Genomic DNA, 57671 nt, shown 5'->3' on the forward strand with positions numbered 1-57671 from the left:
CAAGTGACTCCACGCTTCGCCTTCTTCACCACTCTAGCGCTTCTCGCGTCCATGGGACTGCCCGGCTCGGCCGGATTCGTGGCGGAACTTCACGCCATCATCGGGGGCTTTCAGAGTTTCGGCTGGGTCATGGTGTTTGCGAGTCTAGGGGTACTCATCGGCGCATCCTACGCCATCCGAACCGCCGCCCGGTTGTTCACCGGTCCGATGCGCCCGGAAATGCAGAATGTCCGCGATCTGCACAGCCACGAACTGATAGCGGCGGGAACGTTGGCGGTCGGCATCATGGCTCTGGGGCTCGTGCCGGGCCCCATCGTGGAGCTGATGAACGCTTCCGTCAATGAACTCAGCATGATCTTCAGCCACAAGAACTTCTAAGGAGGCCAGCGTGCTATCGCCCCAATCGAAAGGTTCGAAGCCCGACGTTCGCCGGCGGCTGCAAGAAGCGGTCTGCCACCTCGATCATGTGTTGCCGGGACAAGCGCCTATTCTGAATTTCGTGCACCACAATACGCTGCACGGTTATCAGCATCTTCCGTTTCAAGAGGCCCTGGAATCCGTCGAGCGACTGACCGGCGTCCGAGGCTACCTGCCCGAGGAAGAGTTCCGGAAGTTCTATGCCCAAGGCCGCATTCTCGATGAAGATCTCGCTGCCGCCTTTGCCGAAATGCCGGAACTTGGAGGCGAAGAGGCACTGCTGCGAATCGGCGATCGAGAGATTCTGCGCCGGGACGTCTATCGCATCGCCATGGTTTATGGCGTGGACGCGGTAACGCCGAGCCAATTGAACTGGCAAATCGAAGAAATGGCGGCGCTCGACCGGTTTCAAAGCGATATTCCCCCCGAGGCGCGCCATCGCCTCATGGACTCCGTCAAGCGAATAACGGGAAATGCAGAGGCGCTCCAGGAAGCCGGCTTGATCCGCGACTTGTGGGATGCAGGACTGACGGTCCTCGGACTGGAGCAGGCAGCCCCGCATCCCGAAGATCTGACCGATCTCACCGTTCGGCAAGCGGAGAATTTATTGAATCACACCAAACGGTCGTCGAACGATGCGGCGGCAAGCACTACCCTTGCCCGCCAAAAGATGAGAACGGAGGCTCACGCGCTCATGGAATCCGCCTTCGCCGACGTCGGCCGCGGCATCTCATTGCGCGGACTGCTCGCCGCGTTGACGGGCAGGGACGTGCTCGACATCGTCCGTCCGATACTGATCCGCTTCAGCGCCTCCCATTTGGACGAAGGACTGGCCGCCTGGCATGCAGCCGATCGCAGGGAAGGACTGTACTCGGCATGGCGCCGTTCGGCGTCCTACGATCTATCGCTGGGTCTCTGCGATTTTCCGGATTGGCGGGAAACCGTGTCGGCTTTACCGGAACAGGCGGTCGACGCCGTGCATGCCGAACTGATTCGGATCGGACTCCCGGAGAATCGCTGGGAAACCTATTTGGAACGGCTCGCCCTGGAACTCCCCGGCTGGTCGGGCATCATCAATTGGCGGCAGCACCATCCCGATTACGAGGCCAACCGGGAAGCGCCCGCCTCGCTCATGGATTATCTCGCCATCCGACTGGTTCTGGACCGTTTGGCAATCGAAGGACTATGCCGCGAAATCTGGGGCATCGCCGGCACCTTGCCGTCGCTGCGCGCCTATTTCGAACGGAATCCGTCCGAATTCCTGGTGCGTCATGCTCTGTGCCAGGGCCGTCTGCCCGAGTACCTGGCGGACTGCGCGCAGCAGTTGGTAGCCGAATCCAGCCCGGGAAACTTCGATCGAGAGCGCTGGTGGTCGGTAGCGGATATGATTTCTACCTGGAAGCACAGCGCGCTCGCGGAAAAAACTCAACGGCTGACCATCTACAACAGCGGCTGGCGCTTGTTCCGTCTGGCTCAGCATTTGGGGGTCTCGAGCCATGACGTTCGCGCCCTGTCTTTGCAGACCTGTGAAATCCTCCTCGCCGCGCTGGATGATTTATCTCCGTCACAGCGCAGTTATCTTTGGCTTTCCGCCTATGAGCGGCGTTATCGAGAGGAACTGTTCAATGCCCTCGCCAATAATCGTGGCCGGGGCCGCTGGGCGAAGCGTGACGATCGCCCGGACGCCCAAGTGGTCTTCTGTATCGACGACCGCGAGGAAGGCATTCGACGCCACCTCGAGGAATTGAACCCGCGCATCGAAACCTTGGGCGCCGCCGGCTTTTTCGGTGTGCCGATCAACTGGCGCGCTCTCGACGATGACAAGGTCACGCCGCTCTGTCCTGTGGTTGTCACGCCAGCACACGAGGTGCGCGAAGTCCCCCGCCAGGGCCAGGACGATTTGTGCACCAAACATGATCGGCGCCGAGCCCTTCGTCATCGAATCGGCGCGATATTCAACCAGGAAATCCGCCGGAATCTCGTTTCTTCGCAGTTTTTGATCGGCCTGCTTTCGCCCGGCGTGTTGCTGGCGCTGATCGGCAAAGTGTTTTTCCCCGCTCGGCAAACCGCTCTTGCTCAACGAGCGGATGCCCTGCTCGTTCCCGAGGTAGCCACCGAGTTATTTATTACCGCGGCAAGTGGTAGTGCTCCCGCAACCCCGGAAAATCCCCGCCTCGGCTTTACCGACTCGGAACAAGCCGATCGCGTGGCGGCATTTTTGCGCGCCACCGGTTTGACCTATGGCTTTGCTCCGCTGGTGGTCCTGATGGGACACGGATCGATCAGCCAAAACAATCCGCATCTCGCCGCTTACGACTGCGGTGCGTGCAGCGGACGCCACGGAGGACCCAATGCGCGCGCTTTTGCTGCCATGGCCAACCGACCGGAAGTGCGCGGGTTGCTCGCCGAAAAAGGTATAAGCATTCCGGCTGACACCTGGTTCGTCGGTGCGGAACACAATACCTGCAATGAAGACATCCTCTGGTTCGACCTGACGGATCTCCCTCCAGTCTCGCGCCTCGCATTCGGCAAGCTCAAGAACGATCTGGATGCTGCAAGGCGCCTCTCGGCCCATGAGCGTTGCCGGCGACTTGCCTCCGCTCCGCGCAATCCGACTCCGGACACGGCACTCGCCCATATCGCCGAGCGTGCCACCGACTTTAGCCAAGCGCGCCCTGAACTCGGGCATGCCACCAATGCCGCCGCCTTCGTCGGGAGGCGCTCTTTCAGTCAGGGGAGCTTTTTCGACCGCCGGGTATTTCTGATCTCTTACGATCCGACTCAGGACCCCCTCGGCAATGTTCTCGAAAGCGTATTGTTGGCGGTGGGCCCCGTTGGTGCCGGCATCAACCTCGAGTATTACTTTTCCACCGTGAACAACGAGCGTTTCGGCTGCGGCACCAAAGTGCCCCATAACGTCACCGGACTTTTCGGCGTTATGGAGGGTGCGGCCAGCGATCTTCGAACCGGGCTTCCCCGGCAGATGATCGAAATCCACGAGGCGATGCGGCTGCAAATCGTCGTGGAGCACAAAACGGAAGTTTTAACCGCGATTTACGAGCGTCAGCCCTCATTGCAGGAACTGATCGGGAACGGCTGGGTGCTTCTGTCCGCTATCGATCCGGATACCGGAGAAATTTCCATGTTCACGCCGGGCGCCGGTTTTGTGGTGTGGAATCGGGAGCTTCGTCCCTTGCCTATCGTCGAGCGTTCCCCCGACTGGTATGCCGGACACGCGGGACCACTGCCGCCGGCATTGATTCAACAAAAGTCTTCGGGGATTTCTTATGCTTGATTGGTTGGTAACACTGATCCCGGGATTGCCGATTTTAGCGGCCTTGACCATCGGCATTGGCATCATATCGGGATTTATCACTGGAGAAGCGGGAGAGCGCTCTACCGCAGCCATCGCAGTCGGCGCAACCCTAGTGTCTTTTGTCGTGTCGATCGCGGTCTTTTGGTGCCGTCACGTGGACCTCATCCCGGATCAGCTCGTTCTGGGCACCTGGCTGGCTAGTGGCGATTACCTCGTCAACGTCAGCTTTGCACTGACTAGTCTCGCCCTGGCATTGTCATCTCTGTTCGCATTGTTTTCGCTGATGGTTGCCAGATTTTCGGTGAATTACATGCACCGCGAAGCCGGCTTCCATCGTTTTTTTCTCGTCCTGTCTCTTTTCGCCGGCGCGATGCAGTTGCTGGTGTTGGCCGGCAACGCCGTTTTTACCTTTATCGGCTGGGAATTGGCCGGGGTGTGCTCTTATCTACTCATCGCGTACGCCTATGACCGGCCGGTCGCCTCCGCCAACGCAACCTACGCCTTCGTAACCAACCGGATCGGCGATGCCGGTTTCACCTTGGGGATTTTCTTGGCTTTCGCTTGGACCGGCGGCGTCGAATGGCCTCAGATTACCCGAGGTGCTGCGAGTCTCGATGGTCTCCAAGCCGGTCTGATGGCTATCTGCTTCCTGCTGGCGGCCGCCGCCAAGTCGGCCCAAGTGCCTCTGGCGCCCTGGGTCGCTCGCGCCATGGAAGGACCAACACCATCCAGTGCCATCTTTTACGGCGCCGTGATGATTCATGCGGGTGTTTTCTTGGTGTTGCGGCTGCAACCGGTCTTCGAAGCGGCACCCGCCGCCATGGGCATCATGGCGGCCATGGGCCTGGTGACGGCTCTTTATGGTTTCGCATGCGGATTGACGCAAACCGACGTCAAGTCCGCACTGATTTTCTCCACCACCGCACAGGTCGGCCTGATGTTTTTGGCTTGTGGCCTCGGCTGGTGGCAATTGGCGGCTTGGCATCTAGCTGCTCATACGATGTTACGCGGCTACCAATTCCTGACCGCGCCGGCACTAATGCATCGCATTTTCGGTCAGCCGACCCGGCCCGTTCCGGAGTTCGCGGGTCGTTCTCGCTGGCTCTACACGGCCTCGTTACAGCGTTTTTGGCTGGAACATTTCGGCCATCAAGCCCTCGTCAAGCCAATAGCTCGCTTCGCCGCCGATTTGAACGTTTTCGACCGCCGTGTCGTGGAAGAAATCGTCGGACTGCCCGCGCCCGCCATGCGGGGACTGTCTGCGTTGGCCGAGCGGGAGGAACATCGGCTCGGCGCCGGTTATGGCGCCAATGAACGCCGGGTCGGCGGTGTGCTCGGAATCGTGACCGATCTTTTCGCTTCCGCATTCCACTGGTTCGAAGAGCGCCTGGTCTTACAAGGTTTGGGTATGGACCTCGTGACCCTGGGACGCCGTCTCGGCATGCGGTTCAACCGCCTGGAATCCATCCTGGCTCAACCGCGCTATCTGATTCTTTTCGTCCTTTTCACCCTGCTAGCAACTGTGTGAGAACCCTATGGTCGGTGAAATCAACTGGGCGACGCAATCCGCCTTTCCTATCCTCAGCACGATGATCTTTCTGCCGTTGATTGCAATGGGCGCCGCTTATCTCGCCCAGTCGCAGCAGCGTTCGTTTTTTATCGGGCTAGCCGGCTCCGGCCTCGAACTCGCTCTAACGGTTTATCTGTTGATAGCCTTCGATTCGAGCGCCACTCACTTGCAGTTCGCCGAAGACTTTGCGCTGCTGCCGTTCCTTCATTATCACCTTGGTGTCGATGGCCTCAGCATACTGTTCGTGTTCGTCACGTCGCTGTTGAGCTTTCTGTTAATGCTGTATGGGGAAATTACGCCGGAACGTCGGTCGCCAGGGCTGTACGTCGCCAGTCTGTTCGGTTTCCAGGCCGTGCTCACGGCGCTTTTCTTCACCGTCGATCTGCTCCAGTTTTGGTTACTGAGCTGTCTCGAACTCGTACCGGTTTCGTTCATCCTGCTCCGGTGGAGTACCGCTTCCGCGGAAGCTCCCAAAACGACCCGGCTTTATACCCAATTCATGTTCACCGGCTTGCTGATGCTATTTCTCGGCATTTTGATCTTAGGGTGGAATCACGCCCGAGCCGCCGGTGAATGGACTTTCGCGCTCGGAAACCTGCTCGAAACGCCGGTTTCCCCTGCGGCCCAATCCGCGGCTTTCGTACTTCTCTTTTACGGCTTGGCCGTACGGATGGCGCAATTTCCTTTTCATGCCTGGTTGCCCCAGGTTTCTCAACATGGAACCCTGGCCACCATAGGCGTATTTGTGATCGGAGCGAAAGTCGGTATCTACGGATTATTGCGCTTCGTGCTGCCGCTATTGCCTGATGCGGTCCAAACCCTGAAGCCGGCTGTTATCGTTCTGGCGTTGGCGGGCATGTTCTACGGTGCGCTGATGGCGCTGATGCAGTTGAATCTGAGGCGGCTCTTGGCCTTCGCGGCGGTCAGCCATACCGGCATGCTGGTGGTAGGCGTATTCTGCCTGAACTCGGAGGGGTTCGCGGGCAGCTTGCTGCTGTCGGTGAATTTCAGCATCGCGGCTAGCGGGCTGCTATTTGCCACCGGCTTGATGTTTCGTCGCGCCGGAAGCTCCCTGCTGCCACGTCTCGGAGGACTGTTCGATCTCATGCCGCTATTGGGTATCACGTTCCTGGTCTCCGCATTGAGCACCATGGCGATGCCAGGGACTCCCGGTTTCGACGCTGCCCATCTTCTTCTGGAGGGATCAATCGAAGCTCATGACTGGGGAGTCACGATTGCCGTAGCCACAGGCAACGTCCTGGCCGCGGCATTTCTGTTATGGGCCTTCCAGCGCGCCTTCCTGGCCCAGCGCAAAAAATCGGCGTTACATCGCCAGAAAACCAGGCTCACCGTTCCCGAGGTGACGCTTAACGGCGTCGTCTGCGCTGTTTTGTTGGGTGTCGGTTTTTACACCGAGCCTTGGGTTCAGATGGTCAACGAATCCGTAAGTGAATTGGCTCAACGCTTCGAGCGTTTGGAACAGAAGAAACAGTGACTTTGAATTATTTAACCTAACAACGGCAATTAACCGCTTCGATGCACCAGAAAAGCTCGTTGAATCTCAACTGCTATACCTCTTATCCGCTTCACCGCTTGGGTGAGGCCGCTACGCACTCGATTGCACGGCTATCGGGCCGCCTGACGGCGCCGTCGCGCCCTTTCGACGGGGCTCAGGACAGGCTTGCCGGCCGACCCGCCAACCGCACACTCGGATGCGTCCAACTGCCGTTTCCAGGTTTAATCGTCGGCTTACGCCGCCCGGAGACAAAGTGATGACCGCCGATTTTCCGATTCTGACCATTCTGATATTTCTTCCGCTGGCCGCGGCCGGTTTGTTGTTTTTTTTTCGAGATCCGGCATCCTCCCGTCGGTTCGGACTAGCGGTGTCTCTCGCGGAACTGCTCTTGTCCTTGTCCCTGCTCGGTCTTTTCGACTTCAGCTCGGCGAGAATGCAACTGATCGAGCGAGTCGTCTGGATACCGAGCCTCAACATTTCATACGTCGTCGGCCTTGACGGTCTGTCGATTCTGTTTCCGCTTCTCACGGCGCTTTTGACCTTTGCTGTGATCGCGGCGACCTGGACACAGGTCCAAACTCAGGTAAGGCTCTATCTCGCGCTCACACTCCTTCTGGAAAGCGCCACGCTGGGCGTGTTCTGCGCTCTCGATCTGGCACTGTTCTTTCTATTCTGGGAGCTTACGCTCATTCCCATCTTTTTCCTGGTGAGTTTGTGGGGAATCGGGCCGCAACGACGTTATGCCGCCAGCAAGTACACGCTTTTCATGCTGGCGGGCGGTTTTCCCCTGTTGTTCGGAATCATCCTCTTGGCGCTGAACCATGCCGAGCAAATGGGGAGCTCTGCGCCGCGCGGACTTTCCTTCGACTATCTGACGCTGCTCCACGTGCCGGTTTCCGAAGAGCTGCGCACCGCGGTGTTTCTGCTTCTATTCCTGGGCTTCGCCGTCAAAGCGCCTCTGTTTCCGTTTCACACCTGGCTGCCGACGGTTGCAATGGAAGGGCCTGCGGGCGTTTCGGCCCTGATTACCGGGCTCAAGCTCGGACTTTACGGCATGATGCGATTCGCCATTCCCTTGGTTCCCGATGCAGCCGGCGAATACATCTGGATCTTGACGGCCTTGGGCACCGTCGGGGTTTTGTACGGCGCGCTGATCGCGCTGAAGCAAACCAATCTCCGCCGCTTGCTTGCCTACGCCAGCATCAGTCACGCGGGCTTCGTGGTCATCGGCCTTGCCACCCTGAACCCACAGGGGGTTCAGGGTGCCCTGTTTCAGTTGATCAACTTTGCGACCGTATCCGGCGGCATATTCCTGCTGGCCGGGTTTCTCCATCATCGCCTGGGCTCGACCGAACTTGCCAATTTGGGCGGGTTAGCCCGATCGATGCCTTTGCTCACGACCTTCTTCTTTCTTTTCGGAATCGCCGCGATGGGCGTGCCCGGCACCAATGGTTTCGCCGCGGAGCATCTGATCATTATCGGCGCATTCCAGGCTCACGTGGGTACCGGTCTCGCTGTGTTATTGGGAGTGATTCTAGGTGCGGCCTATTTCCTCGGCTTCTTTCAGCGGGCGTTCTGGGGGCCTGTTAAACTAACGGCTGTACGCACCGCTTCCGATTTGCGTCCGCGCGAATCGGGGCTGGCAATCCTGCTGATCGCCTTGATCCTCTTGGGAGGACTGGTGCCTAGCATGATTACGAGTACCAGCAGCACCGCTGTGACAGCGTGGGTTGCGCGGATCAATGCTGCAACCGGCCCTTCGGCATATGCCGACTTATCCGAAAAATTCCAAACAACAAGATCCAGTCCTTGAGTGAAATCGAAAATTCCGGTTAAGGAAATTGTTTGTGTCGATTCGATACCTGTTATAGATTAATGCTTCGTCCGGCGGCCACTAGGCCAAAGCTCGATCGTCAAATCGGATTTTAATACAAGGACTTATATCCGATTTATCGAATAAGAACGTTAACGAGCTTTTTTGGAAAGGCATCCACATGGCTCGGCGAGCCATGCAACCTTATTAAGCGGGTATTAATTTTATGGTACGCAAACACATCAATTACTATGTCAGTCATCTGCGGAACGACATTCCGGCGGGCGTCGTCGTCTTCCTGGTCGCCCTGCCGCTGTGCCTGGGGATCGCGCTCGCCTCGGGCGCCCCGCTGTTCGCCGGCATCATCGCGGGCATCGTCGGCGGCGTGGTGGTCGCCTGGGCCAGCGGCTCGCAGCTGAGCGTCAGCGGCCCGGCCGCGGGGCTCACCGTGATCGTGTTCAACGCCATCGACAAGCTGGGCAGCTTCCAAGTCTTTTTGCTGAGCGTCGTCCTCGCCGGCGGGCTGCAACTGCTCCTGGGCTTTCTCCAGGCCGGGGTCATCGGCGCCTACTTCCCCTCGGCCGTGATCAAGGGCATGCTGGCCGCCATCGGCCTGATCCTGATCCTCAAGCAAATCCCGCACGCGGTCGGCTACGACGCCGATTTCGAGGGCAATGAAGCCTATGTCCAGGCCGACGGCCACACGACCTTCTCCGAACTCGCCTATTCGCTCGAAGCGATTTCGCCCGGCGCGGTGATCGTGAGCACGGTCGCCATCGGCATCATGCTCTTGTGGGAGACCCGCCTCTTCAAACAGAATGCGGTTTTATCCCTGATCCCCGGTCCCCTGGTCGCGGTCCTCTGGGGGGTGGCGTTCAATCTGCTCTCGCAACACTTCCTACCGGCCTTCGCGATCGCGAAGGAGCACCTGGTGAGCCTCCCGGAGATTCAGGGCGTCGCGGGCTTCTTCCAGCAGTTCACCCTGCCCGATTTCAGCCAGTGGGCCAATCCCGAGGTGTACACGGTGGCGGTCACCATCGCCATCATCGCGAGCCTCGAGACGCTCCTGAGCCTCGAAGCGGCGGACAAGATCGACCCCTTGAAACGCATCGCCCCGACCAATCGCGAACTGAAGGCCCAAGGGCTCGGCAATCTGCTCAGCGGCTTGATCGGCGGCTTGCCGATGACGGCGGTGATCGTCCGGAGTTCCGCCAACGTGAACGCGGGCGGCCGCACCAAGATGGCCTGCTTCATCCATGGCGTTTTGCTGCTGTTGAGCGTGATGTTCATCACCCGCTACTTGAACCTGATTCCCTTGGCCTGTTTGGCGGCGATCCTGCTCCTGACCGGCTACAAGCTGGCCAAACCCAAGCTGTTCAAGGAGATGTACGCCAAGGGGGCGAGCCAGATCATTCCGTTCGTGGTCACCATCGTCGCGATCCTCGCGACCGATCTCTTGAAGGGCATCGCGGTCGGCATGGTCGTCGGTCTCTATTACGTCATTAGAACCAACTTCCAGGCGGCGATCACCCTGACCCAGCACGGCAACAATTATCTCTTGCGCTTGCACAAGGATGTGTCTTTTCTCAACAAGGCGCTGTTGCGGGAGTATCTGAACCGGGTGGGCGAAAACGGGTATGTCATCATCGATGCCACGCGGGCGCAATTCATCGATCAGGACATCCTCGAAACCATCCACGACTTCGTGGCCGCCGCCTCGGACGACAACATCACCGTGGAATTGAAAAACCTCAACGGCACGCACGGCATCGCGACGCAGCGCGCCTCTACCACCGATAAACAGCAAACTGTAACCGGAGAAAATTATGAAACCGCTCGAAAGGCTGCTGCTTGAAAATAAGGCTTGGGCTCAGGAGAAAGCCGCTCACGATCCGGAATTTTTCGACAAACTACGGCAGCCACGGAATCCGGACGTGTTCTGGATCGGGTGTTCCGACAGCCGCGTGCATGCCGACCAGGTGACACAAACCGAGCCCGGTGAAATTTTCGTTCATCGGAACATAGCCAACCAAGTGGCGATCATGGATATGAATTTCCTGGCCGCGCTCGAATATGCCGTCGATTTTCTAAAGGTGAAGCACATCATCGTTTGCGGGCATTACGGCTGTGGCAGCATCAAAGCAGCGATGGGAAAACCGCATCCCGACCACTTGTTCATGAACAAGTGGCTCAAATACATCAAGGACATCCATCGTCTGCACCGAGAGAACATCGATGCTGAAAATTCGGAGGACGCGCGTCACAACCGACTGGTCGAACTCAATGTCATCGAACAGGTTCACAACCTGGCGCAGACCTCGGTCATTCAGCGAGCGTGGCGAGCCGGCGATCGTCCGGATCTCCACGGATGGGTTTACGGGTTGAATGACGGTATCATTAAGGAAATCGCCTCCCTTGAGGCTGACAGCTCGCTCGATCCAATTTATAAACAAGACCCGGAAATTAGCGCCGCGAAAGAACCCTAACCATCAACGCGATATACTATGAAGCTCGCCAAGATCGTTTTCGTTTGTCTTTTCGGCTTTGCCTTATCATCCATTGCAGCGGAGAAACCAAAAATGAATCAACCCGCCCCTCAAGTCCGGTTGGAGACCAATCTCGGGGATGTCGTTCTAACGCTGGATTCAGCTAAAGCCCCCGCCACGGTCGAGAACTTTTTGACGTATGTCAAAGAGGGGCATTATGACGGTACCATCTTCCACAGAGTCATACCGAACTTCATGGCTCAAGGCGGTGGTTACACCGAGGATTTCAAGCAGAAACCCACGCGCCCGGCAATCAAGAACGAGGCCGATAATGGACTTAAAAACAAGCGCGGAACGATAGCCATGGCCCGTACTCCGGATCCCCATTCCGCCACGTCTCAATTCTTCATCAATTTTGTCGACAATGCGTTCTTGGATTACAAGAGCGCCACACCGCAAGGATGGGGTTATTCCGTATTCGGTGAGGTCACCGAAGGCATGGACGTCGTCGACAAGATGGCAAAAATTCCGACGGGCTCCGGCGGCCCGATGGCATCGGATGTGCCGCAAACACCCATCATCATCGAGAAAGCGACCATCGTCGGTCAATAGACAGACGAAGCCATCTTCCTTGAAAAACGAAACGCTGTTCATCTCCGATCTGCATCTCAGCGTTACACGACCGGAAATTACACAGCGTTTCTTGCGGTTTCTGAAACGCCGCGCATCAGATGCCGAGCGGCTGTACGTCCTCGGAGACCTTTTCGACGCCTATCTCGGTGACGACGACAACTTCTCCCCTAACCGGGAGGTCAAGTCCGCGTTCAGGCAGCTTACGGACTCCGGCATCAAAGTGTACTTCCAGCACGGTAACCGCGATTTTCTGCTCGGCGAAAGCTTCGCTCGGGAAACCGGCATCCGCTTGCTTGCCGATTACGAGGTCATCGATCTCTTCGGGGTGTCCACGTTGATTACCCACGGAGATCTCCTGTGCACCGACGATGTTCAGTATCAGAGGGCTCGAGAACGCATCCGCACCGACGCATGGAAACAAGCGGCGCTATCGAAGCCGCTTTGGCTGCGCCGCATGTATGCGCGCTGGTACCGCTTCAAGAGCGGGCTTGATAAGCGCGGCAAAACGGCGGAGATCATGGACGTCAACCCGGAAGCAGTGAGAGAAACCATGAGCCGTTATGGCGTGGATCGATTGATTCACGGCCACACCCACCGCCCCGCTGTTCATGAGTTCGAGATCGAGAATAAGCGATGTCGGCGCTTCGTCCTGCCCGAGTGGGGAAATGGCGAAACGGTCTTATGCTGGAGTCAGGAAGGTTTCCGTACGGAAGCAATTGAGTAGCAAGCTTCGCTTTCCGTCCCTGGAAAGGCGTGCAATCCGGTTTTGCTCTCCCATTAGTGTTTACATCCACATGCCCCTGCCCCACAACCATGTCCCGGACTGATGGCAGACTCTTTCCGAGCACCACTGCCGTGTACCGCGGGAGCCGATAATTTTTTCCGGACGTCGCCGCCGCAATCAGGGCACTTCGGTGGTGCCTCGCTGATTTTGTGCATGGCGGTGAACTCATGTTTGCAGGCTTCGCACTGATAGTCGTAAGTTGGCATGTAATTATCCTCGACAAGAATCGGCAAAATAGTTGTTTCGACAAGCGGACAGGGGAGATCAGAACGGCTTGAGCGTCGCCAGAAGCACGATCGCGAATAAGAACAAGACCGGCACTTCATTCATCCAGCGGAAAAAAATATGGCTGTGACCATTACGGTCATATTTCAGATCACGCAGCCATTTTCCGCACAAAGCATGATAACCCACCAACAATCCGATCAGGAACAGTTTAACGCGAAGCCAGCCGCTGTCACCGTAGTCTTCCCAAGCATAGTCGTGGAGCATCCATAAGCCGAACACGAGCGTCAAAATCATTCCGGGAGTCATGATCCCAAAGTAGAGTTTACGTTCCATGATCTTGAACCGCTCGACGCTGACGGCATCGGCACTCATCGTGTGGTAGACGAACAACCGGGGAAGATAAAACAAACCGGCGAACCAAGTCACCATGAAGATGAGATGAAAGGCTTTCAGCCACATCGTTTACACTTCTCCAAGCATCCGCTCGACTCGCTCACGGAGATTCCGGGCATCGATTCGTCCCAGTTGGTGCATAACAATCCGGCCGTCAGGAGAAATCAAGAAGCTATTGGGAACCAATCGGACCTGATCGAATGTTTCCGCCAGATGCCCGAGTGGATCAAGGGCCACGGGATAAGGCAGCTGTTTCGCCTCGACCAAGCTTAAAACCCGGCTTGGAACGTCATAAGGCATAGCGACCGAGATCAATTTGAAACCTCGCGCGGAAAGCTGTTGATATAACTCGGCCAGTTCGGGCATTTCCTCGATGCACGCCCGGCAGTCGCTGGCCCAGAATGTCACCAACACCGGATGACCGCGGAGCTCCCGCATCTGAATGTGCTCGCCCTTGATCGTGACGAACTCCGCATCCGGGGCGGTTCGTTCGAAACCCCATCGATACAGGCCGAGGCTTGCCATCGTTACGATGGCGAACGCCATGAGCCAAAATTTGGCTTTATTCATGAGCTGACCGGAGGGAAGACAAAGCTTTATCTTCCCCCCGCTTTAACCCAACTCTGCTCAGTCTTCCAACTGCTGAATTCCATCCAGAAACCAGGTCGGTTGACGGCTGTGTTTCGGACGTACGAAGTGCCAAACTTCGCGCACTTGCGTAGGTCTTTCCTCGGGAGACTCACGTATGATCACATCAAACAGTACGGTTGCCTCGCGGTCTGAGCCGAGGTCACGCACCTCGAGAAGTTCCACGTCGACCTTGAGCAGTTCCGTCCTGTTGCTCTCGGTTCCGCGAGCTCTCAATTGATCCTGAAGCTCGCCGAATACCTTGTCGGTGGTCAAAGCCCTTAACTGCGCCAAGTCTCCCTCGTCCCACGCTTTCTGCATCGTCTCGTAGGCCGCTCTTGCGCCGGAAAGAAAACCGGCCGAATCGAAATCCGTCGGAACCGAATTGGGTTGTCCGGCCGTGCCGGCAGTTTGCCCTGAAGACGAAGCACCTCGCCCTTTTCCGAACAGAACGTCCGTATCGAACCCCGAATTGCTCGCCTGTCCGGAATCGGCCTGACGCCGGTAAGCGTGATCGGATTCCGGATTCCGAGCCGAGTCCGTCCCCGAATAATATCCTCCTGCCGCTGCCGGTTCGCTCGATTCGGTTCGCCTCCGAGCGGCGAAAAACTTGAACAGCATGAATGCGATCAGCGCAAACACCAGAATGTCCAGGAAGTTGAGATGCTCGAAGGCCCCGCCGAACAGGAGAGCGCCCAATAAACCGCCCAAGGCCAGGCCACCCAGCATTCCCATGAGCCCGCCCCGTCGCGACATCGCTTCGCGCGCCGCCTGGTTCCTTTGGGCCGGCGATTGGTAGGCTTGTTGCTGAGCCGGAGAAGCGGATTGCGTCATATCGGTAGAGCGTTTATAGGGCGTGCTGTAGGACGGCCGGCTGCCGAACGACTTACCGCCGCCCATGCGCTTGGCGTAAGCGTCGCCCATTCCGGACAGCGCCAAGGACAGCCCGATCAATACGCTCAAAACCAATCCAGTACGTTTCTTCATCGATAACCCACGTCTGTAGTCAAGAATCGGATATGCCTGTTATATGGCAACGAATATTCAAAAATCAACCTTTGAACCCAAGGTGGGCATTAGATAATCTCAGGATAAGTAGGTTTGCAATAATTGATAACAGGCTTCCAGCGCTCCTAAATGAGCGATTTCGTATCCATGAGTGTTATCTGCGGGAAACCCGAGGCATGCGCCTTTCGGCACGTGCCCAGTTTTCATCGCCACCGACGCATCGCTGCCGAATTGGCTCAACACCGCGTATTGCACGGACACGCCCGTCTTACGCGCGGCCTCAGCAAGACGTCGATTCAACGTCTCATCATACATGCCATAGCCATCCTGAGACAAAAGTACGGGCTCTTCGTCGCTTTCGATGGGATACTCCGCCGATTTCGGGGCAATCTCGACGGCAATCAGCTCGTCGACTCGTTTCTGCCGGGTGTAATAGAGCGCTCCGATGGCTCCCACCTCCTCCTGCGCGGAAAAAACCAGATCCAAATCCGATACTGGGCTCTTCACGGTCTCGGCCAGCAGTAAAAGAATTGCAACGGCGGCCTTGTTGTCCAAGGCGTAACTGGCGAGATAATCCCCCATCCGGAATGGCGCTTTCCGATGTTTGCCGATAACCATCCGCGTTCCCGGACGCACCCCCGCTTCTGTGAGTTCCGATTTGCTCAGTTTGGCATCCAGCCAAACGGTATCCCATTTCGGCGGCTTGTCTTCCTCGTATGCCTTTTGAGGCGATTCACGGCATACATGCCGGGAACCGAAACTCAGGATCGCCGGAATCGTTAAGCTGTCGCCGAGTAAATCCACAACCCCTTCCCCATAGACCCATGGGAAAGTACCGCCGAGCTTCCGGACCTCCACCTTGCCGTCTTCTCTCACACGCTTCACGATGCCGCCGATCTCGTCCTTGTGTGCGGTAATGGCGAGGACGCGAGCAGAGTTCGTTCCCCGAACGCTCGCGATGATATTGCCGGCATCATCTTGGCTCGCCTCGACGCCGATAGACTCGAGCCACGATAGGATGAACGCGTCTATTTCCTGTTCCTTGCCGCTTGGCGAATGACAAAGAACGAGATCTGAGATGAGGCGGAAAAGTCGGTCTCGAAATGGCTCCCGCATGAAAAACCCCGTCTAGCTCAAACCATTACACGCGCAAGAAAAACTACTGTACCATTTCCTGGTCCAATTGCCCGATTATGTCCTAAGCAAAGGAGATCATTATGAATCAAATCAATCCGGCCTACGCTCGCGCTTCCGCCGGCGTATTGGAAACCAACAAAGTCCTACGCAACACTTATGCTTTGCTGGCCATGACGCTGACCTTCAGCGCATTCACGGCGGGCTTGTCGATGGCTCTGGAGCTACCCCACCCCGGAGTGATTGTGACGTTAATCGGATACTTCGGCTTGCTGTTCCTGGTTTCCAAGTTTCAGAACAGCGCCCTCGGGCTTGTCTTCGTATTTGCCCTTACCGGCTTCATGGGGCTGACCCTCGGGCCGATTCTCAATATATATCTGACCCAGATCGGTAATGGCCCGCAACTGGTGATGACCGCCCTTGGGGGCACCGGAGCGATTTTCCTTGGGCTGTCGGCCTACGCCCTGACCACGAGGAAGGACTTCAGTTTCCTGGGCGGCATGCTTACCGCCGGCATCCTGGTCGCGTTCCTCGCCGCACTGGCTGCGCTCTTCTTTCATATGCCGGGACTCCAGATCGCCGTGTCGGCAATGTTCATTGTTTTGATGGCCGGTCTCATTCTTTACCAGACCAGCGAAATCGTGCACGGCGGCGAGCGTAACTACATTCTCGCCACAGTGACCCTGTATGTGTCGATCTTCAATCTGTTTACCAGTCTCCTGCACCTGCTAGGTGTTTTTAGCGGCGACGAATAAGGTCCGATTCTCGTCGAAAACGCTCGGAGCGGGCCTTTTCCCGCTCCGGCATTCGGGTCCGATTGGATCGCGATCAGTCCCCGAAACGGACCGAGTCCTCGGCTCACTCGATCCTGGTTCAACCCTCACTTCTATTCCGGTGTGAAGAAGGGTTTTCCGCAAGTCCACTCTAATCACTAATCGTTATTGAATGAGCCGAGCACCATAGCCCCCATCTCGGCAAACGGGGCTTACCTTGAAGACAGCTTCTCCCCTGTGGCATGATTACGGGCTGTTTTTGGGCGGTCTTCTGCAGTCCATAGCCGGTTTTGAGCTCCAGCGCGTTTTCGCGCCGTTCCAAGGTAACCACGTTCCATAAGGTGAAATTAATGCCAGGTCGAACTCATCTTTACGTTCCCGGTCCCACCAATATTCCGGACTCTATCCTGAGCGCCATGCATGTGCCGATGGAAGATCACCGGCGCCCCGATTTTCCGGAGCTGGTTAAGCCATTATTGGAAGATCTCAAAAAGATCTTCCAAACCGAAAAAGGCCAATGCTTCATTTTTCCCGCCACCGGTACGGCCGGCTGGGAAATCGCCCTGACCAACACCTTATCTCCCGGCGATAAAGTTCTGGCTTATCGCTTCGGCCAGTTCAGCCACTTGTGGATCGATATGGCACGCCGCCTCGGCTTCGATGTAGAGCATGAGGAAATCCCCTGGGGTGAAGGCATACCTTTGGATCGCTTGGAAGCGCGGCTCAAAGCGGATACAAATCAGGACATTAAGGCCCTCCTGATTTGCCATAACGAAACCGCCACTGGCGTCACCAACGATCTGGCGGGCGTACGCAAAGCCTTGGATGCGGCCGGGCATTCGGCCATGTTTTTCGTGGACGGGGTCAGTTCGATCGCCAGCATCGACTTCCGTATGGACGAATGGGGCATAGATATCGGTCTTGCCGGTTCACAGAAAGGCTTCATGCTGCCCGCTGGTCTGGCCTTGCTATGCTTCAGCCAGAAAGCCCTGGATGCGCGCCAAAGCGCCAAGAGCCGTCGCTGTTTTTTGGACATTCAGGATCAGATGACGCACAACGCCGGCGGTTATTTCCCGTATACACCGTCGATCCCATTGCTCTACGGTCTGCGCAAATCCATCGACCTGCTGCTCGAAGAAGGGCTCCAAAACGTCTTTGCCCGCCACCACCGGCTTGCCGAAGGGGTGCGTCGCGCGGTTAAAGCCTGGGGACTGGAGTTGTGTGCCCGTGATCCGAAATGGTACTCGAACACCGTTTCCGCCATCGTCGTTCCGCAAGGCTACGATGCCCGCGACGTCATGCATTATGCGTATCACCGCTACAATCTTTCCCTCGGCGCCGGCTTGAGCGAGGTCATGGGCAAAGTGTTCCGCATCGGTCACCTGGGCGATCTCAACGAACTGATGCTGTGCAGCGCAATCGCGGGCGCCGAAATGGCCATGCGCGACACCGGCATCCAAGTGACGCCGGGCAGCGGTATCGCAGCGGCCTGCGAGTACTGGCGCGAAACGGCGCCGGCCGTCAAGCCGCGCTGACCGAGCCTTCGCCTCGACCTCGCTCGCCCCGGGGGAGCCGCAACAGCTTGAGACAGGCTGGAATGATCCGGCTGACTCGCGCAACGTCTTCCAGGGCAGAGGGCACGAAATCCGAGTAAGGTGGGTATTGCCCACCTTACGTAATTTGGAGCCTGCACCATGAGCAAACCCAAAGCCTTAGTCACCCGCCACTGGCCCGAAGCTTGCGAAACCAAGCTTCAAGAACTGTTCGACGTCACTTTCAACACCGACAACCATCCGATGACCGCGGAGGAATTGAAAGATGCCCTGCGCAATTACGATGTGGTCATGCCGACGGTGACCGACCCGATCACGGCCGATGTGTTGAGTGCCGAACCTTTGCGTTGCAAGATCCTCGGCAACTTCGGCGTGGGTTTCAACCATATCGACATTGAGGCGGCCAAGGCGCGCGGCATCACCGTCACCAACACCCCCGACGTCCTCACCGACTGCACCGCCGACATCGCCATGTTGCTGATGCTGATGGCCGCCCGGCGCGGCGGCGAGGGCGAGCGCCATGTGCGCAGCGGCGAATGGACCGGCTGGCACCCCACGCACATGATGGGCACCAAGGTCACCGGCAAGACCCTCGGCCTGATCGGTTTCGGGCGCATTGCCCGAGCGATGGCGAAGAAAGCGCATTTCGGTTTCGACATGCCGATCATCTTTTTCGATCCTTATCCGCCCGCCCCTGAAGTCGTCAAGTCTTTTGACGCCGAACAATGCAGCACCATCGAAGAGGTGCTGCGCCGGGCCGATTTCGTTGCCCTGCATTGCCCCGGAAGCAAGGAAAACCGCCACCTCATCAACGCCGAACGCCTCGCATTGATGAAGCCCGCGGCTTACCTCATTAACACCGCTCGCGGCGACGTGGTCGACAACGCAGCTTTGATCGATGCCTTGAAGAAAAAAACCATCAAGGGCGCCGGCCTGGACGTGTTCGAAGGAGAGCCGAATTTGAACAAAGGGTTCCTCGAGCTGGACAATGTCGCCTTGTTGCCGCACTTGGGCAGCGCCACGCTTGAAACCCGCGAGGCCATGGGCATGCGGGTCATCGAAAACGTCACGGCCTTCTTTGCCGGACAAACGCCGCGGGACAAGGTGGCCTGAACGTCGTGTCCGCCGCCGAAACGAACTCGTTCTGGCCTGCCGGAATACTCGCGCCAGCCGAGTACGACGAACTTTGGGAGCGCATCCGGCCGGTCTTTACCGAGCGGGTGCGCGCTCACCGTATCGACGAGAGCCTGACTGCAAGACTCGCCTCGGTTTATCTTCCGCTTGCAGCGTGGGTGCGCCGGCAAAAATCGGCGGACACGCTGGTACTGGGCGTCAACGGAGCCCAGGGATCTGGAAAATCCACACTGTGCGACTTTCTCCAGTTGGTCTTGACCGAAATCTTCGGTTTCCGCGTCGCCGGATTCTCCATAGACGACATCTATAAAACGCGGGCCGAACGCGAGCGCTTGGCGCGCGAAGTTCATCCGCTCTTGCTGACCCGCGGTGTACCCGGCACTCATGACGTCGACCTCGGGCTCCAAACTCTTCGTGCCTTGAAAACGGCCGGAGCGGATACGCTGACTCCCCTGCCCGCTTTCGACAAGGCACGCGACGACCGCAAACCGGTGGTTGAATGGCCGGTTGTCCGAGGCCGACCCGACGTCGTTATTTTCGAAGGCTGGTGTGTAGGCACGCGGCCGCAATCGGACGATGCGCTTGACGTGCCCGTAAACGAGCTGGAGAAAAGCGAAGATTCCGACGGCGCGTGGCGACACTACGTCAACGATCAGCTCAAAGGCGCCTACGCGATTCTCTTTGGGGAATTAAACAGGCTGGTCATGCTCAAAGTCCCCGGAATGGACAGCGTCTTCGAATGGCGCAGCCTGCAAGAGAAAAAACTGGCCGAAAATACCGATCCCAGCAACCGGCACCGTTTGATGGACGTCGCCGCGTTACGGCGCTTCATCATGCATTACGAGCGTCTCACGCGGCATACGCTGGATGAAATGCCGAACCGCGCCGACCTCACTCTTTATCTCGACGAGCATCATCAATTCACTCACGTACATATAAAATAAAACATCGAAAAATGAGCATCCGATCTTTCCACCCTCCCGTCCGCACCCTTATGGGCCCTGGCCCGTCCGACGTCCACCCGAGAATTTTGGAGGCCATGGCGCGACCGACGATCGGCCACCTGGACCCCCGCTTCATCGACATGATGGATGAAATGAAGGCCTTGCTGCACTACGCCTTCAAGACCAGTAGCGAATTGACTCTGCCGGTTTCCGCCCCCGGCTCGGCCGGCATGGAAACCTGCTTCGTCAACCTCGTGGAACCGGGCGATACGGTGATCGTATGCCAAAATGGCGTTTTCGGCGGTCGGATGAAGGAAAACGTGGAACGTTGCGGCGGCAAGGCCGTCCTAGTCGAGGACGAATGGGGCATGCCCGTCGACCCGAACAAAGTAGCCGATGCCCTCAAGGCCCACCCGGAAGCCAAGATCGTAGCCTTCGTTCAGGCCGAAACGTCCACCGGCGCGTGCTCGGACGTGGAGACGCTTGCCCGGCTCGCCCATGAGCATGGCTGCCTGGTCATCGTGGATGCCGTGACCTCGCTCGGCGGTTCTCCGCTAAAAGTGGACGAATGGAACGTCGACGCCATCTACTCCGGCTCGCAGAAATGCCTATCCTGCACGCCTGGTCTTTCGCCGGTCAGTTTCAATCAACGGGCGATCGAGGTCATCAAGAATCGCAAGACCAAAGTGCAAAGCTGGTTCCTGGATCTCAGCCTGGTGATGAATTACTGGGGCGGCGGTACCAAACGAGCCTATCATCACACCGCGCCGATCAATGCGCTGTACGGCCTGCATGAGGCTCTGGTACTGCTCCAGGAGGAAGGGTTAGAGAATGCCTGGCAACGGCACCAGGACATGCATACCGCGCTGAAGGCCGGTCTCGAGGCGATGGGACTGCGCTTCATCGTGCCGACAGCGGCTCGCTTGCCCCAGCTCAACGCGGTCACGATTCCGGAAGGTGCCGATGATGTTTATGTCCGCTCGACCCTGCTCAACCGTTACGGCCTCGAAATCGGAGCGGGACTTGGAGCACTGGCGGGCAAGATTTGGCGCATCGGACTCATGGGGTTCAGCGCATCGCCGAAGAATGTTTTGGTTTGCCTGAGTGCGCTCGAAGCCGTGCTTGCCGAAACCAAAGCCCCGATTACCGCCGGAGTGGCCGTAACCGCTGCTCAAAAGGTTTTTGCCGAGCGGGGTTATTGATTCCTTCGCCCCAAGCACCAATTGATCCCACTATGTCTACCTCGGAAAAACTCTTCGCGCTCGGCCAGCATGTGCTGCCCCAGCACATGCTGTCGCGGCTGATGGGTTCGATAACCCGGTGCCGGAACAGCGCCTTCAAAGATGCAATGATTCGCTCATTCATCAAGCTGTACGGCGTCGATATGGCGCAAGCTGCCGAGCCGGATCCGACTGCTTACGGCTGCTTCAACGAGTTCTTCACCCGCGCGCTCAAACCGGAGACCCGCCCCATCGCGCCCGAACCCGACGCCGTAGTCTGTCCGGCGGACGGCACCGTCAGCCAAATCGGAGCGATTACCGAGGGACGCATCATCCAGGCCAAGGAAAAAGATTTCAGTGTGGCCGAGTTGCTCGGCGGACACGCGGAACAAGCAGAGTTGTTCGCCAACGGCCGGTTTGCGACAATCTACCTCTCGCCGCGGGACTATCATCGCCTGCACATGCCCCTCGACGGGACGCTCGAGGAGATGACCCATGTTCCCGGAAAACTGTTCAGCGTCAACGCGGCCACCACGGCCAATGTCCCGAATCTGTTCGCGCGCAACGAACGCGTTATCGCGCTGTTCGACACCGAGGTCGGGCCTATGGCATTGGTCCTCGTAGGAGCCATCTTTGTCGCCAGCATCGAAACGGTTTGGCATGGCGTCGTTACCCCGCCGACTAGCACGACCGTACGAACCTGGCATTATCCGGAGAGCCCGCCGGTCCTTTCCCGCGGCCAGGAAATGGGGCGCTTCAATATGGGATCTACGATAATCGTTCTATTCGGCGATAACGTGGTCGAGTGGGAAGAATCGCTCGTGCCCGACAGTATCGTCCGCATGGGACAATCCTTGGCTAGGCTCACACATCAAACGGCGCAAAGTTCCGACCACCGGCAACTGACCGCGTGAAGACAGATACCTGATCGGACAAATGAAGCCGGCCGGATTATGCCCCTTCTTGAACGGGCAAGGCGGTCAGCAACGACCGGCGCAGGGGATCCGTTTCTTCGAGAGAATCGGCCAGTGCACGGACGACCGCCGCGCCGCGGTTCCAGTACACGCTAGCCTCGGCCGTCCGCTCTTGCCCTTCATTTAGCTCCGCCGCCGTGAAATAGACCCGCCAGGCCGCCAACGGAACCACGGCGCCTTCGATGACGGCTAGGGCTTGCGATAGCTGGCATTCCGCCTCGTTCCGATCCTGCTCCGCGATCGCGATCCGAGCCAAAAGCCGGTGCCCCAGAGCCAAAAAGTGGCGATCGCCGGGGGTGGCGGCAAGTTCGAGCAATCGCTCCGCCTCGGTGTAGGCCTGCGCGGGCTTCCCCATGGCCAGCCAGTATTCGCCCAGGCTCTCACGGAGCATCATCCGATTGCGCAAACTGAGCAACTCGCCAGCTTCGGTCATTTGGGCAAGGTACTCAAGACAACAAATCGCTTCGTGATACCGGCCCAGGGCGAGATGCGCACGGCTCCTCAAAAGCACAAAGAGCGGCACGGCATAAGCGTCCGAAGGGCGCGGGGTGGCACTTCGGCACAACGTCAGAGCGCTGCGATAGTCCAGCGCCTCCAGAGACAAGGCCGCTGCAACCAGGTGGAATAGCGACCGCGGCATTGGACTGTCGTTTTGCTCCGCCGCCGTCAGCCCTGCCGCCTGGATGCGCCTCACTTCGCCCCATCTTCCGAGATGGAGCAACGCCCAGGCGGAATAGTACTGGCCGGACATGTAATTGAAGCCGTCGCCCATTGCGCTGCCCAGGCGCAGGACCTCTTGCGCGGACCTCAGGGCACCGGGGTAATCGGCCTGATCGAGATCCATGACGGTTTGCAGCGTGCAATATAAAGCTAAGGGCATGGCATCCTGCGCCGAGCGGGCGACTTCCGCGCCACGGACGACCGCCACCCTGTCTTCCTCTCGGCATAAGCCAAACGCGAGGCGAAAAAGCGCCTGGTTGGCTACCGCGTAGGTTCTTAGCCGGTCGGCGGCAAGATCGCGACTCCGCTCGACCGCCAGATCAGCCGTGGCGATACAGCGCAAGGGATCGGAATGAAACAGCGCCAAGGTCAATGCTATCAAGCCCCCGACCTCCTGCTCCCGCCGACCTTCGGCGCCGGCCAGCGCCACCAGCCCCTCCAGGTCTTCCACCATGCAAGGCCAATCGGAGAGCACGCGATGGACCAGGGCGCGCTGCTCCATGAGTGACAGACGGCTGTCGATCCGGGCTTCGGCCGGTTGCCGGTCCACTAGCGCCAATGCACGGCCGAGGTAATTCAAGGCTTCGCGGTTGGCGAAACGCCGCGAGGACTGTTCGGCGGCGAGGCGAAGATAACCCAGAGCCTTCGAAAAATCCCTCCCCTCCTCGAAGTGCCTGGCCAACTCGGCCGCGATTTCTCCCGACCGTTCCCCGAAGGCAAGTTCCAGTCGTTTCCCCAGGCACCGATGCAATGCAATCCGGTAAGCCGGAGTCAGCCGCTGGTACAGCACTTCCGCAAACAAAGCATGGCGAAACGCGTAGTTTCCCGCCACAGTTCCATCCGGCCACTCGGCTATTCCGCTCGCCGCCCACATCGGACTACGCCGCACCAACGCTTCGCAGCAGGCCTCGACAGCCAGCGGATCTTCTTCCAATGCCGCCGCAAGAAGGGCCGCCGAGCATTCCATTCCGGCCGCACTCGCTACACCGAGCGCCTGCTGCTCTCGGGTGGACAGTCGTTCCAGCTGATGCTCGATTAGCTCTCGGATGTCATCCGGTACGCCGCGCTCTAGGTCCTCAACACCGCCTTCGATGCTCCATTCTCCCTCGGCTTGCCGAAGACGTCCGTCGGCGAGCAGGTAATCGATAAGATTCACCACGAACAAAGGGTGGCCGCCGGTACGTCGATGAATGATTCGGGCGATTTCTTCGAGAAACGGGGCTTGCGAAAACCGCCGGACGAGATAAGCGCGCAGTTCTTTCCGGGAGAAGGCGTCGATCGGCAGTTCGGCACACAGCCGACGCGCCTGTAACTCCTGCCGCACCCGTTGCAAGGGATGGTCGCGAAGCGCCGCATCGCTTGCCCTGTAGCTGACGATCACCAACAGCGCCGCCCGCTCCCGGCGTCGTCCCAGCGCGGCGAGCAGATCCAGGGTGGCATAATCGCTCCAGTGCATGTCTTCCAGAACCAGCACGAGCGGCGCTTCCGCCGACAGGGCCTCCAGCAGTTCGCAACCCTCCCGCAGCATACGCTCCCGCGTCGCCCCCAGCACTTGCCGCTGCACCTCCTCTCGTTCCTCCGCAGCGAGCAGCCTCGGCAACTGCGACAGCCAGGTGGGGGCGCAGGCACTCAACGCGGCTTTTAAGCGACTTGCATCGCCCTCACGGCCCAAGGCCTCCAGCAGCGGCAGAAATGCCTCTCCCGCCCCATAGTGCTCAATGCACTGCCCCCACATTAGCCTGTGCTCATCCCGCGCCAGCGTCTCAAGAAACATTTCAATGAAAGTCGTTTTGCCCGAGCCTGCCTCCCCGGTCAGGAAAACGATCTGCCGCCGGCCGCCTTGGGCCGTCAGCCATAACTCCTGCAAACGCCTCAGTTGCGCCTCCCGCCCCACCCATAGTTGCCCGTCCGAGGTTGCGCGAAAGGCGGGCTCACGCTGATCCCCTCCCGAGGAGACCGCTGAAGCACTGGTGACCGGGGCGATGAACCGATAGCCTCGCCGGCTGGCCGTCTCGATGAAGCGCGGCGCCTGAGCCTCATCCCCGAGCACGGCGCGGAGCTCGCGAATATACCCCCGCAACAGTCCTTCACTCACATAGGATCGACGCCACACGGCTTCGAGCAACTCTTCCTTGGTGACCAAGCTTTGCGCGTGTTCCGCCAGATAACGCAGCACGGCGAGCGCCTTCGGTCGCAAGGGTATGTGTTGCGCGCCGCGAAACAGTTTCTCATTGACCAAATCCAGCTGAAACGGAGGAAAGAAAAGGTGATGTTGGCGCGTCATTGCGGTCCGTTACCCAAAACAAAATCTGTGGAGTGTTGCGCGATGTTTACGGAAATTGCACGAGAATTCCACGGTGCCTAAACGGCACCCGGATTTAGCCGCTGATATGCTTTCGACGTGCAAGATGCAATCGCCAGAACCGTCGAAAGCTCTCGCCGCTTACCCTAGAGGGACCCGTCGAAGAGCAGTGTATGAGGCTGAAAGCTATTGTGTTTGCCGCCTTGTCCCGGCCCGGCAACGATGCTCCAGACTGCGCGGAACCAGAAAGTGCCGTAAGCGATGCTATCACGCCGCGCGGCGGTATTCGCGGCAATAGTTCACAGAACGATCGGATTGATCTCTTTTGCTTTGAGGACTCGCCGTTCAAGCCTGAGATCCGGACGGTGCATGGATGACACCGGTTTCGGCCGCGATAAGCCGGTGCAAGGATAAGAAACCTGAAAACGGCGGTTTTCGATTCTGAAAACTGCCATAGAAACGATCACTCTATAACCCGCGCCCGAAGCGCGACAGGGGAATGCCATGAAAATCGGAAATACTGCACGGAATCAGACCGCGCGTCGTATCTTGCCCATCGCCTGTGCCTCTGCTCTGGCCGGTCCGGTTTCGCTACCGGCATCAGCCTACGCCGATTTTGTCACGCCGCCATCCGTGCCTGCCGACATTCAGGTGCCGGAAGGCAACGAGCCTTTCCTCAAAGCGCACGCCTCCGGCACCCAGAACTACATCTGCCTCCCTTCGGATTCCGGCTTCGCCTGGACTTTCTTCGGGCCGCAGGCCACCCTGTTCAACCGCTATAACCAGCAGGTCATCACCCATTTCCTCAGCCCCAACCCGTTCGAGAAAGAGACCTCTCGCGTCACTTGGCAACACTCGCGGGACACGAGCACCGTCTGGGGCCAGGGAATCGCCTCCTCTTCCGACCCTGCCTTCGTCGCGCCCGATGCAATTCCCTGGCTTCTGGTCCAGATGGTCGGCGCCCAGGACGGCCCCACCGGAGGCCACGCGCTCACGCCGACAACTTTCATCCAGCGGCTGAACACCGTTGGAGGCGTGGCACCCTCGACCGGGTGTGCCGAACCGACGGACGTGGGGCAGAAGGCGCTGGTGCCCTACAAGGCGGAGTACTTCTTCTACAAACCCGATGAGTACCGGTACTGAGACGGTCGCCGGGATAAGCGAACAAGGCTATCGAAATGATGCACCACGACAAGGTTTTCGAATCATCGGACAGTGCTCACGATGGATTTACACGCTTTTTGCGCAAGGTGTCGTTCGCGGACGGGATGCTTGTGGCTTGGGCAAACATTCGCCATGTCGTTTCCACTGCTCGAAATTCAGAGCGTTCTGAATACGTGCGCGCTGTAGTCAGCACCACACCTTGCTTTATCGACAGTTCAACGGGATCACGGGAAATCGGATCATGACTTGGCAGTATCTGAACTCGAAAACGTTGTCGGAAAAACCAAACGTCCTTGCGGGGCCAATCCTGCGAAAGGTCACGCCGGACTCCGTTACGGTCTGGTTCTCGCTTCAGAAGAAGGCGACGGTGACCCTCATGGTACTGGACAGTACCGGCAAACGTGTCTTCGACGGAAAGCGAGAAACGATCGCCGTTGGTCCAAACCTGCACATCGTCGCCGTCACCGCTCGGCGTAAGGCTGGGGAAAGCGAGCTGGTGGAGAATGCCGTCTACATGTATGACGCGGTATTCGAGTATCCCACAGACACCAATACCCCATCGCTAATCGATGACTCGATCGCTGCCGCGACCACTTTCACGACCGCTACCGGGACGCACAAGGCACTGCTGACCTACCCGAACACCCCGTACGACAGGCCGTCGTTCTGCCTGCCGCCGGCCAATATCTACTCGCTGCGCATCCTCCACGGCTCATGCCGAAAACCGTCCGGCGACGGGCTGGATGCCTTGGCGATCGCGGATACGCTGATCGAGGAGAAGGTGAATTCACCTTTACAGCGCCCGCAACAACTCCTGATGACCGGCGATCAAATCTACGCCGACGACGTTGCGGCCAGCCTGCTGATGATGCTGACCGACGCCGCCAAGTTCCTGATGTGGGATGAACTGCTGCCGCTGGTGCCGATACAGACGCCGATGCTGGCGTCCGGACTCCCCCCTTTCTCGAGGCGCGGCATACTTGAGATGGAAGACGGAAAGGCGAAGTTCTCATCGGAAGACCTCAGCTGCCACCTGATGTCGCTGGGCGAATATCTATGCATGTACCTGTTTGCGTGGTCCGATGTGCTCTGGCCCCCTCAGGACGTGATGCCCACCAAAGACGACGTGGTCAAGATCAGCTCCGCCTTTGTAACTTTGGACAATAAAAACGATTACCGTGGGTTTAAGCGTGGTATCGAAAACGACATTCAACAATTGATCAAGTTCCGGGCCACCTTGCCCAATGTCCGTCGCGTCCTCGCGAATATCCCCAGCTACATGATCTTCGACGATCATGAAGTAACCGACGATTGGAACATGACCGAGTACACGGCGTACCATCTATACGCCACGGACATAGGTAGACGCATCGTTCAGAACGCGCTTGTGGCGTACTCTCTGTGCCAGCATTGGGGAAATGTGCCGGAGCAATTCCTGGAAACCGACGCAAGCCTTCCGGGCACCAGGCTCTTGGCCCTGCTGAACTCGCCCACGACGCCAGCAGACTACGTAAGCAAAGAAAAATCGGATGCTATCTGTTCCCTGGTCAACGTGCCGACCGGCACAGAAGTCGAAAAGAATCACCGAGTCGATCATCATCCCGGTTCGCTGAGCTACAACTACACCATCGAGGGTACTGCTCATCAGATCATCGTCACGGACACGCGAACCTTCAGAACCTATCCCTGGGGAGGCGGCGAAGCCCCCGATCTCCTGGCGCCCGCGCAATTCGCAGCGCAGATTGTAAAAACGCCAGCTCTGGATGGACGCATGCTGATCGTCGTTCTAACGACCAATGCGCCGCCAGTCCAGCCCATCCGCGCAGCGACTGATTTACATGAGGTTTCCAACAATATTAAGCACTTCCCCGATATCCATGAGGCGTGGGACCTCCCGTCGGTCGCGTTCGATCGACTGGCCAAGGCCTTGTCCGACAAGGTCGGATTCAGTCAGGGGGCCAGCGCAAAAGTCGTTCTGCTATCGGGCGACGTGCACACCGCCTTCGCCTCCCGCCTGCACTACAAGGCAACCAAGCGATTCGAAGACACGGGCACACAACACGCGAATGTCGTAATTGCCCAGTTGGTTGCCAGCTCATTCAAGAAGCAAACTGGAGACACCATCGGGCAGCAGCGTGGAGGATACCAGTACGCCCCGTACCACCTGGGGCCCGTGATGGTTCCTCCGCACGTCACGGAGTATTACATAGGCTGGAACGTACCGGCTTCCGGCCAGAAAATGGGAGAGTGGTATGGCCGCCGACTCTATCTTGATAGAGCAAGCTCGGTGAGACTCATACCTGCGAATCCCGCATGGCCGAATCCAAGCGGTCCCCCTCAAGAGGATTGGTTCATACAATCGCCGGACTTCAGCTATCAGTTCGACTATCTCACCATGACCAACGGCGGAGTGCCGAAGACCCTTCAACCGCTCCCGCCGCCACCGCCGTGGCAAAAACCGGGGGCACCGACGAAGGACGAGCTCAAGGAAACGGCACATGTCTTCCGTCTCGCACGAGACAATTACCGCCAACACAACCTCGATCCGGCCGTCATCCGGCATATCATCGGCGTGAACAACATGGGGGATCTGAGCTTTCCCATCCCGCCCGCCCCGCAAACCGGGCCATTCATCGTGAATCATCGGGTGCGATTCCGTAGCCCCGGGGGAGAACAGTTGTTCGTCGACTACGCGGTCAACATGGAAACTATCGATAGCGCTCATCCTGCCGACCCCAACTATTTACAGGTGACTCCATGAGTGCCGACCTGTTTCGACTCCTCGCCGAGGAAACCGGCAACATCCTGAGCCCGCTGCAACGCGCCGTAGAAGTTCCGGGCGCACTCAACGAGTTGTTCGCCATACTCGGTGTTCCGCCTGGCGACGATAACACCGCGGTGAGCGCGGCCGTTAGCGCCATCGTTGATGTCAAGAAACAGATCGAGGCACTCGCGTCCCAAGAGGCGCCTTCTCTGGACGACATCCTCGGCGTACTCCAGTCTTCCGGACGCGCTTTTCAAGCGCTGCGGCAGCTCGATGCGACAGGCGGACCGCTGTCCCAGCTCCCCGGAGTCAGCGGCGATCTGATCGAGTGGCTTGTATCGACATGGTTGAAGACGCGCTATCCGGTCATTCACGAAATCGCCGCGCTGCTCACATTGATCGAGCTCGAGGTTGACCAAGCTTTTAGCGCCGCTCAAATGGAAGGTACGGAAGTGATTCGGAATCCGTATCGAATCGAACGCTTGCATCCGAGCCGGATCGCTTCGTTGCTTCGCGACCCCGTTGGGGTATTGCGCGCGGAGTATGGGACTCCCTTGTTGACGGGGGCGGACGCGGACGCGATGGCCGATGCGCTGTTTCCAAAAGTCGTCGGTCTGTTGAGCCAATTGGGAGTTTCATGCCGATACGGCGTCAATCCCGGCGACGAGACGCTGTTGGCGGATTCAGCGCCATATATCAGTCATGCACTCATCGCATACCTGAACGACCCATTGTTGAAAGGCCTCGAGTCGGAAACCGGCGTCGTCCTCTCGATCTCGTCGGCCGATCGCGGTGATCTGGGGTTCGTCGTCAGTCCTTTCGGCACTCTGACGGCAACGAGATCCGTCGGCCCGTTCATCGTCGAGCTGGATATCACGGCCGGCATCGACGTTTTCGCCGTTGGCCGCCACGGCTTCACGCTGCTCGCGGACGCGTCGACGACTGAAGTTGTTGGCAGTGTGAGCGCCGTCTTGGAAACGGCGGAGGCTCCCGGATTCGTCTTCGGGTCACCCACGGGCTCGCGGCTCGAAGTCGGAGGCGCGCGGCTCGCCGTCGAAACCTCGCTGTCGGAGGCGCGTCGGACTCTGGCACTGTCGGCAGATGTAACCAAATCTGCCTTGGTGATTTCACCCGGCGACGGCGACGGTTTCCTCGCAGAGCTTCTGCCGTCCGACGGCCTGCGCGCCGAATTCGACCTCGGCCTGGCCTGGTCCAGCGACAAGGGCCTCACCCTGCGCGGCAGCGCCGGGCTGGAGGCCGCCATCCCGGTGGGGCTGTCGGTGGCCGGCGTGACGCTGACCACCGTCAACCTCGGCCTCCGGGCGAACGACGATGGCGTGAGCGCCGAGGTCTCGGCCAGCATCGCGGCTTCGATCGGCCCGGTGAAAGCGGTGCTGGACCGCGTCGGCATCGGGAGCGCCCTGCGCTTCCCGGAGGCCGGCGGCAATCTCGGCGTGGCGGATCTCGAGCTGGGCTTCAAGCCGCCCTCGGGCGTAGGCCTCTCGATCGACGCCCAAGGCGTCCTCACCGGCGGCGGCTTCCTGTTCCACGACCCCGCGCGGCAACTCTACGCCGGCGCCATGCAGCTCTCGCTGCACGATGAAATCACGCTGAACGCCTTCGGGCTCATCGCGACCCGGCTGCCCGACGGCCGCCCCGGCTACTCGATGCTCATCTTCATCACCGCCGACGGCTTCAAGCCGGTTCCCCTGGGCTTCGGCTTCGTGCTGCAAAGCATCGGCGGCATGGTGGGCATCAACCGCACCTTCGATCACGAGGTGCTCAGGGCCGGGCTGAAAACCGATATGCTGCGCACGCTGCTGTTCCCGCGCGATCCCGTGGCCAATGCGCCGGCGCTGATCCAGGCCCTGTCGGCCGCGTTCCCGGCCAAACCGGGCAGTTACCTGCTCGGCCTGATGGCGCGCATCACCTGGTTCACGCCCGCCCTGGTACAGATGGACCTGGCGCTGATCCGGGAGCTCGGCGCGCGCGAGCGGCTGCTGGTGCTCGGGCGCGCCAGCGCATTGCTGCCGTCGGCCGACAACGACCTGATCCGTCTGAACATGGACGCGCTGGGCGTGCTGGACTTCGACGCCGGCACGCTGGAAGCCGACGCGGTGCTGGTCGATTCCAGGCTGGTGCACAAGTTCCCGATCACCGGCTCGGCCGCGCTGCGGGCGCGCTGGCCGGCGGGCGGCGGCGGGCTGGCGGGGTCCCATTTCGTGCTGGCGGTGGGTGGGCTGAATCCCCGGTTTGCCGCGCCGGCCGGCTTCCCGACGCTAGACCGGGTCGCCATCGCCTTGTCCTCGGGGGAGAATCCCCGGCTGATCTGCGATGCTTATTTCGCGATCACCCCCAATACCGTGCAATTCGGCGCGCGCGCCTCGCTTTATGCCAAAGGTGCCGGTTTCACCGTCACAGGGGACCTCGGCTTCGACGCCCTGGTGACGATCGTCCCGCCGCACTTCATCGTGGATTTCCATGCCCTGGTGCAGTTGAAGTACAAGTCGCGCAATCTGTTCAAGGTCGCGCTCGACGGCACCCTGGAAGGCCCGCTGCCGTTGCGGATTGCCGCCAAGGCGAAGTTCAAGATCCTGTGGTTCAGCTTTACGGTGCGCTTCGCGTTCACCCTCGCCGACGGCTCGGCCTCGCGGTCGATAGCGGCAATATCTCTGGAGACCGAACTGGAGAAGGCGCTCACCGACTCGGCGAACTGGAGCACGCGGCGGGCACCCGGCGTCGTCCACGGCGTGGCCCTGCGCAGCCTGCCGGCGAATGCGGGCCTGGTGCTCGACCCCTTGGGCCAACTGGTCGTACAGCAGCAGGTCGTGCCGCTGAACACCCATCGGGACATCGATACCTACGGCGGCGCGCCGATCGCCGGGCGCCGCCGGTTCACGGCCGCCGCCTCGCTGAACGGAAAGGCCGGCACACCGGTGACCGGGGCGTTCGCGCCGGCGCGCTATTTCACGATGAGCGACGACGAGAAGCTGGCCGCACCTTCGTTCGAGGAGATGGACGCGGGATTCGTGGTAGGCGACACCGATGCGACGTTCGATGAGAACGCCGTCGCGGCATCGGGACTGAATTACGAACCGATCACCGTGAATCCATCGTCGGCAGCGGAAACCGCCGGCATTGCGGCTTCCTTTGCCGCACTCCCGGCCACGCAGCTCTATACGATGCCGCTGGCCGCATTCCAGGCCCAGCGCTCGAGCGGGGCCGCAGCGCGGGCGCCGGTGCGGCATGTCGGCCGCGCGCGGTTCCGCAATACCGCCGTGACGCCCGCGGCCACTCTCTCCGCTCCCCGCTGGCGGATCATCCGGGCGAGCGACGGCGCGCCGGCGCCCTTGGATCCCGGGGTGAATTCCTGGAGCGACTGCCGCGCCGCGCTCGCCGACCTGAACCGCGGCGGCGTCCGCTGGCTGATGGTCCCCGCCCACGAACTCGAAGCCTTGTAAAGGAGCCAAGTCACCGTGTCCAACGCAAACCTGTATTTCCTGCCCTGGGTGCGGCAGGGCGCCGCCTCCGCCATCGACGCCGAACAGAAAACCGGGATCGCCAGTGTCAATGTGATGCTCACGCTGGATGCCAAGACGGTTCCGGTTTCGGTAAAGTTGCGCGGCCCGGCGGACGTGATCGGGATCGACGCCAACCAGGTCGTTCGCACCGACCCCCGGCCGGGTTCGAACGACTTCGAGCCGAACTGCTTTCCGTCGATCGAGTTCGACCGCCCGGACTTTCCATGGCTGTTCACGCCGGCAAAAGCCCTCGCCGACAACCGGCTGCGGCCATGGCTGTGCCTCGTGGTGGTACGGAAACAAGCCGGCGTGAGTTTGAACAGTGCGGCCGACGCGCCGCTGCCCGTTTTGACGATCGCCGCACCGGCGCGGCCATGGGTCGAACTCCCGGACCTGAACGAATCCTGGGCCTGGGCGCATGCCCAGGTGGCCGCGGACGACGGCAGCAAAGATGCCATTCGGGGGGCCTTGCAAGGTTCGCCGGAGCTGTCGCTTTCGAGGCTGCTGTGTCCGCGCATCCTGGCGCCCGACAACGACTACATCGCCTGCGTGGTTCCCGCTTTCGAACTGGGCCGGAAAGCCGGGCTAGGCATACCCATCGAGAAAACGGAATACGAGACGCCGGCGCCGGCCTGGTCGATACCGCCCGAACCGCCGACCGAGTACGGACCGACCCGGCTGCCCGTTTATTACCATTGGGAATTCCGTTCGGGCCAGCCGGGCGATTTCGAGTCGATCGCCAGGAATCTGAAGGCCGATGTGCCGGACGGTCTCGGCAAGCGCAGGATCGACATCAGCCAGCCCTTTCCCGAGTCGGGCGCGACGGAGGTGGAACTCGAAGGCGCGCTGCTGCCGATCTCGCCGCCCGGCGGCTCGCCGGCCCCGGCCCCCGTTCCGCAGCCGTTCAGGGACAATCTCGCCAAGACCGTCAACGGCAGCATCACCGGACCGGACTCCGACCCCGTGCTCGCCCCCCCCATCTACGGCCGCTGGTACACCAAGGACGCAACGGTCGATCCAGCGGGCGCAACCTGGCTCGATCAGCTCAATGTCGATCCGCGCTGGCGTATCGCCGCCGCCTTCGGAACCCGCGTCGTTCAGGAGCACCAGGAAGCGCTGATGGCCTCGGCGTGGGAACAGGCCGCCGAATCGGCGGTCGCCAACCAGCGTTTGCGCCAGATCCAGCTGAGCCTCGCCGTGGGCGAGAGCCTGCACGCTCGCCATCTCTCCAAGTTCACCGAGGAAAGAATGCTGCGCATCACGGCGCCCGCCTTCGCCCGCTTGCGAGTCTCCCGGCAACAGGATGTTTCGGGGCTGGCCGCAAGCGCGGCCGCGACGGCGGAACCGTCGCTGCTCGCCGAACAGGCCCGTTCCGCATTGCCGGTAGCGGCAAACCGCCCGGCGATGCGCCGCATCGGACGCCAGCGCGGCCCGCTGACCCGCCGCGTCGCTGCCCAGAATTACCAGCGCAATGCCAAAGACACCTGGGTGGCCCGCCTCAACAATATGCCGGGGGACACCCCTCCGATCCAGCCGCCGCAGCCGCCGCAGCAGGACTTTTGCCCGATACCGGGGAGCCTGCCGGTCGAGTATCTCGGGCTCGAGTGGACCCAACCCCAGAAGAACGGATCGTACTTCGGCGCATTCTTCGTCTCGCCCGAAAACACCCCCGTGCTGTCGCCGGGCACGCCGCTGCTGAAGCAGGACCGGACCGAGGTTCCCGGCTTTTTCCGCAAGGCGGCGCAGGAACATCTGAATCGCTTCCCCGCCCCACGCACCGCCTCTGCCGAACTACGGCTCCCGATGCAGGCCATCACTATCCCGGTGCTCGCACAGACCATCCCGCGGGAAACGCTGCCGGCCCTGGTCAAGGCGATCATGTCGACCGGAGACAACGTGCTCGCGCCGGCGGAGACCGACGGGGTGGATACAGTCATGATGGCGCCGCACTTCCCGCAGCCCATGTACGAAACGCTGCGCGACCTGTCGCAGGAACTGCTGCTGCCGGGAATCGACAAGGTCAGGCCGGAAACGGTTGTCGGCCTGGAGACGAATCGGCGGTTCATCGAGGCCTACCTGGTCGGGCTCAATCATGAAATGGCCCGCGAGCTGCTGTGGCGGGGTTATCCGACCGATCAGCGCGGCACCTATTTCGACCGGTTCTGGAGCATCGAGCACCCGGATATTACCGCCCTGCACACCTGGAGCGTCATCGATTCGGCGACCGGGAAAATGAGGCCGCTGGGCGATCTCGCCTTCGGCGCGCCTCCGGACGCCAATCCGTTCGTCATGCTGCTGCGCAGCAGCCTGCTGCAGCGCTATCCCAACGCGTCGGTCTTCATGGTTCGCGCGATGCATCCGGGGTCGCCCCCCGACCCCCTGGCGTTCCAGCCCGACCCGGCGGCACCCGAGCTGCTGCCCATCTTCAGCGGCTTCATGCAGCCGGATGTGTTCATTTTAGGTTTTGATGTCTCTCCGGACGAGGCCGGCGGCGATCCAGGCTACTACGTGGTCATTCAGGAGCATCCCACCGAGCCGCGCTTCGGCATCGATGCGGATCGAACCCGAGACAGCAGCCATCTCAGCCTCGGCGATCTCGGCCTCGATGCCGCTCCGCCCGCGCACGCCGCGCAAACCGCCGTCGCCACGCGCCGGCTTCCGGTACGCATCGCCATTCACGCCAAACGGCTCATCATGCCGGCCTGACCCACGGACTCACACCGATGAATAAACCGCTATTCGATACCAGTTTCGCGCTTCCCTCGGTAAACCCCGAGATTACGCCCCAAAGGCTCTGTCCCGGCAATGTTCCCCTGGTGCTGCTGCCGGTGCGGCTGGAGACGCGTTTCTCCGAACTGCCCGACGGCGCAGCCAAACTGCGGGTGCGCGTCTATCCCGACAAGATTCACATCGACACCCACCAGCCGGACCTCACGGCGGAAGAACAGGCCTTGGGAATGCAGTATTGGCAGCAGGATTGGGCGGCGGGAGACGAAACCGCCCGCGCCGACGCCTGGCATACCCTGGCCAGCCGCGTCGATGCGGAGCGCGCCGCGTGGATAGCCCGGGTACTGCAGCCCACCAACCTCGCCCAGCGCCCCGAGGAGCCGCCGGTATTCCCGCCCCTGCCCCCGGTACGTGGCGAGCATGCGCCGGTAGCCCGGCTGCTGCCGGACCGCTGGACCGCCGTTCTGCACTCGGGCGGAACGGTCGCGTTGACGGCCACCGGAAACGACATTCAGCGAGAGCTCGCGGTCGGCCTTAACCCGAATGTGTCCGACGATGAAACCGACGTGTCAGCCGGTGCCGGCGACACGCTCGCCCTGGATGAGGACATGATGTGGCTGGTGGACTTCGTCAAGGCCGAGTCGGCCGGAATGGCGCTCACCCTGACCGTGCCGGCGGCCGTTCTGGAAACCGGCATCGACAGTCTCATGGTATTCGGCGTCGCCGACTCGCCGGACACAGCCGATACGGCCAACCGGCTGGCCGATCTTCTCGATGCGCACCATTACACCAACGGGCTCGAGTTCCTGCGCTTCGGAACCCCCACGAACAACACCGACGATAGGCGCGCCGGCTACAGCACGGATGATCCCGGCCACCGCCGAAGCTTCGCCAACGAGGTCGTCGCGAATCCCGAAAACACACCGAACGCGCGGCTCGTCGGGACGGTGCTCGGACTGCCGCCGGAACGGATCGCAACCACCCTGGGGCGCGCGGGCCAGGCCGGCCAGGACCACGAACGCGACCTGCGCAGCATGAATGCCGCGCTATGGCAGGTCGGCTGGGGTTATTTCCTCAGCAACATGATGGGCGCGGAAACCGGCCTCACGACCGCAGCGCTCGATTGGGCGTACGGCCATTTCCTGAACTACGTGCGCAGCGGCGGTCCCTTCCCGTCCCTGCGCTGCGGAACCCAGCCCTATGGCATCCTGCCGGTGACATCGCTGGACTTGTGGATGCCGGAGGCGGGCGAAGCTTCCGCCGCCCTGGAATCCCGGCTCAAAGAGCTGCTGCTCGCCATGCGCAACGAAGTATGGCGCCCCGTCGTGCACCTGGTCGCACGCATCGGACTCCGGCAGGAAACGCCCGGGAAGGCCGATCCGGACAGCGACCTCGCCGACGTCATGCGAACCGATGGCGTTTCGCACGGACATCTCACCCGCAGAGTGCTCGGCCGGCATTATCTCGAGCACCTGTACGCGCTGGCCGGGCGGGACTTCAGCCCGCTCGCGGTAGCGCAAGGCGAGATTTCGGCCAAGCTGATCGATCGCTTGAAGCTGACGGTGCAGAAGCTTCCCCGCCTCGCGCGCTGTTTCCTGGACACGGCACCCGTGCCGGTGACCGCTCCCCTGGTGCACGCGGGAGAAATTTCGCCGTGGCAGCGCCTGGAGCCCAATTACATCAGCGCGCTGCTCGAAACCACGAGCATCGAGGCATTGATCACGCTCGATCCGCCGCCGAGTCCGAGTCTTTTGTATGCGCTGCTGCGTCACGCACTGCTCCGCGAAATCGCGGAAGCCGCCGCGCGCATGGCGGCAACCGTGCCGGACAAACAATACGCGACGCTCGACCTGCTGCGCGATTCCGAACTGGTCGATCTGGTCGACGGGTCCATCATCGGCTACACGGTGCAGAAGCCGGCGGACACGCTGCACTGGAAGCGCCAGCTCGAAATCCATGGCGTTCCGGGCCTTCCCGCCGACCAGACGATCGGCCGGTATCTCGAAGACTGGCTGCAGGCGCGCGCCGGCGGCAACCATCCGGCCGTCGCGGCGCTCGGCGAATTCCGCGCCGGCCTGGCCCATCTGCAGATGCTGGACACCGAGTCGCTACACTATCTGATGCAGTCCACGCTCGATCTCTCCTCGCATCGGCTCGACGCCTGGATCACCTCGTTCGCCACCAAGCGCCTGAAAGCGATGACCCCCGGCGGATCGCCGGGTGTTTACGTGGGCGCCTACGGCTGGGTGGAAAATCTCCGGCCGGCGCATCGGGCGGAGCCGATTCCCGCCGAGCTGTTGCCGCCGGGGGAGCAGGCACCGGAGGAGCAGGCGCCGCTGTATCCGCTGGCCAATGACAGCGGCTTCATTCATGCCCCCTCGCTAACCCACGCGTCCGCGGCGGCCTTGCTGCGCAATGCGCATCTCGGCCCCGACGGAGTCCCGCAGCCGGATGGATCGTTTGCCATCGATCTGTCGTCGCGGCGGGTGCGCGATGCCTCGCGGCTGCTCGAAGGCGTGCGCCAGGGACAGCCGCTGGGCGCGCTCCTGGGCTATCGGCTCGAACGCCGCCTGCATGAAGCCGGGCTCGATCATTTCATCGCGCCGCTGCGAAAAATCTCACCGTTGGCAGTCCGCAAGCGGGAAACCGACGCCTGGCCAAACGAGATCTTCAAAGCCAACGCGGCCAACAACGTGGTGGACGGACTAGAGCTGTTCCGAGCATGGAAGGCATACCGGAATAGCATCGCCTTTGAGATCAGGAACGTGGGGAGCGACGACGAAAGGTTCCGGGTCGAACGTGAGATCGAAGCGCTCGGCGATGCGATCGACGGTCTTGGCGATGCACTCGTCGCCGAGGCGGCGTACCAGATCGCTCGCGGCAACACCCCGCGCCTGGCCAGCACGCTGTCGGCCATCGCCCAGGGGGATGCGCCGGTACCGGAACTGGAAGTGGCCCGCATCCCTCGCACCGGCACCTCGCTGACCCATCGCGTGCTGGTGCTGTTCAGCGGCGTGTCGAATGCCGGCGGCGGCTGGACCAACTCGACCACACGCACTGTCAACGAGCGCTGGCTCAATGCCTGGATCAGGCTGTTGCTGGGCGATGCGCGCAAGGTGCGGTGCACCGTCGAGCGGCTCGACGACACCACCGGCGCGGTGACGGAAACCGCCGTTTTCCCGTTGAGCGATGTGCCGATGTCTACCCTAGACTTCGTGTACAGCGTACAGCCCGGGGGCCAGTCGGCCACGGCCGACGCGTCGCCCTGCCTCGCCGAGCAGCGCGTGCTTTATCATGCAAGACGCCTGGCGAACGGCTTCGGCAACGACGCCGGGGTGCGGCTGCAGCACGAGCGGCCGGCCGTTCTCGCCGCCGGAGAGACGACGCTGTTCGACGTGCTGGAGCAGGCACGCGCCATTCGGCGCTTGCTCCAGGGCGCACGCGGACTGCGTCCCGAGGACCTGAGCCCGCCCGACCGCCCGCATCAGTCCACGCTCGATCTGGCGGACCTGGAAGCACGTGTCGTGCGATACGAAAACGGCCTGAATGCCGCCCACAAGACGCTCGCAAGCCTGGTGTCCAAGGCCGCGGATACCCTCGCCGAGGATTTTCGTACGGCGATACTGAACCTCGGCCATTTCAGCGTCGAACCGGCCGTCCCCGGCGTCGCGGTCGGCGACACGCCCGAGATTCGCAGCGCCTTGGCCCGGCAGGCGGCCGCGATGCTGAAGGTCAGCGGACCGCGCTTGGAACAGGGCGCCGCGCTTCGAACCCGGGTTGCAGCAACCGACCCCCGCGCGCGCTGCGACCAACTGCTCGAACGCGGACGCGCCGTCTATGGCGCCGAGTTCGTGTCGCTCCCAAGCTTTACCTGCGACGCTGCCGGCGCCGCCGAACTCAATGCCGCACTCGCGGCCGGCACCCGGCAACAAGGCGGCGATCCGCTCGCCGTCCACGGCTGGTTCATGCGCGCCTCGCGGGTGCGCGACGCCCTGGCGCCTCTCGGCCTGTGCCTGCAGACGGCGGAAGTCTTCGCGACCGGCGCCCGCCTGAACCTTAATGTCGCGCAATTGCCTTTCAACGCGGAAGAGCGCTGGGTAGGCCTGCCGGGGGCCGGGAAAGAACTGCCTCCGAGCAAGCTGTCGCTGGTGGTGCAACCCATGACGGCAATCGATGCCGCCCTGCCCTTGTCCGGCCTGTTCATCGACGAATGGGTGGAGGTGGTGCCGAACAAGGAGGAAACGACCGCCCTCACCTTTCAGTTCGATCCGCCCAATGCCTTCCCGCCGCAGAACGTGCTGATCGCCGTGCCCCCGGTTCCGGGCCAGGACTGGACCACCGAAACCTTGCGCTGCGTGCTCGCCGAGACGCTCGATCTGGCCAAGCTGCGCGCCGTCGACACGCGCCTGCTCGGCGCGGCCGCGCAGTATCTGCCGGGCATCTACGTGCCCTTCAATGTCGCGGACGACGCGGTCTCGACCGACTTCGCGCCGCTCACGGCCTAATTCAACCGCCGCCACCAACGAAATAGATAGAGGAAACGACGTAATGGCAGGACTTTTCGTTTTCGTAGCCAGCCCGGCCCAGTACAGCACGGTCGGACGGAGCATACAGTTGTCCGGTTCGGTTGGAGGCGCCGGTAGCGGTTCCGTCTCCTGGGTTAGTATCCAGCTCGGCGCCGGGGGACCTACAGTGAAGCCCAACGGTCGCGAGAATTGGAGTTGGCAGGGACTGATCCCAAACAACATCCGCCCGGGCCAGGCGTTTCAGATCATCGTCACTGCCAGCGGAGTGATACAGACCAAGGGTTGGCCGGAACCGGAATACGAGACGGTCGACGGACAAGCCGTCCTCAACGTCGTGCTCGAAAACGTGGTGCCGGAACTGACGGTCGATTCATTCCAGTCGCCCGTCGTGGTGACGCAGTTCCCCTATGTTTTCCAGCTCGAAGGATCCGCATCGGAGGCTAAACCCGAGATCTACGGCGTCCCCCAAGTCCAGTATCGGATCGGAAACGGCGCGTTCGTGGCCGCGAGTCCCGTCATTGGCAATGCGGCTCGCTGGACCGCGGGGGTTTCCGTGGCGACCAAAGGGGACACCGTCATCACCGTGCAGGCGTCCGACAATTTCGGGTCGGTCACGACCGTCCAGAAAACCTTGACGGTGCTCGAGTATCCGATGCCGACCGAAGTCGATCCGAACGTAAAAACAACGCTGGCCGGCGTGCCGACGACGTCCTCGATTACCAGTTGGACGCGGCTCGAACCGCAGTGTTCCAACGCGGACATCGGTTCCAGTTCCAACGCCCGCCTGTTCGATCCGCTATGGCTCATGACGCGGCAATGGCAGATCGGCGAATTCCAGGGCGAGGATACCGGCTCGCCGGTGCAGGCGCGGGTGCGGGCAACGGGCGCACTGCTCACGCGGTGCTATTTCGGGGAGTTGCCCGAGAATAACAAGGCGCCTCCGTACGACCCGACGCTCGAACCGCTCGAGGCCGTGGTGGAACGCCGGCGCATGCGTCCCGCCGGCGCCGACGATTCCCGCATGCTCACGCTGGCTGTGGAAGCCGGGCTCCACTTCCTGCGCATGCTGGAACGCAATGCGACGGCGAAGAAATATCGCCCGGCATTCCTCGCCCACTATGTACTGCAACCGTCCCTCACGCTGCCGGCCGACGACGCCGGCCGGCGCTTCGTCCAGACTATGGTCGGTCGAGCGCCCGACGCGCGCCGGCTCGCGTCCGCGTTCCGCCAGCCGGACTCGTCCCAGATCGTTTTCGATGCGGCGCTTAACATCGCGGCAGCCGACCATGCCCCGGTGCAGCAGGTCGCATCGGCTTGGCTCGCCTGGTACGACGGGCTTTTCACCGAGCCTGGGGCACCGTCCCAGGACGCCTGGATGCCGTCGCGCCTCGAGTATGCCGTGTCGGTCGCCACCCGTTTGTCCGCCGATCCGCAGGACGCGCTGACCTTCTCCGCCAGCGAATTCGATGGCGGCCGACTCGACTGGAGCAGCTTCGACATCAATAAAACAGCCGGTGTCGACACCACCGGCGACGTGTATCCGATCGCGCTCACGGAAACCACGATGCCCGCGCCGGTGAGCTTTCACGGCGCGCCCGCCCCGCGTTTCTGGGAACTGGAGGACGCGAAAATCGCCTACGGTCTGGTGTCGGCCGGACCGGCGGATGTGGCGCAAATGCTCATGATCGAGTATGCCAGCACCTACGGCAATGATTGGTTTGTCGTGCCGCTGAACTTGCCGGTGGGCAGCGTCACCCGCATCGACTCGCTGGTGGTGACCGACACCTTCGGCGTCCGCAGCCTGCTGCGTCCCATCGGCGATCCGGAACTGCCGCAGCCCTTCTTTTCCCTGTGGCAGGTGTCGATCCTGCGCCGTGCGGGCGAAAGCCTCGGGGCTGAGTTACCGACCGGCGAGCGGATCGGCGCTCCCGTCCCCAATCTGTTCTTTCTTCCGCCCACGCTTGGCCGGACCATCGACGGCGCGCCCCTGGAAGACGTGCTGTTCATGCGCGACGAAATGGCCAACATGGGGTGGGGCATCGAGCGTAGCATCGAAAGCGCCATCGAAACGCCGCTCAAGCTGGCAAGCGATCCGGCGCAGGCCAACAGCGCTCCGCCCCCCTCCACCGCACTGCCGCGCTATCGGCTGTCGACGACCGTGCCGGACAACTGGATACCGCTGCTGCCCGTGCAACCGAATAACACCGACAACGGGGTTTCGCAACTCCGGCCCGGGGCCGTACTTCAGCCGAATTCCACGGCAAAACCACAGTTCGCCCGTAGCGAGGTGCTCAAGGCGTTGAGCACGCAATGGCTCTACGACGAGGAGGTCCCCCGTGAAGGCGTGCATATTACGCGTCGGCGCCATATGACGCGGTGGATCGATGGGTCGACCTGGGTATGGACCGCGTTCCGCAGCGAAGTCGGCACCGGGGAAGGATCGGCCGGTCTGCGCTTCGACCAGATCGAGGATGGCGGTCGGTCGGAGCAGGGATTCGATTGACGGTTCACGCTTTATTAGAGCGTGTTATGCACTTTGCAGGAGTAGCGAGGCCTTGACGAGCATGAGGATGGCGAACACCACGAAGTGCAGGCCCGCCAAGGTTTCGGCTAACCGCTCGTAATCGCGAGCCAAACGCCGAAAACGGGCGATCCAACCGAAACTCCGCTCCACCACCCAGCGCCGGGGCAACAGCACAAAGCCTCTTTTGACCTCAGGCAGCTTGACCACTTCCAGCCGAATGCCGTGCTGGCGGGCGGCCTCGGCTGCCTCGTCACCGGCGTCGCCCTGGTCGACAAACGTCACGTCCACACCTTGTCCCGTGACTTGTTGAACAGAGCGCGCCAGTTCCGCCACCTGCGCTAGTTCCGGCTCATTGGCCGGAGTCACCAGGAGCGCCAACAGATGGCCCAAGGTATCGACGGCCATGTGGACCTTGCTGCCCTTCTTGCGTTTATAGTCATCGTAACCGGCACGCGACCCACTCTCACAATTGGGTCGCAGCGTTCGCCCATCCAAAATCGCGGCTTTCGGCTGCGATTTTCGCCCCTGCGCCAGACGCAAAATTTCGAGGCGATCGTGCACGATCGCCTCGAAGCAGCCCGCCGCGAGCCAACGCCGGGTCTGTTGATAAACGGCTTCCCACGGCGGCAGGTCATGCGGCAACATCCGCGAAGGCGCGCCGGCCCGCTTGGCCGGGACATGGAATGCGTTCGGAGAGTTGAAAAAATAGAGCGTCCCGGCGGGAGGATTCCGCCCGGCCACGGAAATTCGCCTCCAGATCGGTTGATTGTTACAAAAGGAGCGTAACCGGAGATCGGCCGGGCAAGTCGCCGGAGAGTGGACTGCTCCGTACCGGCCGGATGCGTGCGCAACGGATTTCGGTGTTAAACCCGCTTCCGGAATCTAGGAAAACTATCCAGGCATTTCCCGATTTCAAGTCTTTGACGTGCTTTGTCCCATTCCAGGATCGGAGCGATGTCGGCTGCAATGGCTTCCATCTCGTCGGGAGAAAAGCGATGTAGAACGAGCAAGGGCGAACGACGCCGCAGGAGATCGTCCAAGTGAACGATCATTTCATTACGGGCGCAATGAAAAAGATCGGCGACAATGAATGGCAAGTCCGACAGAGCACGCGAACCCAGGGCGTTGTTCCGCTCGATAGATTGGAAAATCTCCTCGATCCGCCTGCCATGGCGGAAACCCAACCAGCGAATCTCTTCGGCTCCGAGCCCTAAATTCCGGCCCCGCTCCACCGAGTTCCGAAGCCATTCCGAATAGTTTTGGTCGGGAGCCCAAGGGAAAGCCAGACCCGCTGTCATGCAAGGGCGTCGAACACCCAGCTTTCGGCAAACTTTATCGACGATCGCCGCGGCGTCGTAACGCGCCGAGGTAAACTTGCCGCCCACCGAGACCAGCACGCCATTATTCAACTCTTTCAAAGTCCACTCGCGACTCAGCGCCGATGGCGCGAGCCCCTGTTTGCCCTTCAGCACCCGGAGACCGGCAAAGCCGCCGAGTATATCCTCTTCGCGCCATTGCACGGAGCCGAGCACACGGTTTGCCGATCGCAGCAAATAATCGACATCCTCCCGCTCCACGTCGACATCCTCGGGATTGCCCGCATAATCCGTATCGGTAGTGCCTAGCAGCGTTAGGCCATACCACGGCACCAAAAAGATCACCCGGCCGTCCGTTTCCGAAAAGAACAGCAAGGCATCCCTACCGGGCAAACGAGGCAAGATAAGATGAACGCCTTTACACAGACGACAGGCCTTGGGCGAAAAACCGGGCGCATCTTTCACCCATGCACCGGTGGCGTTGACCACACAGCGGGCATGCACCGGCGTCTGCTCCCCTGTCACTTGATCCTTGACGATGACGCCCGTCACTCGCCCGTGCCGCTCTTCGTAAGCTATGGCACCGCAATAGTTGACCGCCACGGCACCGGCTGCCAAGGCTCCGTCCACCAATTCCAGCACGAAGCGGGCATCGTCCGTCTGCGCATCTCCGTAAACCCACCCGCTATCCAAATCCGTAACGCGGAGCCACGGGAAACGACGTGCAAATGCCTCGGCGCTCAAACGCTCGTGGCGTGCTTCCGAGCCGGCGATACTTCCCAGCAGATCGTAGATCGACAGCCCCAGACGAAGCCGCCAGGATGCCAAGCGATCTTTGCGATAAACCGGGACACCGAAACGTAGCGCTTCGACCCGGTGCGGACAAAGCCGCATCAGCCGCTGCCGCTCGTTCAACGATTTCCGAACCAGTCCGAAATGCCCCTGCGCGACGTAACGCAGCCCGCCGTGGATCAGCTTGGTCGATGCCGAAGACGTACCTCCGGCCCAATCCCCCCGGTCGATCAAAGCCGTTGACAATCCGCGCAAGGCGGCATCATAAGCCGTCCAGGCGCCATAAATGCCGCCACCGACGACCAGCAAATCGAAGGTCTTGTTCTTAAGATCGGAAAATCGCCGCTGCATGGTCGTAATAGCCTTGATGCCCCATACTTCCTGGACCGATTCCCAGGATGTTACACTCGCGCCGCCAACGATCCTGACGTGGAGAATATCCCCGCTCTGGCAATACACACAAGCAAGTCGATCTCATTTTCCGACCATTCAAGGCTTGTCGCTCAAATGCGGCCATGGATCCGATCGTCATACCGATGAAAAAATCACCACCGATCCGCCTTCGATCTCTCTTCCTGATCGTCGCGGCCTTTTTGCCGATTCTCTACGGCCCGGCGCAAAGCGATGAAGTTTTCCGCTGGAAGGACGAGAAAGGGCGCGCTCATTACTCCGATCATGCCGCCGAAGGTGCCGAACCTACAAATATCGAGGCGGCACCAGCGGTTCACGCGGTAAAAGCGGTATTCGACGGCGACACCGTCTTGCTCGACAATGGGGAGAAAGTCCGGCTGCTTGGAATCAATACACCGGAAGTGGACAGCCCCAGGAAGATCGGTGAAGCGGGAGGCGAAGAGGCAAAGCTCTGGCTCCAACGACGCTTGACGGGCCGAACGGTGCGCCTGGAGCATGATATGGAGCTTAGGGACAAGTACCGGCGGCTATTGGCCCATGTCTTCGCCGACAACGGCGAACACATCAACCTGGCGTTGATAGAAGCGGGCTTGGCTTTTGTAGACATTCATCCGCCCAATCTCAAATATGCCGAAGCCTTGACTCAGGCCGAGAGTGGAGCAGAACTGGCTAAACGCGGCATTTGGGGAATGCCGGATTACCGGCCGAAGCCAGTGGAAGCGCTGATTGTGCGGCCGACGCTACGCGGCTGGCAGCGTTTGACAGGCGCACCGTCCGCTATCGTCGAAAGCAAGCGCTATTTCCGGCTGAGATTTTCCGATCGATTCGAAGTCCGCATCCCGAGAGAAAACCTCAACCTATTCCCTCCCTTGGAGACCTATCTGCGCCGGAACGTTGAAGCACGGGGTTGGCTATCGCGTCGACGCGGCGATTATTCGATCTTCGTCCGACATCCGAGCGCGCTCACCATCCGAAGATGATTGCTGGAAATCCGGTCTTGACCGGCGTATCGCATCGAGCGGCGTGCCTGAACTTCGCTTCAATACTGATAACGGTGCTCCTCCTCGTAATACTGAGGAAATCCGACAGCCGCTTTCAACTCCTCGAATTCCATGATGTTCTCCGGCATCCGCCCCTGCCTGAGGCTGCTCAAAGCCTCACGCATGGCGCGGATGCCGGCATTCAGCAAGGTTAGAGGATATACCGCGATCTTATAGCCGATCGCCTCCAGCTGTTGGGGCGGCAAGACCGGAGTCTTGCCGTATTCGATCATGTTGGCCATCTTGGGCCCGTCAACTTCGGCGCAGTAGCGATGCATTTCCTCGACGCTTTCCGGAGCTTCCAGAAAAGTGATATTGGCGCCCAACTCCCGGAATAATCGACAGCGTGCGATGGCTTCCTCCAAACCTAGCACGGCCCGCGCGTCGGTTCGCGCCATGATGAGTATGTCGTCGCCGGCATTGCGTGCGTCAACCGCCGCACGGATTCGCATTGCGGCTTCGTCCCGGCTCACCACCGCCTTTCCCTGGGTGTGACCGCAACGTTTCGGAGCCAGCTGATCCTCGATCATGATGCAAGCAAATCCCGCCCGAGCGTAGCCTTGCACGGTGCGCTTTACGTTGAGTGCATTGCCGAAGCCAGTATCCCCATCGCCGAACATCGGAATAGAGACGGCGGCACAAATATTCCGGCCCTGTTCCACCAGTTCCCCGTAGGAAATCAAGCCGGTATCGGGCAGACCGAGGCGCGCCCCGGACACGGCAAAACCACTCATAAAGCCCATCTCGAAACCGGACTCCTGGATCAATTTGGCCGATATGGCATCGTGGCAGCCCGGCATAATGCGGATACCAGGCGAGGCAAGAAGCTCTTTCAAACGGGCGGTAGCGGAAGCCATACGTTTTTCTCCTCGGAAGTCGGCCATGAATCGAATACCCGATCAACCGGAAACGGCGATCATTGCGACGCCTTATCGGCGTTCAGTTCGAGGCGGGATGCTTCGTTGGGTCTGGGAATGTCCACGCCGAGACTGATGACGAAACTCGACGCCTCCTCGATGCTCATCTCGGACACTCTGACCTTCGATTCGTGGACGATTACGGTAAAGCCCGAGGTCGGATTCGGCGAGGTCGGAACATACAGCACCAGGTAATCGTCGACCCGGTTGGTTACATAGGCCGGCACCCAAATGCCTTCCTTAGGATACTCGATGTAAACCACGTCGCGCAGCTTTTCCTTCTCATCGCCCCGAAACAGGTTCAGTATTTTTTTGGTAACCCGGTATATCGTGCCGAGCAGCGGAATACGGTTAAGCAGACCCTCCAGGTAGTACCACACATGCGCTTTATCCTGCTTGAGCAAATAACCGAAATACGTCAGGACCAAAATGGCCGTCGTAAACAAGCCTATGGGGATAAAGAAGTTCTCGTAACGCCCGAAGATGCTCAACACGAAGTCTCGAAGCAATCCTTCGACCGCGATTACGATCTGTAGGATGATAACGATGGGAAGTACACCCAATACACCGATAAGAAAATAGCCAAAGAATTTCTGTAATGTCTTTTTCATTTTATTACCAGCAACTTTGGTGACGAAATTTGCAATTCGAGAAAAACGGCATCGACGAGCGATATCTCCGTCGGCCTGCTCCCGGACCGAAGAATATGCTCTACAGAATAAAGCGTAATTGGGACGATGTCAGTTTTGGAGCGTCGAAAAAGATCGATCGGGTTTGAGGGCGGGGTTGTGAAAATCAGTCTTCAACGGGCTCCACGGTTATCGTGACCGCTTCAGTGTAGGTGAGTTCCACTTCATCCCCTGCCCCTAAGTTCTTTATGTACTTTCGGAGCTGAGGATTTCGCACCTCAACCGTGTGCACGCGACCGCTCGGGCTCGAAATCGTCACTCTGTTCGCATCGTGATCGACGGACAAGACTTTCACCGTCGCCCTGACCGAGCGCCCTACCGATCCGCCCGGACGCTCTCCGGACTGTGTTATCGAGCTTCCTTCTCCAACTTTGACATCCTTTGCACCCTCGCCGGGATCTTTGATCTCGGCCGCAAGCGCCTCGTAATAACCGATGGTCACCTGATCGCCGACTTTCATTTTGGCGAGATTTTCAACTTTCGGGTCGATGTGTACGGCGAATCCGTTTCCGTTTGCGTCCGTCAAAAAGACCTGACGGCTTTGCAAATCGATCTCTTTGACCGTTGCGGTGGTTTGTTTGGCATTTGCGTAAAGCTGTTTCGGCTCTTGAGCGGCGCACGCCGCCAGAGCAGCCAGAATGACACTGTTGAGCACTCTCCGAGCGATCGAAAACCAGATGCTGTCCATCGCGACGCTCCGTCCATGACAATCCGAACAAACATCCGAGCTGAAATTGCAGCCCGACCAACGCCGATAATCGATGCCTCCGATGCGATTCCCGCACAGATGCCCCTTCATAAAGCAACTTCACGGCGTCGGCTACGGTTCCCCTCGTCATGGAGCGTCCCACGCGATCACACGACCGCATCGCCTGGAAGTCGACGTCCTCGAATAAAATTAGACAGCTCCGCTAGGAGGAAGGGTTCCCCGTTTTCAGGACTCTTTGAATCCAAGTCTCTTTAAAATGGTTTCCAAAGGACAAATTTTGGTAAATCCGCTCTGAAACAAGTTGGCTCCGACAAATGCTGTAAACCAAAGCCAGTTCTTGTTTACGAATATCGGGCTGGCTTCCGCGCCAAGCGCCAACGATAGCAAAACAAAAAATCCTGCGAAAATTCTTACTAAACGATGTGTAGTCATAGCAGCCTCATGTTAGAATTCTCTAATATATCAAACTCGAGCCCGCGATAAAGTACGAGTTCGCCGATGAATCGAGTGTGACGCACGTCGGCGCATGATCTGCAAGACTCATTCGGAAAAGCGAGCAGAAAACGGTCCTGTCGCGGATAGTATCAACCGGGTTTTTTTGGTGAACTCGGCTGCCTTGATGACGAAGAAACCAAATTTCGAACATCGATGGAATATGGGACGGCTCTGAACGCTGGCCGCACATTCGAGGAAAATATTGGATGGCTAATGTAATCATGTACAGCTCAGCCTTCTGCCCCTATTGTGTCATGGCGGAGCGCTTGCTTTTGAAAAAAGGCGTCGAGAATATCCAAAAGATCAGGGTCGACCTGGAGCCGGAACTCCGCATCGAAATGATGGAAAGGACAAAACGCCGCACGGTACCCCAGATTTACATCGGCGAAACTCATGTAGGGGGTTATGACGACCTCGCTGCCCTGGAGCGTGTCGGCCAGCTTGATCTCTTGCTGGCCAATGCTCGAGGGCATGGCAACGATTAGAAACTCCCCTCGCTCTGGCTTAGCTTTCAACTAAGAATCGTTCCGTATCGAAAAGCGGTTGAAAGGTTTTCCAGCGGTGAATTATTGACTTGTCTCAAAACTAAATTCGCGAATATCTGTCTTTAATACCAATTCGTTCTGCTGTACCGGATTAGCGCCAATCCAAACGGTAAGAAGCAGACAACGCGGCGTGCGTTGGACCGAAACATTGTGCATGGCACCCTGCTTATGTATATTTACCTATTCCTTTAGCTCATTCGGAGGCGAGGGGAAGTCGAGAAACTACGAGCCTTCCATTAGGCCCGCTTCAACAACGTAATACAAAAATCCGATAATCCATCAAGTGAGGGAAGAGATATGCGTAAACTAATTTGCTTCAAAGAGTGCTTGCTCGCTCTGAGCCTGCTCGTTTCCGCCGTGATCCCCGTATCGAGCTGGGCGCACGGAGGAGCCTCCGGCGTCGATTTGGATGCTTGCCGCATTCCGGTCGGCCCGCACTGGGTCCATTTCACCGCTTACCAACCGCAGTTGACTGGAACAACCGAATACTGCGATTCCATTCCCGAAGTTGGTTCAGCCACCCTGGTATTCGATTACGAAGGGAAGGCGTTGCGAAACATGACGGTTGAATTTGAAATCACCAAGGAACCGCAAGGAACCCGCGTCTTTTACAAGGAGCCGTCGACCTATCCGACCGGCACCGCCAACACCACAATCAACTTCACCGAGCCTGGTAAGTACTTGGCCCATGTGACCCTGGTCAATGAAGGGCAAAAGGTGGACGCCCACGTACCCTTTAGTGTCGGAGCCTCCGCATCCGGGCCTTCGACCAGCACTTACTTGGTCATTGCCGTCATTTTGATTGCGGCCGGCTATATCTTTTATCTTTCCAATGCGTCGTTCAAAGGCGCCGTAGATCGGATGTTGAAAAAGACCTCTTAGGAACTTTTAGGTCGGATCGATTGACTAAGCGCCATCCGTCGCCAGTCTTAGTCAAGTCTTCGAATCTCTGTTCCCAACGGTACTCAAAATGCAGACACGCTCCCTCGTATTCTTGTTTGGTTCGGCCCTGTTGAGCTTATCCACCGGTGCCGGAGCCGTTACTTCTCCACCGCCCAGCGCCAAAGTCCAACTCGGCCAAGCAGAACCTTTCTGCAACAGCGGGGTTCCTAGCGAATGGCGCAAAGCTCAAGTCATCGAAGGCGTAAACATTCAAGAATCGAGGGTCTGCAACGCGGATAATCCGGCAGACATCGCGGCGTTCGTGAAGGGAACCAACAACATATCCATGCAAACGATCATGGATACGTCCAGCTTAGCTGCGGATGCGATCACGAAAACCAATGACATGGATGGCGACGGTGACCCCGACCATATCATCATTAAAGTCGAAATCATGGAAGTAAACGGGCACTCGCCGGATTTCGCCGGCGTAGTACCCACCTTCGATATCGCACCCGGCATACAACCCAGCTTCTGGGTCTTCGCTCCGAAAACCCGCGATATGTCGACGCGTAGCTTCGCAAGCGTGGAAGCAAATCCGATGCTGCGCATGCCCTCCACGCCGATACGCGTCGAGCAGGGCGACGTGGTCTGGCTGGTCGTTGAGAATACCCACTACTTCCCTCACTCGATACACCTTCACGGCGTCGACCACCCCTTCATGGACCACGGCGGCGAAGGCAACGATGGCGTTGGCCAAACCAGCCAAATGGATATCATGCCGGGCCAAAGCAAGACCTACGTGATCCGGCCACGTCAGCCCGGCACTATGTATTATCACTGCCACGTCCAACCTCATACGCATATTCCGATGGGGCTCGCGGGCATGTTTATAGTGGAAGAGAACCGGCCGAACAACTGGGTTCAAACCTTTAACGTGGGCGCCGGCCAAGTTCGCCATCCCTCCGTAGCGGTATTGGAAAAATTCAGCCAGGAATACGACCTGCACTATCAGTCGGTCGACAAAGATCTGCATAAACTTCCGCAGGCAGCCAACGATCCCCGCCTGATCGCGAGAGCGATGAACCAGGAGTATGACATCACGGACGCGACTGACGACTATTTTCTACTGAACGGACGCTCCTTCCCGTACACGCTTCGGGAGTCGCTCATTACGGTTAACCCGAACGAGAAGATCAAGCTGCGCATTTTGAACGGCCATACCGAGACGCTTGCGCTTCATACGCATGGCCACAAGGCGACCGAAACTCATTATGACGGGGTCGAACAGAACCCCAGCGCTCAGGTGACCCGTGATGTTTACATGATGGCGCCGGCCCAGCGGCTGGACCTGTCGATCAATACGACGGATGACGGCTTGCACAGCTTCGGGTCCGGTATATGGATGTTCCACGACCATGTCGAAAGATCCTTCACCACCGACGGCATGGGCGAAGGCGGCAGCATCAGTCTCATCGTGTACAAGTCTTATCTAGAGGAAAACGGCACGCCGAAAACTCACGGCATGGATTTGACTCCGTATTTCACCAAGGAATTTTGGGAGAGAAAAATACCCGTATGGCAAGACTGGGCAGATGACTGGGGCAGCTTGGCTGAGCCTGCAGGCATTCAAACAGCGGCTGCGGCAAGCGTGACCGGAACGACCGGAGTTAAATCTGCGCCAGACGTGGTCGCCACCGATACGTCATCCAATCCGCTGGGCAGCCTTTTCAATGGACTGCTGTTCGGTATTGCGGGTTATGTGCTCTATCTGTACCGGGAACGCGTACTCGCTGTAATCAACCAACTCGCGTCCCAGGCCAAAGGCAAGCATTGAGGCAGTCGAACGTCATGTCAAAGTTTACGCATCTCATAATCTTCGGCGCTTTTCTGACCGCTTCGTCGGCCCATGCCGCGAAACAGCAGGAAATCGTAGAACATAAGTTATTGATGGATCACGGTGATGGCCACCTCATGGATATGGATGGCGGCATGGTCATGGGCCAAAACAAGGATAAGCTGCCCGGTGGCTGCGACAAGATCAGCGGGGACGAAGAGATCACCGTACGGGCCGGGCACAAGTATTCAAAGAAATTTCCCGGCACCATGTTCGCGTTCGACAAGCAGGAGTGGCGCATTAAGCCCTGTACGCGCCTCACGGTGCACTTCATCAACGAGGACAATATTCGCCATCAATGGATGATGCATGGATTGCCCAAGTATTTGTACGACAAGGGCATGTTCCACTTGGAGGTAACCGGCCCAGCCAAAATAAGCGGTACGCTGATCGTGCCCAAGGAAGACAAGACCTATCTGGTGCACTGCGATATCGCCCAGCACATGGAGAAGGGAATGAAAGGGCAGCTGGTCGTTGGGAAAGGCGGCGGCACGTTTCCCAGTATCCCCGGTCTGACCGACTTCGCCATTCCCGACAATTACGGCCCAACGCAAATAGCGGCTACTACGTCAGCGCAGCCTGCAGTTACTCAACCTACAGCGGCTCAACCGCTGCCGGCGCCTCAATCTTCGTCCAATACCGGCACATTCATTATCGGCCTAGCCCTCGGCTTGTTCGCGACACCATTTGCCGTGAGCAATTTCAAACAGCGCTTCAAAGGCATGAGCTCGAAAGACGTCGTCATCTATGGAGCCAACCTCGGCAAGAACCTGTTTGATCAAGCCGTCCATTTAGCAATCTCCATATACCGCCGCTTCAAGAAGTAAGCCGGGCCACACTCCCGTTGCGAGGCGCCTCACTCAGCCTGGAAGAAGCCTTGCAACGGGCAAAAACCGCCCTCCTCATACGCAAAAATACCCGCTGTAACCCCGTCCGCGGACGGCAGGCCGAATCGGCTTCATTCACCGAAGGCGCCTTGCGCCTCCGGATGCTGCAACTTGCATTCTTCCCGGTTGAGATGGCGTTGCGCCTCCAGAAAATCGTCCAGATACGCCTGATTGATCACCCGCCGCAAAACGCCTTCTTCGTCGGGTTCCACGTCCCATAGTCCGCTATTGTGCCAGTGATGGTCGTTTTCCCAGTCGGTGCGGTCGACTATCGGGTACAGACAGACGCCTTCCACCGGTACACCCAACTGGCGCGCCCTGCACACCTCTTCGGCAATTTCCCGTATCCATTGCCCCCGACCGGCGCCGACATGGCTGGTCTCGCCGATGATCATGGGGACCTGATAACGCTCGTACACCTCTTGCAACAAGCGGTGCAGCGGCATCCGCCTTGGATCGCCGAGGTGCCAGTGGAGACGGTCATTCGTTAGATACTCCCACTGATTGGAGTGATAATAGTTGACGCCGATGATGTCCAGGTACTTCGGGTCCCCGCCCAAATCCTCGTCGCGGGAGCCGCGCAACATGTCCCAAGCCTCGAACATGGAAGCGCGCTGCGCCCGCGCCGCGTCTTCCAGATCGGGGCGGCCGGGCGGCGCGATGATGTGGATGATAGGATCGATATGGATGATGCGCGCACGAGGATCCACTTCCCACACCGCTTCAATCGCTTCGATGGCGGCCCGAACGAGCTGGCGCTTCAGTTCGTTGTCCCGGCCCTTGCTGTGAACCGCGTACGGGTACATCAAATCGCTATGACAAACCGCCCAGCAGATGAAGGATATTTCATTGATGGGCGAATATACGGGTTCCGCATTGCTGTGATCGGCGATGAAGCGCGCAGCTTCGGCGGAAAAGCGGGCAAAGCGATGCACGAAAGCCGGCGAAAACAGGTCCAGGTCGTCCGGCCAGCCATAATGGCAAAGGGTCCAGTTGACCTGGACGCCGTGCTCGTTGGCCGCGCGCAACATGGGAGCGAGCGAGGAAAAATCGAATCGCCCGCCGCGCTCGATCAGATGCCAGCGTACGCTTTCCCGAACGACCTGAGTCCCGACTTCGCGCAGCATGGCATAGTCGCTGTCCACCAGGAGGTCATGGTGCGTGGAATGCACCATGTCCAGACGCTTGCCGGATGAATTGATATGGCTGGCTCCCTCGAATCCTGCCATCCAAAAGGACTTGAGAAGTGCCGGAGCGATGTGATCGGTCGTCATTCAGCAGCCTCGTTGTATGAATTGCGGTCGATTAAGAGCTACGGGGGGCACGGGATTACACCAGCACGCGGCCGTCATGCCCTTGAGCGCGGTAGGCGGCAAGGGCCGTCGCCTTCACCGCGGCGGCTTGCCCCGCCTTCGCCAGCGCCACGCAGGCACCGCCGAAACCTGCGCCGGTGAGCCGGGCGCCGTAGACGGCCGGCTGTTTTTGCAATAGCTCCACGAGAAGATCGAGGGCCGGAACAGACACCTCGTAGTCATCACGGAGGCTTGCATGGGACGCATTCATCAGCTCGCCGAACTCCTCGGCCGATACGCCGGACACCGCCACGAGCACGCGCTGATTTTCGCTGAAGACGTGACGCGCGCGACGGTTCAAAGGTTCCGGCAGGCTCTCCGTAATCGCAAGGTCGCCGATATCCCTGAGGGCCATGACACCCAATCGGCGAGCGGCTTCCTCGCATTCCTGGCGCCGCTGGTTGTAGGCGCTAGCGGCCAGGCGGCGCGGCACGCCGCTGTCCAGCACGATCAGTTCGGCGTGCTCCGGCAGGGGCAGCAAGCGGCGCTCCAGCGTCCGGGTGTCCAGAAACAGCATGTGCAAGACATCGCCGAAGCTCGCCGCCATCTGATCCATGATGCCGCAACGGACCCCGGCGAACCGGATTTCGGCTTGCTGGGCCAGGAGAGCGATGGCGAGGTCGTCTATATCGAGCTGAAACAAACCGCGTAATCCCCTCAGCACCGCGACTTCCAGGGCCGCGCTGCTGGATAGCCCTGCCCCGATCGGAACCTCCGAGCGGATCAGGAGGTTCACCGGAGCTATGGCGCAGCCCGCTTCCCGAAGCACTTCAATGCAACCTGCGACATAGCCGGTGAACCCATGGGCAATGGCGCCGCCCGCGCGGTAGCGAACCAGTTCGTCGAAATTCGCCGAATAAAATCGGCACCATTCGTCTTGGCTCCGTGCCATTTCGACCTGGGTCCTCTGCGGAATCGCGGTGGGAAGAACATAGCCGTCGTTATAATCGGTGTGTTCCCCGAGCAGATTCACCCGGCCCGGCGCGCCGGCTTCGAGCTCGGGTTCGGAACCGTACAGTTCGGAGAACTTGAGGTGGTCTGCTCCCATCATTCATTACTCACCAAGCCACCGCTATCGCCTTGAGTTCCCTTGCCTTTTCTTCCGGCAATGCGTCATTCGCGAACATGCCGGCGGCGAGCTCGGTGCCGGCCAGATATTTCAGCCGGTCTGCGGTACGGTAGGGCGGATAGAACTCGGCATGGAGATGGCACTCCGGATGCTGGCGCCGATCGACCGGAGCCTGGTACCAAGCCATGAGATAAGGGAATGGCCGCTGCCAAAGCCCGTCGTATTTGAGCAGAACCGTTTTCAGGGCGGCGGCCAGATCGGCCCGCTGCTCGGAATTCAAAGCCAAGAACGACGGAACCGCGACAATGGGGGCCACCCACACTTCGTACGGATAGCGCGCCCATGCCGGCACGAATGCGATCGCGTGCTCGCCGAGATACAGCACCCGCTCGCCGCTCTTAGCCTCCGCTGCGATCAATTCCTGGAGCAACGAACCGCCGGTCTTCTCGAAATGCTCGGCTTCGTTCTGGTGAATGCGCTCGGGAAACGGCGGCACGAAGGGATAGGCATAGATCTGACCGTGAGGATGATGCAGGGTCACGCCTACCTCGGCCCCGCGATTCTCGAAAGGCAACACATAACGCACATCCCGGCGCATGGCGAGGACTTCCGTGCGGCGCCCCCAGACTTCCAGAAGCAACTCGATGTGATCCAAGGGCAATCGGCCTAGGCTACTCTGTGGGTCCTGGGTGAACACGACGACTTCGCAGTGGCCTTTGGCCGGAAGGGTGCTGACCAGGCTTTCGGGCGGATCGTGAGCCTTCCCGGTCAGTGCCGGAAAGCGGTTATCGAACACGGCGATGTCATAGTCGCCGCAGGGCAGTTCGGTGGGATTGTCCGGATCGTCCGAGGGTGCAAAAGGGTTGTACTCCGGCGGCGGATGAAAGGTGCGCCCTTGCCGATAGGCAGCATAGGCCACCCATTCGCCTCGCAGGGGATGCCAGCGGAGGTGGGGATTGAGCCCTTCCGGGGCGGACAGCAGCGAGGGCTGGATATTCCAGGCGATGGGCCGACGGCTGTACAGGCTCAGCGTGCGGCCGTCCGCTTTCATGAGATCACGGGTGTACATAATTGTTTCCGCGCACCGCGCGGGCTATGTCTTCCACCGGCATCTTCGGAGTGCGATCGTCGAATAAGAGGCCGTTGGCCTCCTGGAATGTGTCCGCGAACTGCGTGTAGCAGAAGCCGCTGAACATTGCGGTTGAGCGCACCGCCTCGATGATGGCGCAGGTGCGCTGCTTGTATTCCTCGAGATCGTCGTAGCGTTGATAGCCCCAGCCACGGTCGTAGCGTTCGTCTCCGGGCCGAATGTAAGCCACGCCGCCGAACTCGGAAAGCAGCACCGGCTGGCCGCGGTGAGGGTGCCCATCCAGGGTCAGAATGCGCCCTCCGGCCCAGCGCCGGTCGACCACTTCCTGCAATTTGACCTCGGGTCCGTAACGGGCGCGGATATGGTCCGGGTTACCGTCGTAATCGTGTACGCCGATAATGTCGGTGGCGGAACTTTCCCAACCGTCATTGCCGATGACGAGACGGGTCGGATCCAGAGACCGGGTGAGGTGATAGAAGGACTGAACCGCATCCTGCGGCGCCGGCAACGCGGGCAGATCGGGAACGCCCCAGGATTCGTTGAAAGGCACCCAAATCACCACGCAGGGATGGCTGATGTCGCGCTCGATGACCTCGGTCCATTCTCTCAGCAGCCGATTCAAGGCCTTGTGGGTAAATCGATAGGCACTGGGCATTTCGGTGAAAACCAGGAGGCCCAGCACATCGGCCCAATACAGGTAGCGCGGATCCTCGATCTTCTGATGCTTGCGCACCCCGTTGAAGCCCATGGCCTTGGCCAGCTCCACATCGCGCTTCAACGCATCGCTCGTGGGTGCGGTCATCAGCGAA

General features: G+C 59.8%; 42 protein-coding genes and 1 pseudogene (2 of these 43 running past the window's edge). 27 read left to right on the top strand and 16 right to left on the bottom strand.

The window, feature by feature from the left end:
• The 9 genes from ACWJJK_RS12350 to lpxH form a co-directional block, all read left to right on the top strand.
• A protein-coding gene (locus tag ACWJJK_RS12350; protein WP_156881689.1) for an NADH-quinone oxidoreductase subunit M crosses the window boundary here: on the top strand, positions 1-378 show its end. The gene continues 1092 nt to the left of window position 1, outside the view; the window shows 378 of its 1470 coding nt (coding positions 1093-1470); the start codon falls outside the window, past its left edge; it ends in the stop codon at positions 376-378.
• A gap of 10 nt (positions 379-388) precedes the next feature.
• Positions 389-3712, top strand: a complete 3324-nt coding sequence (locus ACWJJK_RS12355) for a DUF2309 domain-containing protein (RefSeq protein WP_454128121.1) — start codon at positions 389-391, stop codon at positions 3710-3712.
• Positions 3705-5261, top strand: a complete 1557-nt coding sequence (locus tag ACWJJK_RS12360; RefSeq protein ID WP_434112540.1) for a proton-conducting transporter transmembrane domain-containing protein — start codon at positions 3705-3707, stop codon at positions 5259-5261. The genes ACWJJK_RS12355 and ACWJJK_RS12360 overlap by 8 nt, the downstream gene beginning before the upstream one ends.
• Before the next feature lie 7 nt (positions 5262-5268).
• Positions 5269-6798 (top strand): complex I subunit 4 family protein, encoded by a 1530-nt coding sequence (locus tag ACWJJK_RS12365; RefSeq protein ID WP_086133127.1) that lies wholly within the window; start codon positions 5269-5271, stop codon positions 6796-6798.
• Between the two features lie 277 nt (positions 6799-7075).
• The gene (locus ACWJJK_RS12370; protein WP_454128122.1) at positions 7076-8632 is read left to right on the top strand and encodes a complex I subunit 4 family protein; all 1557 of its coding nucleotides are present in this window, start codon (positions 7076-7078) and stop codon (positions 8630-8632) included.
• A 226-nt stretch (positions 8633-8858) separates the two neighbouring features.
• The gene (locus ACWJJK_RS12375) at positions 8859-10487 is read left to right on the top strand and encodes a SulP family inorganic anion transporter (protein WP_434112535.1); all 1629 of its coding nucleotides are present in this window, start codon (positions 8859-8861) and stop codon (positions 10485-10487) included.
• Positions 10459-11118 carry a carbonic anhydrase gene (locus ACWJJK_RS12380; protein WP_077731560.1) on the top strand — a complete coding sequence of 220 codons (660 nt, stop codon included), beginning with the start codon at positions 10459-10461 and terminating at the stop codon, positions 11116-11118. The genes ACWJJK_RS12375 and ACWJJK_RS12380 overlap by 29 nt, the downstream gene beginning before the upstream one ends.
• A 93-nt stretch (positions 11119-11211) precedes the next feature.
• Positions 11212-11730 (top strand): peptidylprolyl isomerase, encoded by a 519-nt coding sequence (locus tag ACWJJK_RS12385; RefSeq protein ID WP_205780830.1) that lies wholly within the window; start codon positions 11212-11214, stop codon positions 11728-11730.
• A 19-nt stretch (positions 11731-11749) separates the two neighbouring features.
• Complete coding sequence (gene lpxH / locus ACWJJK_RS12390; protein ID WP_086135520.1) at positions 11750-12475, top strand: UDP-2,3-diacylglucosamine diphosphatase; 726 nt, start codon at positions 11750-11752, stop codon at positions 12473-12475.
• Between the two features lie 53 nt (positions 12476-12528).
• On the opposite strand, the gene ACWJJK_RS12395 is transcribed toward lpxH, so the two are convergent.
• The 5 genes from ACWJJK_RS12395 to ACWJJK_RS12415 all read right to left on the bottom strand — a co-directional run bounded on the left by ACWJJK_RS12395 (position 12529) and on the right by ACWJJK_RS12415 (position 15907).
• Entirely contained in the window at positions 12529-12861 is a 333-nt protein-coding gene (locus ACWJJK_RS12395) for an FmdB family zinc ribbon protein (RefSeq protein ID WP_346425852.1), read from the bottom strand.
• Positions 12800-13222 (bottom strand): protoporphyrinogen oxidase HemJ, encoded by a 423-nt coding sequence (gene hemJ / locus ACWJJK_RS12400; protein ID WP_077731564.1) that lies wholly within the window; start codon positions 13220-13222, stop codon positions 12800-12802. The genes ACWJJK_RS12395 and hemJ overlap by 62 nt, the downstream gene beginning before the upstream one ends.
• 3 nt (positions 13223-13225) lie before the next feature.
• Positions 13226-13726: a TlpA disulfide reductase family protein gene (locus ACWJJK_RS12405; protein WP_156881900.1), complete on the bottom strand. Its 501-nt coding sequence runs from the start codon at positions 13724-13726 to the stop codon at positions 13226-13228.
• Between the two features lie 57 nt (positions 13727-13783).
• Positions 13784-14770, bottom strand: a complete 987-nt coding sequence (locus ACWJJK_RS12410; RefSeq protein WP_156881901.1) for a TIM44-like domain-containing protein — start codon at positions 14768-14770, stop codon at positions 13784-13786.
• Positions 14771-14869: 99 nt separating this feature from the next.
• Entirely contained in the window at positions 14870-15907 is a 1038-nt protein-coding gene (locus tag ACWJJK_RS12415) for a M20/M25/M40 family metallo-hydrolase (protein WP_156881902.1), read from the bottom strand.
• A gap of 101 nt (positions 15908-16008) precedes the next feature.
• On the opposite strand from ACWJJK_RS12415, the gene ACWJJK_RS12420 reads away from it, so the two are divergent.
• The 6 genes from ACWJJK_RS12420 to asd all read left to right on the top strand — a co-directional run bounded on the left by ACWJJK_RS12420 (position 16009) and on the right by asd (position 22463).
• Complete coding sequence (locus ACWJJK_RS12420) at positions 16009-16680, top strand: Bax inhibitor-1/YccA family protein (protein WP_077731568.1); 672 nt, start codon at positions 16009-16011, stop codon at positions 16678-16680.
• Positions 16681-17048: 368 nt separating this feature from the next.
• Positions 17049-18233, top strand: coding sequence for an aminotransferase class V-fold PLP-dependent enzyme (locus ACWJJK_RS12425; protein ID WP_077731569.1), 1185 nt, complete (start codon positions 17049-17051; stop codon positions 18231-18233).
• Positions 18234-18392: 159 nt separating this feature from the next.
• On the top strand, positions 18393-19364 hold the full coding sequence (locus tag ACWJJK_RS12430; RefSeq protein ID WP_156881903.1) for an NAD(P)-dependent oxidoreductase: 972 nt from the start codon (positions 18393-18395) through the stop codon (positions 19362-19364).
• A gap of 5 nt (positions 19365-19369) precedes the next feature.
• Positions 19370-20329 carry a hypothetical protein gene (locus tag ACWJJK_RS12435; protein WP_454128123.1) on the top strand — a complete coding sequence of 320 codons (960 nt, stop codon included), beginning with the start codon at positions 19370-19372 and terminating at the stop codon, positions 20327-20329.
• A 95-nt stretch (positions 20330-20424) separates the two neighbouring features.
• Positions 20425-21531 (top strand): pyridoxal-phosphate-dependent aminotransferase family protein, encoded by a 1107-nt coding sequence (locus tag ACWJJK_RS12440; RefSeq protein ID WP_240502586.1) that lies wholly within the window; start codon positions 20425-20427, stop codon positions 21529-21531.
• 32 nt (positions 21532-21563) lie between these two features.
• A complete protein-coding gene (asd, locus tag ACWJJK_RS12445) occupies positions 21564-22463 on the top strand; it encodes an archaetidylserine decarboxylase (protein WP_156881904.1) in 900 nt (299 codons plus the stop codon).
• A 37-nt stretch (positions 22464-22500) separates the two neighbouring features.
• Here the strand turns inward: asd and ACWJJK_RS12450 are convergent, their stop codons facing one another.
• The gene (locus tag ACWJJK_RS12450) at positions 22501-25527 is read right to left on the bottom strand and encodes an AAA family ATPase (protein WP_156881905.1); all 3027 of its coding nucleotides are present in this window, start codon (positions 25525-25527) and stop codon (positions 22501-22503) included.
• A gap of 191 nt (positions 25528-25718) precedes the next feature.
• Between ACWJJK_RS12450 and ACWJJK_RS12455 the strand changes: the two genes are divergently transcribed.
• From ACWJJK_RS12455 to ACWJJK_RS12485, 7 genes are all read left to right on the top strand, one after another.
• The gene (locus tag ACWJJK_RS12455) at positions 25719-25922 is read left to right on the top strand and encodes a hypothetical protein (RefSeq protein WP_133718519.1); all 204 of its coding nucleotides are present in this window, start codon (positions 25719-25721) and stop codon (positions 25920-25922) included.
• A gap of 127 nt (positions 25923-26049) precedes the next feature.
• A complete protein-coding gene (locus tag ACWJJK_RS12460; protein WP_156881906.1) occupies positions 26050-26688 on the top strand; it encodes a DUF3455 domain-containing protein in 639 nt (212 codons plus the stop codon).
• Positions 26689-26950: 262 nt separating this feature from the next.
• A complete protein-coding gene (locus ACWJJK_RS12465) occupies positions 26951-29470 on the top strand; it encodes a metallophosphoesterase family protein (RefSeq protein ID WP_086135526.1) in 2520 nt (839 codons plus the stop codon).
• Complete coding sequence (locus ACWJJK_RS12470) at positions 29467-32934, top strand: DUF6603 domain-containing protein (RefSeq protein ID WP_156881444.1); 3468 nt, start codon at positions 29467-29469, stop codon at positions 32932-32934. Before ACWJJK_RS12465 ends, ACWJJK_RS12470 begins: the two co-directional genes overlap by 4 nt.
• Positions 32935-32949: 15 nt before the next feature.
• The gene (locus tag ACWJJK_RS12475; protein WP_156881443.1) at positions 32950-35700 is read left to right on the top strand and encodes a hypothetical protein; all 2751 of its coding nucleotides are present in this window, start codon (positions 32950-32952) and stop codon (positions 35698-35700) included.
• Between the two features lie 17 nt (positions 35701-35717).
• Positions 35718-40226 carry a hypothetical protein gene (locus ACWJJK_RS12480; RefSeq protein ID WP_156881442.1) on the top strand — a complete coding sequence of 1503 codons (4509 nt, stop codon included), beginning with the start codon at positions 35718-35720 and terminating at the stop codon, positions 40224-40226.
• Between the two features lie 43 nt (positions 40227-40269).
• A complete protein-coding gene (locus ACWJJK_RS12485) occupies positions 40270-42750 on the top strand; it encodes a hypothetical protein (protein ID WP_156881441.1) in 2481 nt (826 codons plus the stop codon).
• A 24-nt stretch (positions 42751-42774) separates the two neighbouring features.
• On the opposite strand, the pseudogene ACWJJK_RS12490 reads toward ACWJJK_RS12485, so the two are convergent.
• Positions 42775-43437: pseudogene (locus ACWJJK_RS12490) on the bottom strand (IS5 family transposase); the annotation flags it as partial.
• A 197-nt stretch (positions 43438-43634) separates the two neighbouring features.
• Complete coding sequence (locus ACWJJK_RS12495; protein ID WP_156881440.1) at positions 43635-45230, bottom strand: glycerol-3-phosphate dehydrogenase/oxidase; 1596 nt, start codon at positions 45228-45230, stop codon at positions 43635-43637.
• 185 nt (positions 45231-45415) lie between these two features.
• On the opposite strand from ACWJJK_RS12495, the gene ACWJJK_RS12500 reads away from it, so the two are divergent.
• Positions 45416-46270 (top strand): thermonuclease family protein, encoded by an 855-nt coding sequence (locus ACWJJK_RS12500; protein ID WP_156881439.1) that lies wholly within the window; start codon positions 45416-45418, stop codon positions 46268-46270.
• Between the two features lie 59 nt (positions 46271-46329).
• On the opposite strand, the gene ACWJJK_RS12505 is transcribed toward ACWJJK_RS12500, so the two are convergent.
• The 4 genes from ACWJJK_RS12505 to ACWJJK_RS12520 all read right to left on the bottom strand — a co-directional run bounded on the left by ACWJJK_RS12505 (position 46330) and on the right by ACWJJK_RS12520 (position 49077).
• Positions 46330-47187, bottom strand: coding sequence for an isocitrate lyase/phosphoenolpyruvate mutase family protein (locus tag ACWJJK_RS12505; protein ID WP_434130274.1), 858 nt, complete (start codon positions 47185-47187; stop codon positions 46330-46332).
• A gap of 59 nt (positions 47188-47246) precedes the next feature.
• Positions 47247-47858 carry a DUF502 domain-containing protein gene (locus ACWJJK_RS12510; RefSeq protein ID WP_077731583.1) on the bottom strand — a complete coding sequence of 204 codons (612 nt, stop codon included), beginning with the start codon at positions 47856-47858 and terminating at the stop codon, positions 47247-47249.
• A 184-nt stretch (positions 47859-48042) separates the two neighbouring features.
• A complete protein-coding gene (locus ACWJJK_RS12515; protein ID WP_139841169.1) occupies positions 48043-48624 on the bottom strand; it encodes a hypothetical protein in 582 nt (193 codons plus the stop codon).
• A gap of 246 nt (positions 48625-48870) precedes the next feature.
• A complete protein-coding gene (locus ACWJJK_RS12520; RefSeq protein ID WP_077731585.1) occupies positions 48871-49077 on the bottom strand; it encodes a YgaP family membrane protein in 207 nt (68 codons plus the stop codon).
• A gap of 269 nt (positions 49078-49346) precedes the next feature.
• Between ACWJJK_RS12520 and grxC the strand changes: the two genes are divergently transcribed.
• The 4 genes from grxC (at position 49347) to ACWJJK_RS12540 (ending at position 53291) form a co-directional block, all read left to right on the top strand.
• Positions 49347-49625 carry a glutaredoxin 3 gene (grxC, locus tag ACWJJK_RS12525; RefSeq protein ID WP_077731586.1) on the top strand — a complete coding sequence of 93 codons (279 nt, stop codon included), beginning with the start codon at positions 49347-49349 and terminating at the stop codon, positions 49623-49625.
• 387 nt (positions 49626-50012) lie between these two features.
• Positions 50013-50567, top strand: coding sequence for a hypothetical protein (locus tag ACWJJK_RS12530; protein WP_240507129.1), 555 nt, complete (start codon positions 50013-50015; stop codon positions 50565-50567).
• Between the two features lie 88 nt (positions 50568-50655).
• Positions 50656-52404, top strand: a complete 1749-nt coding sequence (locus ACWJJK_RS12535) for a multicopper oxidase domain-containing protein (RefSeq protein WP_434112508.1) — start codon at positions 50656-50658, stop codon at positions 52402-52404.
• Between the two features lie 14 nt (positions 52405-52418).
• Positions 52419-53291: a cupredoxin domain-containing protein gene (locus tag ACWJJK_RS12540; RefSeq protein WP_434112506.1), complete on the top strand. Its 873-nt coding sequence runs from the start codon at positions 52419-52421 to the stop codon at positions 53289-53291.
• 131 nt (positions 53292-53422) lie between these two features.
• Here ACWJJK_RS12540 and ACWJJK_RS12545 read toward each other — a convergent pair whose 3' ends face one another.
• The 4 genes in view from ACWJJK_RS12545 to ACWJJK_RS12560 are tightly spaced (at most 55 nt apart) and all read right to left on the bottom strand, a layout consistent with a single transcriptional unit that may run on beyond the window.
• Positions 53423-54625 carry a hypothetical protein gene (locus ACWJJK_RS12545; RefSeq protein ID WP_454128124.1) on the bottom strand — a complete coding sequence of 401 codons (1203 nt, stop codon included), beginning with the start codon at positions 54623-54625 and terminating at the stop codon, positions 53423-53425.
• A 55-nt stretch (positions 54626-54680) separates the two neighbouring features.
• On the bottom strand, positions 54681-55754 hold the full coding sequence (galK, locus tag ACWJJK_RS12550) for a galactokinase (RefSeq protein ID WP_454128125.1): 1074 nt from the start codon (positions 55752-55754) through the stop codon (positions 54681-54683).
• A gap of 7 nt (positions 55755-55761) precedes the next feature.
• Positions 55762-56841: a galactose-1-phosphate uridylyltransferase gene (gene galT / locus ACWJJK_RS12555; protein WP_077731590.1), complete on the bottom strand. Its 1080-nt coding sequence runs from the start codon at positions 56839-56841 to the stop codon at positions 55762-55764.
• Positions 56828-57671: the end of a glycoside hydrolase family 2 TIM barrel-domain containing protein gene (locus ACWJJK_RS12560; RefSeq protein ID WP_156881435.1), read on the bottom strand. Its footprint extends 932 nt past the window's final position; 844 of the gene's 1776 nt are visible here — the last part of the coding sequence; the start codon falls outside the window, past its right edge; its stop codon occupies positions 56828-56830. The genes galT and ACWJJK_RS12560 overlap by 14 nt, the downstream gene beginning before the upstream one ends.

It is taken from the genome of Methylocaldum gracile (assembly GCF_053646815.1).

Excerpts from the sequence above, each read along its gene's own strand:
- ACWJJK_RS12430 (WP_156881903.1), top strand. The coding sequence starts at position 18,393 with ATGAGCAAACCCAAAGCCTTAGTCACCCGCCACTGGCCCGAAGCTTGC.
- ACWJJK_RS12415 (WP_156881902.1), bottom strand. The coding sequence starts at position 15,907 with ATGCGGGAGCCATTTCGAGACCGACTTTTCCGCCTCATCTCAGATCTC.
- galT (WP_077731590.1), bottom strand. The coding sequence starts at position 56,841 with ATGTACACCCGTGATCTCATGAAAGCGGACGGCCGCACGCTGAGCCTG.
- hemJ (WP_077731564.1), bottom strand. The coding sequence starts at position 13,222 with ATGTGGCTGAAAGCCTTTCATCTCATCTTCATGGTGACTTGGTTCGCC.
- ACWJJK_RS12470 (WP_156881444.1), top strand. The coding sequence starts at position 29,467 with ATGAGTGCCGACCTGTTTCGACTCCTCGCCGAGGAAACCGGCAACATC.
- ACWJJK_RS12545 (WP_454128124.1), bottom strand. The coding sequence starts at position 54,625 with ATGACGACCGATCACATCGCTCCGGCACTTCTCAAGTCCTTTTGGATG.
- ACWJJK_RS12440 (WP_240502586.1), top strand. The coding sequence starts at position 20,425 with ATGGCGCGACCGACGATCGGCCACCTGGACCCCCGCTTCATCGACATG.
- ACWJJK_RS12510 (WP_077731583.1), bottom strand. The coding sequence starts at position 47,858 with ATGAAAAAGACATTACAGAAATTCTTTGGCTATTTTCTTATCGGTGTA.
- ACWJJK_RS12405 (WP_156881900.1), bottom strand. The coding sequence starts at position 13,726 with ATGAATAAAGCCAAATTTTGGCTCATGGCGTTCGCCATCGTAACGATG.
- ACWJJK_RS12425 (WP_077731569.1), top strand. The coding sequence starts at position 17,049 with ATGCCAGGTCGAACTCATCTTTACGTTCCCGGTCCCACCAATATTCCG.
- ACWJJK_RS12450 (WP_156881905.1), bottom strand. The coding sequence starts at position 25,527 with ATGACGCGCCAACATCACCTTTTCTTTCCTCCGTTTCAGCTGGATTTG.
- ACWJJK_RS12385 (WP_205780830.1), top strand. The coding sequence starts at position 11,212 with ATGAATCAACCCGCCCCTCAAGTCCGGTTGGAGACCAATCTCGGGGAT.
- ACWJJK_RS12420 (WP_077731568.1), top strand. The coding sequence starts at position 16,009 with ATGAATCAAATCAATCCGGCCTACGCTCGCGCTTCCGCCGGCGTATTG.
- ACWJJK_RS12465 (WP_086135526.1), top strand. The coding sequence starts at position 26,951 with ATGACTTGGCAGTATCTGAACTCGAAAACGTTGTCGGAAAAACCAAAC.
- grxC (WP_077731586.1), top strand. The coding sequence starts at position 49,347 with ATGGCTAATGTAATCATGTACAGCTCAGCCTTCTGCCCCTATTGTGTC.
- ACWJJK_RS12535 (WP_434112508.1), top strand. The coding sequence starts at position 50,656 with ATGCAGACACGCTCCCTCGTATTCTTGTTTGGTTCGGCCCTGTTGAGC.
- ACWJJK_RS12410 (WP_156881901.1), bottom strand. The coding sequence starts at position 14,770 with ATGAAGAAACGTACTGGATTGGTTTTGAGCGTATTGATCGGGCTGTCC.
- ACWJJK_RS12455 (WP_133718519.1), top strand. The coding sequence starts at position 25,719 with ATGAGGCTGAAAGCTATTGTGTTTGCCGCCTTGTCCCGGCCCGGCAAC.
- ACWJJK_RS12485 (WP_156881441.1), top strand. The coding sequence starts at position 40,270 with ATGGCAGGACTTTTCGTTTTCGTAGCCAGCCCGGCCCAGTACAGCACG.
- ACWJJK_RS12380 (WP_077731560.1), top strand. The coding sequence starts at position 10,459 with ATGAAACCGCTCGAAAGGCTGCTGCTTGAAAATAAGGCTTGGGCTCAG.
- ACWJJK_RS12360 (WP_434112540.1), top strand. The coding sequence starts at position 3,705 with ATGCTTGATTGGTTGGTAACACTGATCCCGGGATTGCCGATTTTAGCG.
- ACWJJK_RS12365 (WP_086133127.1), top strand. The coding sequence starts at position 5,269 with ATGGTCGGTGAAATCAACTGGGCGACGCAATCCGCCTTTCCTATCCTC.
- ACWJJK_RS12505 (WP_434130274.1), bottom strand. The coding sequence starts at position 47,187 with ATGGCTTCCGCTACCGCCCGTTTGAAAGAGCTTCTTGCCTCGCCTGGT.
- ACWJJK_RS12395 (WP_346425852.1), bottom strand. The coding sequence starts at position 12,861 with ATGAAGTGCCGGTCTTGTTCTTATTCGCGATCGTGCTTCTGGCGACGC.
- ACWJJK_RS12370 (WP_454128122.1), top strand. The coding sequence starts at position 7,076 with ATGACCGCCGATTTTCCGATTCTGACCATTCTGATATTTCTTCCGCTG.
- ACWJJK_RS12515 (WP_139841169.1), bottom strand. The coding sequence starts at position 48,624 with ATGGACAGCATCTGGTTTTCGATCGCTCGGAGAGTGCTCAACAGTGTC.
- asd (WP_156881904.1), top strand. The coding sequence starts at position 21,564 with ATGTCTACCTCGGAAAAACTCTTCGCGCTCGGCCAGCATGTGCTGCCC.
- ACWJJK_RS12460 (WP_156881906.1), top strand. The coding sequence starts at position 26,050 with ATGAAAATCGGAAATACTGCACGGAATCAGACCGCGCGTCGTATCTTG.
- ACWJJK_RS12480 (WP_156881442.1), top strand. The coding sequence starts at position 35,718 with ATGAATAAACCGCTATTCGATACCAGTTTCGCGCTTCCCTCGGTAAAC.
- galK (WP_454128125.1), bottom strand. The coding sequence starts at position 55,754 with ATGATGGGAGCAGACCACCTCAAGTTCTCCGAACTGTACGGTTCCGAA.
- ACWJJK_RS12520 (WP_077731585.1), bottom strand. The coding sequence starts at position 49,077 with ATGACTACACATCGTTTAGTAAGAATTTTCGCAGGATTTTTTGTTTTG.
- ACWJJK_RS12540 (WP_434112506.1), top strand. The coding sequence starts at position 52,419 with ATGTCAAAGTTTACGCATCTCATAATCTTCGGCGCTTTTCTGACCGCT.
- ACWJJK_RS12495 (WP_156881440.1), bottom strand. The coding sequence starts at position 45,230 with ATGCAGCGGCGATTTTCCGATCTTAAGAACAAGACCTTCGATTTGCTG.
- ACWJJK_RS12375 (WP_434112535.1), top strand. The coding sequence starts at position 8,859 with ATGGTACGCAAACACATCAATTACTATGTCAGTCATCTGCGGAACGAC.
- ACWJJK_RS12500 (WP_156881439.1), top strand. The coding sequence starts at position 45,416 with ATGAAAAAATCACCACCGATCCGCCTTCGATCTCTCTTCCTGATCGTC.